This window comes from Thalassospira sp. UBA4513 (assembly GCF_002388495.1).
Classification (GTDB): domain Bacteria; phylum Pseudomonadota; class Alphaproteobacteria; order Rhodospirillales; family Thalassospiraceae; genus Thalassospira; species Thalassospira tepidiphila.
On the sequence record NZ_DGMR01000027.1, the window covers coordinates 9,840 to 67,314 of the forward strand.

A 57,475-nucleotide genomic window follows, 5' to 3' on the forward strand; every position below is an offset into this window, starting at 1 on the left:
ACGCAATGTGATCATGATATAAGGGGCGAAACGGATGGCTGTTTCGCCCCTAAATGTATATTTGTTCCTATTTTGTTTCACGTGAAACATAAAAATAGGCCTGAATTCCTATTATTGTCTGACACCTAAAGATCAAGAGAATGCCAATGTCGACCGCCCTTGAACTTGCTCAATCCCTGATCCGCTGCCCGTCGGTAACACCTGCCGATGAAGGCGCGCTTGATGTGTTGCAAAAGGCGCTTGAGGCACGGGGTTTCAAGTGCACGCGCAAGGTCTTTGACGGTGATGACAGTGATGCGATCGACAACCTCTATGCTCGTCTGGGGACCAAGGGGCGCAATTTCTGTTTTGCCGGTCATACCGATGTGGTGCCCGCCGGCGATGTTGCCGCCTGGACCGTCGATCCGTTCGGGGGCGAAGTCAAAGATGGCCGTTTGTTTGGCCGCGGTGCGGTGGACATGAAAACCGGCATTGCCTGCTTTGTTGGTGCGGTTGACGCGTTCCTTGCTGCCCATCCGGATTTTGATGAAAGCATCTCTTTCCTGATCACGGGCGACGAAGAAGCCGACGCGATCAACGGCACGGTCAAGCTGGTTGAATGGTGCGATCAGCAGGGCGAAAAGTTCGATTGCTGCATCGTCGGCGAACCGACCAACCCGAAATATCTGGGCGAGATGATGAAGGTTGGCCGCCGTGGCTCCATCACCGGCTGGCTGACGGTTTATGGCGCACAGGGCCATGTCGCCTATCCGCATCTGGCCGACAACCCGGTGCCACGCATGATCAAGACGCTTGATGTGCTTAATTCTCGCGCGCTTGATCAGGGCACCGATCACTTCCAGCCCAGCAACCTTGAAATCACCACGGTTGATGCCGGAAACACCGCGACCAACGTGGTGCCGGCCAAGGTCAGTGCGGCGTTCAACATCCGCTTTAACGATCAGCATAAGGGTGCGGATCTTAAAAAGTGGATTGAGGATGTCTGCGCCGAGCATGCTGGCGCGCACGATCTAAAGGTCAAGATTTCTGGCGAGGCGTTCCTGTCCAATCCGGGCAAGCTCGCCAACCTGATCGCCGATGCCTCGGAAAAAATCACCGGCAAGCGGCCTGAAATGAGCACGACTGGCGGCACATCCGATGCACGCTTCATCCAGAAATACACCGAGGTCGCCGAATTCGGTCTGGTCGGGCAAAGCATGCACAAGGTCGATGAACACGCCACGGTCGATGACATCGAAAACCTCACAAGAATTTACAGTGAAATTCTGTCCGGTTATTTTACGACTTCGTGATTAAAGAAGACGTGTTTCCTTTTTCTGATTTTTTGGATTTTCGGACATGACTGGTACATCGCAACAGCCCCCAAAGACCAAAAGTCTGGAAGTGGGAGACTTTGTCCCCAAGATTGTGCTCCCCGATACCACGGGGGAAAGCATCGACCTGACCTACCAGCTCATTGCCGGAAACACTTTGGCCTTGTGGTTTTTTGATGAAAAACCCGGCAAGGCCGAGTGGGAGAAAATTGATCAGCTTCGTGATGCGACCGCAGATGCCGAAGTGCTGCATTTCATCGTAATTGGCGGAAAGAAAAGCCCGAAGAAATCTGGCAAATCCAGCGCGAAGGCAACCGAGCTTTTTGATGCGGAAAACAAGTTGCGCATGCTATTTGCCTGTGCTGGCGGCAGTGTTGCCCTGATCGATCCCAACCATCGTCTAAGCAAAATCGGCTCGATATCGGAACTTGATGATCTGATCGCAGCCTGCAATGCAATTGCGGCACAAACTGCCCCGGAACCGGCATCCTATCAGGCACCGGTTCTGGTGATGAAGGATGTGCTTGAACCCGAGCTGTGCGCTGACTTGCTGGCTTACTGGGAGGCCGGTGAAAAGAAGGCTGATGGGGTATCTCAAGGTGATATTGGCAGCAACATCGCAAAGGCCAATATCAAGAAACGCAACGACGTGGTCCTGCTTGATGAAGGGCTTTTCAATCGGGTTAAAACCCGGCTTGTTAAGCGCCTGATGCCGGAACTGATGAAGGTATTCCATTTCAAGACTGCCAGTATGGAAGCCTTGCGTATCGGGTGCTATGACTCAGCCAATCGGGGGCATTTTGGCCGCCACAGAGACAATCGCACCGCCTTCACAGCCCATCGAAGATTTGCGGTATCTCTGAACCTGAACCCGATTGATTACGAAGGTGGTCAGGTGCGCTTCCCGGAATATGGCCGGGCAGTTTATGCGCCGCCGCCCGGTGGTGCTGTCGTATTTTCATGTTCGCTTTTGCATGAAGCATTGCCGGTTACCAAGGGTCGGCGATTTGCAATTTTCACCTTCCTGACAGACGAGGCCGGCGCGCTGGCCGAGCAAAAAATGATGGCTGAACGCAAAAAGCAAATCACCCCGCTTGCAATGAAATAGTCACGAGATCTCGGCAGCTATTTCGCAATTGCTGTCGCCAGATGTTGATGACGGGAGCGCGAAATACTTTCCCGACTTGCCGCGAGGATATCCTCGGCCGTCTCGTGATCGACCGCACGGCTCAGAACGACCGCACCGACCAGCATCGCCAGCATCGATGTGGCTTCGGTGCGGTAACCATCAGGAACATCTGGAAGCACGGACGCACCGTCAACCGGGACGGGCTTGTCCATACCCGGAACACCGTCTTCCTTTGCCAGTTTCCAGGCAAGCTTGCCCGATGCCTGCTCAATCAGTTTTGAAAACGCTGCACGTGCCTGATCGCCGGAACGTGAGACCTCGGATGACAGGGTCGGCAGGGCACATCCAAGTTCGGGGTTATCGATATGGACCCGTGACAGATAGAGTTCGGCAAAGGATGTCACCCAGTCGCTTCCGGACAGCTCGGCCTTGCGCAATTTTGCCAGCACCGGCGATGACAAAAGCGACATGCCGTTTTCAACGCAGGCAACAAACAGGGCTTCCTTGTTCTTGAAGTGGGCATAAAACCCGCCGCGGGTCAGCCCGGCCGCAGCCATGACCTGATCAATCGTGACATTTTCAAACCCGTGCTTTTTAAACAGCGCACTTGCCGCATTGACGATGCGAATGCGGGTTTTGGGCTTGTGCGTCGGCGCATAGGGCATTTCGAACTCCACCAGGTAATCGGCACGTCATCGGATGTTTGGATCGGACGACAGATCGACCATGACACATTCTGATAATATGTTCTTGAACATATTATGGGGGACGTAATCCTGTCTGCAAGTTCACCGAACAAAAGGGTCTTGCCATGTCGGATGTCACAATTATCGGAATGCCGCGTAGTAACCTGACACGCACGGTTCGCATTGCCTGTCTGGAAAAGGAAATACCGTTTACGTTCAGCAGCCGGAATGTCCAGCCACCCGGCCATCCGCCAACACCGGAACTGTTGCGCAGCAATCCGTTTGGCAAGGTGCCGGTCCTGACCCACGGGCCGTTCGTCCTGTATGAAACCGCCGCCATTTGCCGCTATATTGATGATAATTTCCCCGGGCCGTTATTGCGCCCGGTGCATGCCGAAAAAGCGGCCCGCATGAACCAGTGGATCAGTGTCGCCATGACCCGGTTTGATCCGGACATCATCCGCAATTTCGTTATTCCGATGTTTTTTGCCGATGACGTCAAACGTCATGACCCGGCATTTACCACCCGGATGAACGAGATGACGGACCGCATCCGTCATGATCTTTCTGTCCTTGATGCTGCTTATGGCGATGGCTGGGTTTGTGGTGACCGTTTCACCATTCCCGACATGATGATCATGCCGATGATCCATTATTTGAACGCGATGCCGGGCGGCCCTGAAATGTTGGCAAGCGCGCCCAATGTCGAAGATGCCTTTGCGCGCTTCAAGGCGCGAAGTTCTGCGGCCCAGACCGACCCGCTTTTGCCAGAAAAGCTTTTGAAATCAGCCTGACGAGTGTACCGCCGCCCTGACGTTTCTCCCGTCAGGGTATTCAGCCACCACGGATGGGAACAACTTCCCCCGCCTCCCCCTTGCCTGGGGTGACGTTCCTGTTTGTGGTGGCTGCTTTTTGGTGCCCTTTAAGGCGTCCAGGTGATCGGCACATAGCCGGGAACCGCCGTCATCCGGTCAAGCCAGGCGCGAATGCCGGGATAGGGTGCCAGACTGATTTTGCCAAGCTCGGCCCGGTGCGTGTAGGCATAAAGTGAGATATCAGCGATGGTAAGCGCATCGCCCACCAGCCAGTTATGATCTGAAAGACGCTTTTCCATCAGATCAAGCGCACGCTTGGCACCCGCCTGTTTCATCGGGCCGAGAATATCAGCATGTTCCGGCAGGCCCTTGATCGCATACCAGGAAATCAGAACAGCGACGTTCGGTTCATGGTCATATTGTTCAAAGAACAGCCAGCCCATCATATCGGCCCGGTCATAGGCATCCTCGGGGATGAAATTGGTGCCTTCGGCCAGATAGATCAGAATGGCGTTGCTTTCAGCAAGGCTCCTTCCGTCATCAAGGACAAGGGCCGGAATTTTGCCGTTCGGGTTGACCTTTTCAAGGTATTCGGGCGTGTGGGTTTCGCCTTTCATGATGTCGCGTTCGACATATTCAAACGGTTGACCCAGCATCGAAAGCAGCAAACGGACCTTATAGCCGTTTCCCGACATCAAATAGTCGTTCAAAATCATTGTAATCATCCTTTGGCACATGCGTTTTACGCATTCAAAACAGCATCGGCAGGCCGGGTTTGATATTTGCCGCTGGATCACAATCGGACAATCGAATAGTTTTGACCCTATTGTTCAAAATTCCTGATCAATTTTTCTGATCAAAGGGGAAGCCATGGATTCCGATCTTCTTCGAAGCTTTGTCGCCTTTGCCGAATGCGGCAGCTTCAACCGTGCCGCCGACCGTATCGGGCGCACGCCATCGGCCTTTTCCATGCAGATGAAGCGGCTTGAAGAACTGGTCGATAACAAGCTGTTTGAACGCGACGGACGCAACGTTCAACTGACCCACGAAGGCATCACCTTTGTCGGCTATGCCAGACGGATTCTGAGCCTGACGGACGAAGCAATGGGACAATTGCGTTCGCAGGAAGAAAGCCGTCCGATCCGCATCGGCTGCCCGGATGATTACGCGCAAAAGATTTTGCCAATTGTTCTGCGCGCCATAAGTGCGGTGCATCCACAGGCGCGCTTTTTCGTGTCGGTCAATCCGACGATCCTGCTGCGCCGGATGCTTGATCAGGGGGAGCTTGATCTGTCGATCATCAGCCGGTCGGAAAAAGGTGAAGAGGGATATTTCCTGCGCCATGAACTTGGGGTCTGGGTGACATCGGCAGTTCATGAGCAGCACCTTCTTGATCCGCTGCCGCTTGTTCTCCCGGCCGAAGATTGCAAGTTTCATGCATGGGCGATTGACGCCTTTTCGAAATCCAACCGGCCCTTCACGCTTTATGCGACCTCGCGGCAGGCGGCCTCGATGCTGCATCTGGTCCGCGATGGTTTGGGTGTTGCCGCCCTTGCCTCCGCCAGTGTGACCGATGAATTCAAAATCCTTGATGCGCGGGACGGATTTCCGCCACTGCCAGCCGTCGGTGTCGCTGTCATGCTGGCCGAAGAAGCCCATCCGCTGGTCAATCGCCAGCTTGCCGGTGCGATCCAGGAATATGTCACCCATCATCTTGATGATGACTTGACCAGACCGGCCGCAAGCTGATTGGATGCGCCCCGCGTCGTTTTACCTGTCACCAGCCCGGATAAGATCACCCGCATGACCGCCAAGTCCCGCCTGAATATCTGCACGACCTGCACGTCCTCCACCGCCAGCGCCCCAAGTGATCCGCGCGATGGTCAGACGCTTTTTGAGCGCATTCAGGAAGTCTGTGCCACGCGCGATCTGCCGTTTGAGGTTAAACCGGTTGAATGCCTGACCAACTGCAAGTCTGGCTGTTCGGTCGCGCTGAACGGATCGGGCAAGTGGGGATATGTTTATGGAAATGTTGATCCCGACAGCATGGTCGAGGATCTCTGTGAACTGGCGTCAAAATATGCCGAAAGTGAAAAGGGCATTGTTGCCTGGCGCGAACGTCCAGACGCCCTGCGCCGCAATGTTATTGCCCGCATTCCGCCGATCGACTAGCCAATCCGGTCGGGGCTTGGCGCAGGACTTGGGGCAGGACCTAGCCAGACAGACCGATGTGAAGTTGCTGCCACAGGCGTTCGACCTCGCCAGTGGATTGCAGTTTCGCAATCAATTGGTTGAACCGTTCAAGCGGGATTGAAGAACCGGCCGAGAGCACCGCCACCAGATCATGGACGGCATCGGGTTGATCTGAAATCACAAGGCTTTCGCGCAAGGATGGATAATCAACAAACCGGGCGGCCAGAAAGCCCGCCGAGACGATACCAATCGGGGCTTCCCCGGCCAGAAGTCCGTCAAGGACCTCTTGCTCGTTATAGCGCAGCAAAACATCAAAGTTCTGGCGCAGATATTCCGGATCTGCGTTGAAATCGGCAAATCCGTAATGGAACCCCAACACGCACAGGATCGGATAATTGGTCACATCTGACAAAAGTGCGTCGGTGTTATCCGGCCCGGCAAGCGTCAGATAAAGGTCCTTTTCCTGAACAATGGATTTGGAGAACTGAACATCCAGATTCCGCCATTCCCATTGCGCACTTTCCAGCAGAACAAGGTCCACCTCGCCACTGGTGACGGCCTGATAGCGCCTGCGCGATGAGGTTTCGGCAAGTTCAAACACATATTCGTCCTGCAAATCATTCAGAAGTCTGATCAGGTGCAGAACCATGCCCTGTGGCTTGCCATCATCATAGAAATAGACCACGCCATATTCATAGGCACCGACCTTGACGGGGATCCGTTGATGGGCCTTTGCGGCCGTTACTGCGAACAAAGTCGCAAGCAAACAGACAGCAACGCCGGTTACAACCAAATCGCGTAGAAAACGTATCGCTACCAAAGTTTTTTCCTGAATACCGATCATCACCCAGTACAGCGATGCCGTATCACCAGGATGGTGACAAAGGCCTCTTTGTCTCTATATGTGGCCCGCGCACCAGTTTTCCAGAAGGAAGCGTGCGATAGATATCGGACGCGGCAGGTTGATACCTTTTTCGGGCAGGTTTGGCACATCGTCGCGATGCACCCACATCGCAAACTCGATTTCTTCGTTATCGAGCAGAAGGTCGGTTGTTTCGGCCTCGGCGACAAAGCCCAGCATCAAAGAACCCGGAAACGGCCATGGCTGGGATGCGACATATTGTGGGCGCTTGATCCGGACACCGACTTCTTCGAACACTTCGCGCGCGACCGCCTGTTCAAGGGTTTCGCCCGGTTCGACGAAACCGGCCAGAACCGACACCATGCCGGGCAGGAATTGCGGGGATCTTGCCAGCAATACATGATCCTGATGATGGATCAACATGATCACGGCCGGATCGGTGCGCGGGAAATGCGATTTGCCACAGTTCGGGTTGCTGCATTGCAGACGATATCCCGCCTCTGCCACCAGGTTCGGATGGCCGCACGCCCCACAAAACTGATGCCCCTGATGCCAGTTGAAAATCGCACGTGCCTGCGCGGCAAGGGCGGCCTCATCCACCGAAAGATTGGCCATGCGGGTGCGCATATCGCCAAAACCACCGCCGAGTTTGCGGATCGCCTCGTCACGATCGGTCACCACCGCGGCAATATCGACTGCTATCACCGGTCCGCTTTCATCACGGCCAAGATAAATCCACTGCCCGCGATGAAGATCGACATCAAGATGTGGCACGGCCGGGGCACCCAGCACCACCAGTTCATGGGCGTCCATGTCCTCGGGCCAGGCAAAAAGCGGATCACCCGCGTGACAAATCAGGATGCGCAGCGACTCCTCGGCCAACAGAACCTGTTGCCAGTCTTCGCGTTTGCGCAAAACCGCATCGCGATCAAGATCAACGGATTCATAAAATAGCCTGTGCATGGTGGTCACTTTCCTGAAATTCTGATGCGGAAAATATCGGGCAAGCCCATGGGATCGCCGACATTTCCTGTGGTGACGGAGCATGACATTAACGTGGGTGGGGACCGGTCAAAAGCCACGATTGCTTGATAACAGAAAAAATCCCAGCCAACCCTTGCGTTTTATGGACGCTTGCGCGATATAGGGGGCGAGAGGCTGGCAGTGGACGGACCGCTCGCCAACCCGGTCAGGACCGGAAGGTAGCAGCCGTAACGAGTTTTTCCGGGTCGCTGTTCAGTCTCTCACCCTTTCATTTCTCCCTTTGAAATCGCTGATATTTGCCTTGCCCCTGACATTCGCGGGCAGATGGCTTTTTGTGTGGGAAATTTCCCACTTGGCCTTTCCCATAGGGCTTCGAAGCTGCTAAAACCGAATGAGAATTAAAACAGTCCGGACCGGATGAATGAGCGAGCAGATCGAGACCGCCAGCGAAACGGCACCAGAAGGTGACACGGTGACAGACAGTAACGTCGCGGACACAACCGCGCCCGTCACCACGGCCGAGCCAGAAAGCAAAAGCGAGTATCAGGTTCTTGCGCGGAAATACCGCCCGAAATCCTTTGATGAACTGATCGGCCATGGGCCGATGGTCAAGACGCTGTCAAACGCGCTTGAAAGTGGCCGGCTTGCACATGCGTTCATCCTGACCGGGGTTCGCGGGATTGGTAAAACCACGACGGCCCGTATCATTGCGCGTGCGTTGAACTGTATTGGTGCGGATGGCAAGGGCGGTGCGACGATCGAGCCGTGCGGTGTCTGTGAGCATTGCCGCGCGATTGCCGAAGACCGCCATGTTGACGTTCTGGAAATGGACGCCGCGTCGCGGACCGGTGTTGATGACATTCGCGAACTGATCGAAGGTGTGCGCTATCGCCCGACTTCGGCACGCTACAAGATCTACATCATCGACGAAGTGCACATGCTTTCGAAAAGTGCGTTTAACGCGCTTCTCAAAACGCTTGAAGAACCGCCAGAGCATGTGAAATTCATCTTTGCCACCACCGAAATCCGCAAAATCCCGATCACGGTCCTGTCGCGTTGTCAGCGGTTCGATTTGCGTCGTGTGCAGACCGACGAACTGGCCGCGCACTATAGCCGCATCGCCGGGCTTGAAAATGCCGAGATCGAAGAAGAAGCCGTCACCCTGATTGCGCGTGCCGCCGACGGATCGGTGCGTGATGGCATGAGCCTGCTGGATCAGGCAATCTCGCACGGTGCTGGCAAGGTCACCACCCAGCAGGTGCGTGACATGCTGGGCCTTTCGGATCGGTCGCGGATTTTCGATTTGTTCGATCACACCATGAAGGGCGAGATTAACGAGGCGCTGGAACTTCTTGGTGCGCAATATGCCCTTGGCGGTGATCCGCCCGTCATGTTGCAGGATATGCTCGATCTGACCCATTGGCTGACACGTGTGAAGCTGTCGCCCGATGCCGCCAATGATCCCGGCGTGTCGCAGATCGAACGCGAACGCGGCAAGGAAATTGCCGCCAAGCTTGCCATGCCGCAATTGACCCGCGCCTGGCAGATGTTACTTAAGGGCCTCGAAGAAACGCGCATTGCGCCATCGCCGATTCAGGCCGCTGAAATGATCCTGATCCGTCTGGCCTATGCTGCGGAAATGCCACCGCCCGGTGATCTGATCAAGAAGCTGCGTCAGGACATGAACAATGCCGGTAACGGCGGCGGCGCGCCACAAGGTGGCGGCAATGGCGGCGGCAGTGGCGGTCCGGGACCGCGCATGCAGGTGGTGAATGGCGGCGGCGGTGCAGCCGCAGTGGCGCGGGCGCGACCCGACCCGCTGGGCGAACCAGAACAGGTCGAACAGCCGGTCTATGCCAAGATGCCTGAAACGTTCGAAGAAGTTGCCGAACTGCTTGGCAAGGACCGCGAAACCACCGGCCTTTCGATGCAGGTCAAAAACTATATGCATCTGGTGAAGTATGAGCCGGGCCGCATCGAATTTCGCCCGGCACGCGGGGCGGGGTCGGACCTTTCGACCAAGCTGATCAAGGCGCTCAATGGCCTGACCGGTCATCGCTGGCTGGTCAGTGTGTCCGAGCGCGAAGAAGGGGCCCCGACCCTTAAGGAACAGGAACTTGAAGCCCTTGAACAGCGCAAGGCAGATGCCTCGCAAGATCCGCTGGTCAGGGCCATTCTGGATGGTTTACCAAAAGCCAAAATCGTTGCCGTCCATCTGCCACCCGGTCAGGAAAATGCCGAAGGCGAAGAGGACGAAAGCGGTTCCGTATATGACGACGCATTTTATCTCGAAGGAGACGACGAGCTATGAAGAACCTTGCAGGGATGCTCAAACAGGCCCAGCAGATGCAGTCCAAAATGCAGGAAATGCAGGAAGGACTGGTTGAACTTGAAATCGAAGGCCAGTCCGGTGCGGGCATGGTCAAGGTGATGCTGAATGGCAAAGGCGAAATGCGCGGCCTTTCGCTTGATAAAAGCATCGTTGACCCGAACGACACCGAAGTCCTCGAAGACCTGATTGTGGCGGCTTATAACGACGCCAAGGTCAAGGTCGAGGCCGCCGTTCAGGAAAAGATGAAAGACGTCACCGGCGGCATGAACCTGCCGGAAGGCTTCAAACTGCCGTTCTGATCTTTCATCGGACACACGATAAATTTCGTACTTTCATTGTACGCGGCAAAGGGTGGCATTGCGCCGCCCTTTGTTTTTGATACAAGCTAACTATCAGAAAACACCACAAACGGGATCATCATGACCGGACGGGAAATTGAAAATCTGATCAAACTGCTTTCACGCCTGCCCGGCCTTGGGCCGCGTTCGGCGCGACGTGCGGTTTTGCAGATGCTCAAAAAGCCCGAAACATTGATGATCCCGCTGGCCGACGCACTCCATGCCACGGCCGAGGTCATGACGACCTGTTCGGTTTGCGGCAATATCGATGTTACCGATCCCTGCCATATCTGTGCCGATCAGAACCGGGGTACGGACATCATTTGCGTGGTCGAGGAAGTTCAGGATCTTTGGGCGCTTGAACGCGGGGCATCGTTCAAGGGCAAATATCATGTGCTGGGCGGCACGCTGTCGCCGCTTGATGGCGTCGGGCCGGATGACCTTAAAATCGATCAGTTGGTCAATCGCGTGCGCGAAAACGCTGTGTCCGAGGTCATCCTTGCCACCAATGCCACGGTCGATGGCCAGACCACCGCACATTACATCACCGAACGGCTGATCGAAACCGGGGTCAAGGTCACCCGCCTTGCCCATGGCGTGCCGGTGGGTGGTGAGCTTGATTATCTTGATGATGGCACGTTGGCCGCCGCATTGCGGTCAAGAAGCTCGGTCTAAACCGCGATCATTCAGACAGAAAAAAGGGCAGCCATGAGCCGCCCTTGATTATCTTCAAAATCTCTTTGTCGTAATTATTCAAACCGTCTGTAGGCAGAATTACAGTATTTAACCACAACAGGATTGAATAATTCCGAGCCTTTTTCAGGCGGTCTTGATCTTTTCTGCAGCAAGGCGGGTTGCCAGCTCATAGCCATAGGCACCAGCCCCGGCCATCACCGCATGGGCGACCGGGCTGATCCAGCTGGTATGGCGGAATTCCTCACGTGCGTGCGGATTGGAAATATGCAGCTCGATGATATAGCCCTCAAAGGTCTTGAGCGCGTCATGGATCGCAACCGAGGTATGGGTATAGGCACCGGCATTAATGATCAGGGCGGCTGATTTGGTGCGGGCCTCGTGGATCATGTCAATGATCGCACCTTCATGGTTGGACTGGCCAAACCGCACCGAAACGCCAAGCTCCTTGGCAAGGGCACTGCATTTTTCCTCGATCGAGGCCAGCGTGTCATAGCCGTAAATTTCCGGCTGGCGCTGTCCCAGAAGGTTCAGGTTCGGTCCGTTGATGACTAGAATTTCCTGCACGCTCATTTCCTTGTTCCCGCCTTTATGCGCTTGGTGCCCTGTGGTTATTTCGCCGCATCGTTACGACGGTTCATGCGCGTCTGTGACGCAAGCCGGATCGGCGCATTGGCCGCCCCGAAGCCACGATACGCGCGACGCTCGACCAATTCAAAGAAGAAACGGTTGGCGAAGGTGCGCGTATAGGCCTGATAATATTCACCTTCATCATCACGATCATAGAGAATATTACGTGCGCGCAAACGATCAAGCAGTTCCGGCTCCAGCCCAAACCGTGCTTCGATATCGTCATAATAGTTTTCCGGGATCGGCAGAATTTCAACGCCATGTGCCATGCAGTAATCAACCGAGGCAAAGATATCGTCGCTGGCGAATGCCAGATGCTGCACACCGCTGCCAAAGAACTCGTTGAGGAACTGGGAATGCTGGGTATGCGGGCTTTGCGAGCCATTGAGGATCAAACGCACAGCATCGCTTTGCACCACCTGACTTTGCACAAGCCCACCCGGATCCGGGATATCAAGGGTCGGCATTTTGCCGAGATCAAAGATCGAGGTGAAATACAAAAGCCAGGTCAGCATTTCCTCATACTGCATCGAGTATGACACATGATCGACCTTGCGAAGTTTCGCCTTGCCGGCATCTGCATCCGCGCCCTTTTCGGGTTCGAACTCGACATCCCAGATGCGCGAAAGCTCGCTGTGATCATCAAGGAAATAAACAAGGCTGCCGCCAACACCACGAATAGCCGGCATTTCAATTTCGCCTTCGCCAACTGCCTGACTGAACGGAGCGGCGAGCAGTGATTGTGCGCGATCCATCGTTGCCTTGGCATCATCGACCTTAAGCCCCACCGCACAAACCGACGGGCCATGCACGATGTTATAGGAATGCGCAAAGCCATCCTTGTCGCAATTGATCACAAGGTTGATGTCACCCTGTTTCCACCAAGTCACCGCCTTGGTTTTGTGGCTGCCGCGCTTTTCAAAGCCAAGGGCGGCGAAAAGTGTCGCAAGCTTTTCGGCGTTTTCTTCCTCGACCGCGAACTCGACAAAGCCGACTTCCTTGGCATGCGCCTTGGGCGGCAGGGCGGTTCCCTTTTCACCGACCTGAACGCCTTCGATGCCGTCGCCGAGATAGATCAGGGAGCGCAAACCATCCTTGGCCACATTCTTGGTCGAGCTGGAGCGGAACTGATCGTTGAAAATCTCAAGCGACAGCGGCCCGTCATAGCCAGTCATGGCAAGGTTGCGCATGAATTCACCGAGCGGGAAGTCCCCCTGCCCCGGGAAGCAGCGGAAATGGCGGCTCCAGGACAGGGCATCCATTTCAAGGATCGGTGCATCGGCCACCTGAACAAGGAAAATCTTGTCACCCGGGATCGATGAAATCGCATCGAGCGGCACCTTGCGGGCCATGATGTGGAAGGTATCAAGTACCAAACCAACATTCGGGTGATTGGCGCGCCGCACGACTTCCCAGCTGTCGCGATAGTCGCTGATATGCTTGCCCCATGAAAGGGCCTCGAACGCGACACGCAGGCCACGTTTGGCGGCACGGTCACCAAGCTCTGCCAGATCCTTGGCGGCGCGATCAAGCCCGCCCAATGATTGCGGGGAGACGTTCGAACAAACCATCAATAGGTCTGTGCCCAGTTCTTCCATCAGGTCAAACTTGCGCTCGGCCCGCTCGAACGCGCGGGTGCGCTGGGGTTCGGGCATGCCTTCGAAATCGCGGAACGGCTGGAAGGTGACCAGTTTCAGACCCAGATCACGGATCGTTTTGCCAACATCTTCTGGCGATCCGTCAAAGGACAGAAGGTCATTTTCAAAAATCTCGACCCCGTCAAAGCCGGCCGCGGCAATGGCATCGAGTTTTTCCTGAAGATCGCCTGACAGTGAAACTGTGGCAATTGAGGTCAGCATTTTATCCCTCCGGGATGCATGTGGGGCACCGGCACATTCACAGAAGGATGCTGCAATCGCGGGGCCTGCCCCGCGCAGATCAATGCTGTGAACGGCGCCGATAGGTTTCGATATGGTCGGTCAGTTTGGCAATCGCGCCATCCAGATCCCGTGCAAGCGACAGCTCACAGATTTCGCGATGCTCATCGATGATTTCCTGGGCACGAAAACCATGGGTTTTGAGTTCGATCACCACATAGCGGCGGAACTGATCGAAAATTTCGTGGTGCAGGCGCATATGCAGGTTCGACCCGCAGGCCGAAATCAGCGCCTGATGAAATTCGCGGTCATACTGGCTCCAGCGCACGGTCAGTTCACGGCTGTCACGATCAAGCATCTGCTTTTCAACCGCGGAAAGCTTGTGATGGGCGGCCGCAACCCGGGCTTCCCATTCAACGTCGCCATGCTTGATCGAAGCCGCCAGACCATCGCGTTCAAGCAACAGTCGCATCGCCGTCAGTTCCATGAAGTTCGACGGCGATGTTTCAACAACGCGGAAGCCCTTCTGGCCTTCGACAAAGACAAAGCCCGACGCCACCAGACGATTAAGCACTTCACGCAGCGTGTTGACCCCGACGCTATAACGTTCGCGCAGCGCCTCAAGCTTAAGCTTCACGCCCGGCTGCAATTCGCCATACAAAATGTCGTCGCGAATTTCGTTATAGACTGTCTCGGCAACGGTACTGCTGCTCATGGTCTTGGTCCCCTAGCCTGTCAATGCCTCGGGATAGGCATTGAAGTATTCGTCCCTCGCAGCGTCGGCATCAATCTCTGCCCCGCTGAAAACTTCAAATGCTTCAATACCCTGAAAGAAGAAGAGTTCAAAGCCGGTCATGACGTCGATCCCCGATTTGGCCGCAGCGCGCAGGAAGGCGGTTTGCACCGGCGTATAGACCGCATCAAATGCCCATTTCTGTCCACCAAACAGATCGGTATCAAACGGGCAGCCGGGATACTGGTTCATGCCAACCGGCGTGCAGTTGATCAAACCATCTGACGCGCGCACCGCATCAGAAAGGTCATCTTCACCGACAAAGGCCGCATTGGCATTGGCCGCAACAAGGGTTGCCACCAGTTCTTCACCGCGTGCGGCGTCCTTGTCATGGATCAGGATCTTGTCCGCACCAAGGCCGCGCAAACCGAACGCCGTGGCAAGGCCGACACCACCCGCCCCCATCTGCAAAACGGTTCCCGGCTTGGCGTCGCCGAACTGTTTTTGATAGCCGCGCATGAAGCCGACAAAGTCGGTGTTATCCCCGCGCCAGCCATCTTCGCGGAAGACAACTGTGTTTACCGAGCCCAGGGCTTCGGGCAGGCGTTTGCGCGGGGTGATCAGTTTGCGCGCACTTGTTTTGTACGGATGGGTCACATTGACCCCGGCATAGCCGGTTTCCGCACAGGTGGTCAGCTGCTTGATCAGGTCAAAATCCTTGATCACATCGCTGTCGAGATAGTCGTACGTGACATCCATACCGCACATACGGCCCAGCAATACGTGCAGTCGTGCCGACTGGCTCCGCGAAATGCCTTTACCAATAAGACCGAGTTTCAACATGGACAGGTATCCTAAAATCCAAACAGATCGGGCAGGAACGTAACGATGCCCGGAACAAAGGTGATGATCAGCAACACCGCCAGTTCAACGATAAAGAACGGCATGATCGCGCGGATCATTCGGGCCATACCGACGCCCGCAATCGCATCCGCAACAAACAAGCACAATCCCATCGGCGGCGTAATCAGGCCGATCATCAGGTTAAAGATCACGATGATCCCGAAATGGGTCGGATCAATGCCAAGGCTGATCGCGATCGGATGCAGGATCGGCACCAGCACCAGCATCGCAGCAATCCCTTCAAGCACCAGACCAACCGCCAAAAGCATCAGGTTGATCAGGATCAGGAAGGTGACCGGGCTGTCGACATAGCCCAGAACGAACTTGCTGACGGTCTGTGGAATACCGGCAAAGGTCATGAACCAGTTTGCCGCCGCCACCGTTGCCATGATGATCAGGATGCTTGATGAATCGCGCATCGCACCTGCGAAAATTGCCGGCAGATCGCCCGGTTTCAGTTCCCGGAATACGAACAGGCCAACAACCAGTGCATAGAACACAGCAAAGCTTGCCGCCTCGGTCGGGGTGACGATGCCAGCAAGGATCGAGCCGATGACAAAGACCGGCATGAACAGCGGAATAAGGCCGTTCCAGATCGCCTTGAGCTTCTCGCCCATATTCATGCGTTCGCGCGGCTTGGCGTGGTTTTTGACAAAGAAGCGCACATAAACCGACAACGCAATCGCCAGCAAAACACCGGGCACAATCCCGGCAAGGAATAAGGCCGGCACCGACACATTGGTGGTGATCAGCGCATAGATAATCACCGGAATGCTGGGCGGAATGATCGGACCGATGACCGATGATGCAGCCGTCAGGGCGGCGGCAAAATCACGCGGATAGCCTTCCTTTTCCATCGACGGAATAAAGATACGGCCAATTGCGGATGTATCAGCAACCGCAGATCCCGAAAGACCGGCAAAGATCACCGAGGACCAGATATTGACCTGGGCAAGACCGGCCTTGGCATGGCCTACAAGTGCATTGGCCAGATTGATCACACGCGATGTGATGCCACTGGCATTCATCAACTCGCCGGCCAGAACAAACAGCGGAATGGCAAGAATGGTAAAGCTGTCCATCCCGGCAAAAATACGCTGCGGCAGAAGATCAATGCCAAACGTGCCGGTACTGATATAGGCGACAATGCCAAGCGCGATCGCAAAGGCAACCGGTGCACCGATCGCAAGCAGTGCCAGAAGGGTGACGCCGGTAATCATGCTTCACCCCCGGTGGAATTCTTATTCAGACAAGATGCAAGGCGCAAAATGGCGGCAATCACCAGACAAACACCACCAACAGTGATGGCGATTTGCGCCCAATACATCTGAATGCCGATGCCCGAGGCAACAATACCGCCGCGCTTGGCGGCAAATACATAACCTGCATAGGCAAGGATACCGCCCAGCACCAGCGTCGCGGCATCAACAATGATTGCGAGCTTGCGGCGGCTGCGTGCGGGAATGGTATCAACAACAATGCTGAAAGTGATCTGGGTACCCTGCAGATAGGCATAGGCCACACCGAACATGCAGCCATAGATCATCGCGTATTTCGCGATTTCTTCGCTCCATTGCAGCGGGGAAGAAAACAGATATCGGCTGACACTGCCGGCAAAAACGACACCAAAAACAATTAGGATACTTAATCCCGAAAGTCCGGCGAGCAAACGCTTGTAAGCATTCTCGGTGCGTTGCATGGGTTCCCCCGGATCGCTCTGAAAATTATTATGCTTTTATAAGCACGGTGGCGGGAAAAAAGGGCAGGTCAGGCGCAAGGAGGAGCACCCGACCCGCCAAACACCGATTACATTGAAGCTTCAGCTTCGGAAACGGCAGTTTGCAGTTTTTCGATCCATGCAGCATCGATCTCGCCCGAAAGCCATTCGATGACTGCCGGCTGAGCGGCATCACGGAACATCTTGAGCTGTTCGGCGGTCGGCGTGGTTACTTCCATGCCTTCCTCTGCCAGTTTGGCAACGCCTTCGGCAGAGTTGAACTGCTGAACCGCACGGCCAACGTTCGATGCAACACCGGCTGCGCGACGCAGAAGTGCCTGATCAGCCTCGGAAAGGTTCTGATAGATTGCTTCGTTGATCACGATGAAGTCGGTGCCATACACGTGACGGTCAAGCGTCAGGTATTTCTGCATTTCATAGAACTTGTTGGCATAGATCACGCTGATCGGGTTTTCCTGACCGTCCACCGTGCCGGTGGTCAGTGCGGTCGGAACTTCCGGCCACGGAATCGGGGTCGGTTCGCCACCAAGTGCCTTGACCATTTCCACGAACAGCGGAACGGTCATGACGCGAATTTTCAAGCCTTCCATGTCTTTCGGCTCGGAAATTGCGCGCTGGGAGTTGGTGAAGTTACGGAAACCGGTTTCACCATAGGCCAGCGTACGCAGACCGGTTTTTTCCAGGCAGTGCGCGGCAAGTTCCTTGCCGAAATCACCATCCAGAACGTTCCAGGCAACGTTGGCATTCGGGAAAACATAAGGGATATCAAGAACGGCTGCCTCAGGGCAGACCTTGGAGAACGGACCCGATACCATCGACATGGCAAGCGTACCGTCCTGGGTATTCTGCAGCAGATCAGTTTCACCGCCCAGCGCACCGGCCGGGAACAGAGCGACCTCAATACGGCCAGCCGATTCTGCTTCGACAATGTTTTTAAAGACCTGTGACGCTGCACCTTTTTTCGAGGTGGTCCACTCTGCCGGGTCAACATGGGCAAAGTTCAGGGTCACATCGGCTGCCTGCGCGTTAAAACCAAATGACGCGGCGACCATTGAAGCGGCGCCAAACAAGGCACCTTTGGAAATCATCTTCATTTCTTCCTCCCGATATAAAACGACATCCGCGGACCGTGGTTGCTTTTGACACTCTTGTTCTTGGGCGGTCCCTGTTCGGAATTAGGATAATTTAAAAAACATAGGAGATTTTGTCAAATGTTCTATATTTTACCTGTGAGCCGCGTAAAATAAGGCCTTCGGACCCATTCAGATCGTTACCATTTTCTGCGGCCAGCCCCGATCTCTCTGTCAAATTCCTGCCAAAAAGCGATGCTTTAACATCTATAAGCTTGGGGGAGGGCTGTCTGAATTTCAAACCAGTGACATCAAAAAACCTTGTCGCATCACAAGCATTCCAGTGACTTGGCAACAGATGCAATGGCCAGATGCCAATTGCAAAACAGCTTGCTGTAAAGCAGGATATTTGTGCTACTTTGGCATTCGAATTCTGCGATTCGCCCGCTGAAACGAAACCATTTTCAAAGTGAACCCCGTGAACAGTGTAACCGGCCCAAAATCACCGCAACTTGCGAAGATTGCTTCGCGCATTCTGGCAGGCAGCTTCCTGTTTGAGGATCTGGACCCCGAACTGTTGGAGCAACTGTCAAACCAGGCGACTGTCCGCCGGTTTGACGATGGTCAGTTGCTGTTTGAAAAGGGTGCACCGGCAGACGGGCTGTATGCGGTCGAGGCCGGCAAGGTTCGCATTTCATCGGTTTCGGAAACCGGCAAGGAAATCGTGCTTAACGTTCTGGCCCCCGGTGCGGTATTTGGCGAAATCGCATTGCTGGATGGCGAACCGCGCACAGCGACCGCACGGGCGGTTGGCCCGACCCGGACACTTTTCATTTCGCGCGATGACTTCTTTGAAATCTTTGACCGTGAAGCTCCGCTGCGCCGTCACATCACCGCCCTTTTGTGCCGTCGCCTGCGTTGGGTCAGTGACCTGCTTGAAGATGCCAACTTCCTTGATCTGACCGCACGTCTGATCAAACGCATCCTGTGGCTGGCCGAACGTCATGGCGGCCCGGACCCGGAAGGCATTCGCATCGCACTTCCGCTGTCGCAGCAGGAATTGGGTCTGATGCTGGGTGTGACCCGTGAAGCGGTGAACAAGAAGCTGCGCGAACTTGAAAAACAGGGGATGATCACGCGCCGTGATGGTCGACTGGTCGTCAAGGACAGCGAAGGGCTGAAACAACTTCTTGCTGATGCCGTCAAAAACTGAGCCTTCCGAGTCAATTTTTGAACGCCTTGTCGCCCGCGAAGAAAAGCGCGGGCTGATCCTTGTTGCCTTCTTACGCATCTGCCTTCTGGCGTTCATCCTGCTTTTGTTTAGCAAACCTGATTCGCCGACTGGCAAGCTTTACACATTGCTTGAGGTCCTCGGCTGGTTCATTCCCGGCGTGTTTGTTCAGCTTTTCGTCGCCTTTCGCGGCGGCAAATCATACTGGATGATCTATCTGCTGGCGGTGATTGATGCGGTTCTGATTGTCTATGTCTCGGTTGTGCCTGATCCGCTTAATCCGTTGCTGGATCATCCGGCATGGCTATATGGATTTGTCGTGCGCGACCGTGGCGTGGTCTTTTCGATGATCATGATGGCAATCATCATCATGACCTTTTCGCCGCGCCTGATCCTGTGGTTCGGCTTCTGGTTGTTTGCGTCATGGTGCGGGGCGATCTGGTGGCTGATGACGCGGCCCGGCGTGATCGTTTCCCAGCATTTCGGCGATGAATGGAACCCCAGCCAGCAAGAAATCATCGATACCTATAACCTGCCGGAATTTGTCGATATCTCGGCCCTTGCCGAACAGGTGATTATTGTCATCGTCTTTACATTAGCCTGTGCGGTGATGGTTTCGCGTTTGCGGGTGTTGATCAACCAGTCCGCCGCATCCGAACGTGCGCATGGTAATCTGGCGCGATATTTCCCGACTGCCCTTGCCGATCAGTTGGCCGATCGTGATGAACCGATCCGTGTGGGTGAACGCCGCGAATGCGTTATTCTGTTTGCCGATGTTATTGGCTTTTCACGCTTTGCCGAAAAGCGCGACCCGCAGGAAGTCATGCGGTTCCTAAACCAGTTCCATCACATCGCAACATCGCAAATCGGTGCTTATGGCGGCATTGTCGAAAAATATATCGGTGATGCGGTGATGGCGAGTTTCGCAGCCTTCGACGATCTTGAAAACCCGGCAGCCAATGCATTTTGTGCCGCACAGGCAATCATCGCCCAGGTCGCCGAATGGCAGGCCCGGGCCCCGGCAAATGGCGGCGAACCGCTTGAAATCGGGGTCGGCCTTAATTTCGGCCCGGCCGTTGTCGGCGACATCGGCCAACGCGAGGCGGTCACGCCCGCCGTCATCGGGGCCACGGTCAACCTTGCCGCCCGCCTTGAAAAGGCAACCCGCGAACTTGGCAGCGATACGGTCATGAGCGAACAATTCGCCAACCGCCTGCGCAAGGAGGCCCCGGTCGCCGGACCGATCCTTCTTGCCCGTTATGCACAAACGCAAACAATTCAGGTCAAAGGGTTTAGTGAACCTGTCGGGGTCCGCTTTAACGGCTGCTAAATAAACTGCTAATAGAATGTCTTCCGGTCTGCCAAGCCCTTGAATATCCGGCAAACCAATCCAAAGTGCTTTGATATTTCTGGTGCAGTATGAAAACGGATCAGCAGGAGGACGCGATGGCGACCGAAAAAGGCGCGAACCCGACGGCCAAGGGGCCCGTCCCGTCCGCCGTAAAACTGACCACCCTGTTTGGCGAACGCGAATTTGCGTGGGACAAGGCCATTTACTTCCCGGCCGGGCTTAAGGGCTTTCCTGATCATAACGTCTTTGCCCTTGCCAGCTTCCCGGGTGAAAGCGGCAATGCGTTTCTATTGATGCAATGCCTGACCGAACCGGAACTGGCCTTTATCGTTGCGCCCTATAACCTAGAAAGCGATACGATCCGGCCCGAACACCTTGAACAGGGCTTTGGCATTCACGGCATCAAAAAGGAAGATGGCGCGGTGTTGCTGATTGTGACCCTGCACAAGCCCGATGATGGCCCGGTCAGCATGTCGGTCAATCTGCGCGCGCCGATCATCATTGATACCGCCCGTCAGGCTGCCTACCAGCATCACCTGCCCGAGGTCGGTGGATATTCCTTCCACCACGTTCTGAGCTAAGCATAAGCCCCATCTTCGGATTCTGACGTTTTGCTGCGCATCGAATTGCGCCAGCCAACGTTTGTGTGCATTGGCGCCACGTATTTATGCGTCTAACCTGAAATTACCCCTGCATGTCCTTGATCCTGCCATCTTTTCACGCAAAGGTGGCAATCAGAGCAAATTGCATAGCCCCACTTCATCAAGACAAAAGGGATCGGGAATGACAGCAGCATTGCGCAATCGTTTTGCACTCGCCGCCTTGTTGGGATCAGCAGTATTTTTCGGACCGGATGCTGAGCCTGCCCGCGCGCAAAGCCCGTCCGTTGGACTATCAGCCGACAACCGCACCAGCCTGCAGCTGACGGTTTATCCCGGCAACCTGTCGCTGATTACCGAAAAACGCGATGCGGCCATTCCCGCAGGCCAAAGCACGCTTCGCATTGATGGTCTGCCGCAGACCATCATGAATGACTCCTTCCTGCTGGGCACTGCCAAGGATGCCGATCTTGTCTGGACGTCCTTGCGCAACCGCGGCAACGGATCAAACGCCATTGATGCCCTTGTGCGCGATCAGATCGGCAAGACAGTCACCATTCGCCGTGACGATGACCTGATTGAAGGCACCCTTGTCGCGATAAGCCATGTTGCCCTGATTGAAACCGATGCCGGTTTGGAACAGGTGCCGCTTGATCAGGTGATTGTTTCCGAACTGCCCGATGGTTTTACCACCAGCCCGACCCTTGATGCCGATATCGCGACCGGTACCGCGCTTGATCACATATCCATGGCCTATCTTCTGGGCGGGATCGGTTGGAACACGTCCTATACCGCCTATTACGACCGTGCGGAAAACAGCCTGAAACTAACAGCAATCGCCAAGGTCATGAACGGATCGGGCAGCGATTATGACAATGCGTCCTTGCGCCTGGTCGCAGGTGACCCCAACCGGGTACAACAGCCCCCGATGGCCAAGGCCGCGCGCACCGAAATGATGATGTCGGCCATGGCCGATGGTGCCGCACCTTCTGCTGGCGCACCCGACCGGGCAAGTTTTGAAAACCTGCATGTTTATGGCCCGTTTGACGGCCTTTCGATGCAGGATGGCGATACGGTCATTTTGCCGTTGCTTGATCCGCAAATCCTGCCGGTCAAACGCCACGCGATCTTCCAGGCATCAAGCAGCGTCTATAACATGGCGCAAAATGACACCAACGACTTCGTCCGCCCGGATCTTGAAATCGACATCACCAATGAAGGCGGCAAAGACGCCAAAAGCCCGTGGCCGGATGGCATTGTGCGCATCTATGCCCAAACCCCGGCAGGCGATACCGGCTATCTTTCCGAAGACATGATTTCGCTGACCCCGGTTGGCCGTGATGCGACCCTGCGTCTGGGCAAGGCCAGCGACCTGAATGGCACGCGGAATGTCACCTCGTTTGACCGCAAGGCACGTCCCAACCTGCCAGACGCCATTAAGGCCGATCTGAAATGGACCATCCGCAATACCAGCGACCGTGTCGAAACCGTCACCGTCCGTGAAGACCTGCCAACGGATTGGAAAGTCACGGCCGAAAGCCACAAGCACGAACGCGACCAACCCGGCCAGATCAGCTGGGACATCGAAGTTCCGGCAAATGGTGAAGTGACATTGACCTGGTCGGTGGCAAGTACGCGCTGATCAATCAATCCATGAATTGGAACGGCCACAGGGAAACTTCCTTGTGGCCGTTTTTCTTTGCTCAGGATTTGCCGCGCGCAGAGTAAAACGCCTTGGCTAGCGGCAACAAAACATTGGCATCAGGCAACTGACCCGTCTGGTTACACAGATCGGCATAGATACAGATCAGCTTGGTCAAAAGGACAAACGCATCCTGATTGCGCATCCCGGCAAAGGCGCCCAGCACTTCGACCGCATCGCATGCCGCATCCCGCGCCAGATCAAGCTTCCCCGCCCCTTGCAGGGCCAGCACGAGGGCAGCCAGTGAATAGCCCAGATCAAGACGTTCCTTGTCATCCTTGCGCCCGACACAATTGCGCAAGCGATCCTGACGCAGTTCGACAGCCTGACAGGCGGCATCCACCGCCCAGTCCCATTCACCGGCCTCAATCTCAAGCGCGGCCCGGTTATTAAGACTTAGTGCCAGACCCGCCACCGCCGCATCACGTGCCGTCGGCAAATGCAGCGCGAAAATTGCATCGGCGGCATCAAACAGCGCCAATGCTTCTTCGCGCTGATCGGGGCTGTGGTTGCTGGCCATTTCAAGATACAGCCGCGCCACCGCCAGCGAGTTGGGATCGGTTTTTTCAAGATAGGACAAGCGCAACGCATATTCTTCGTCCGTATTGTCCGTCATCCTGATCCCGCCACCTCGTTTTGCCGTCTCAAGGGCCCGATGACCCGTGCAAGAAAAAGACGTTTGGCAACCCCACCTTGTGAAGGACGGGCATTCGGGGATAAGCTGTTGGACTGTTGCCAACAGACTGCTAGACACATTCATGTCTGCTTTGCCCCACAGCCCGGAAACAAGCCCTAAATGAACACCTCCAGCGAAACCCTGCGCGCCCTTTACGGCACATGGCGTCTTGTCCGTGGCGATACCCAGGGACTTGGATTTTTTAATTTTTCAATCGAGGGATTCTGGCGTTCGTTTCTGGCGGCAGTGATTGTGTTTCCGGCCTTTGCGATGTTGCGCTGGAACGACATTTTCGATGCCCCGGACGACTTCCCGGCGATGCGTTATATGCTGGTCGAAGTCATTGCCTATGTCATCAAATGGGTCGCCTTTCCGCTGATCATGTTCCAAGTCATCCCGATGCTGGGCCGTGCCGAACGCTATATCGCGTTTATCACGGTCTATAACTGGGCAAGCGTGCTTCAGATGGGGCTGTATTTGGCGGCCTTGATGCTGGGTGTTTTGTTCCCGTCGCTCGGCGCTGGTGGCTTTGTCTTTATCGCGGTGATCGCAACGCTTGTGTATGGCGTCTATATCGCAAAGCTGACCCTGTCGGTCCCGATCCCGACCGCGAGCACGATTGTTCTGGCTGACTTCCTGTTGTCGCTGGTGATCACATCAATCGGTATCCGTCTGGCCGTCGGGCAGTTATTCTAGAACAATTGAAAACTTAAAAACAAAATCGCTTCAGGGAGAAACCCCATCATGAAACCCGTTCTTGCCGTCACCCGCCGATTGCCCGATGCCGTCGCCAAGCGTGCGGCTGAAAGTTACGACATCCGCACCCAGGAAGATGACGATCCCCTGACCCGGGCCGAAATCCTGGCGCTGTGTCATGGTGCCGATGCCGCCCTTGTTTCGGTTGGCGATCCGATTGATGCCGAATTTTTCGATCATCTTTCCGATAGTGTGAAAATCATCGCCACCTTCTCGGTCGGGACCGATCATATCGACCTGGCGGCGGCCAGGAAAAAGGGCGTGATCATTGGCAACACCCCGGGGGTGCTGACCGATGCCACCGCCGATATTGCCTGGCTTCTGATCCTTGGGGCTGCCCGCCGTGCCAGCGAGGGGGAGGCCGAAGTCCGCAACGCCACCTGGTCAAGCTGGCGTCCGACCCATCTGATGGGCACGCAAGTCACGGGCAAGAAACTCGGCATCGTTGGCATGGGCCGCATTGGTCAGGCAGTCGCCAAACGCGCGCGCGGGTTTGACATGGACATCCATTATTACAACCGCCGCCAGTTGCCCGCCGATCAGGAAATGGGCGCGACCTATCACGACAGTATCGAGGGCCTTTTGCCCCATTGTGATTTCCTGTCGCTGCATTGCCCGTCAACGCCCGAAACGCGCGGCATGGTCAATGAAGACTTCATTGCCAAGCTGCCCGATGGCGCGATCATCGTGAACACCGCGCGCGGCGATGTCGTCAATGATCAGGACCTGATTGCTGCCCTGAAATCCGGCAAACTGACCGCGGCGGGCCTCGATGTTTTTGCCGGTGAGCCGAATATCGAACCGGCCTATCGCGACCTTGCCAACACCTTCCTGCTGCCGCATCTGGGTTCGGCCACGGTTGAAACCCGCAATGCCATGGGTTTCCGCGCGCTTGATAACATCGATGCGTATGTTGCCGGTAAGGACGTGCCGTTTACGGTCTGATCAACCATGATCAATCCAGCAAAGCAAAAGGCGCCAGACGGCGCCTTTTTCATGTCTGTCTGACGGATCTGCGGCCTTAGCCGAGATCACTTTCCTCGCCCGCGGGCAAGATGCAGGCGATCTTGCGGCCATCGCGGCTGATCTTCACCCGCCCGCCATGGATTTCGACAACGGCGCGCACCATCGCCATGCCAAGGGCCCTGCGGGCCGACGGGGACTCGCCTTCGCGCAGGCCTTCAAACAACATCGGTTGCGGGGCTTCGTCCGAGAGCGAGATCGAAATTTCGATATCCTCGCCACTGCGCTTTGCCACCACGGAAACCTCGCTGCCTTCGGGTGCTGTGCGCAGCACATTGGTCACCAGAATGAACAAGGCCTGTTTCAGGCGCCGTTCATCGGCCACCATCCAGCCAATTTGGCGCGAACAATAAAGGCGCAGCGACACGTTCAGCTCCGCCAAGCGCGCCCGTGTCAGGGCTTCGAGTGAGCGCAGCAAACGCCGTGGGTCGACGGTATCAAGTTCAAGTGCGACCTGCCCGGATCCAAGCGTTGCCAGATCGCGCATGTCATCGACAAGTGCTAGCATGCTTTGTGCTTCGGTCCGGATGGTTTCGACCGAGCGCGCCACATTGCCAGTCAGGTGCGGGATCAGTCGATCAGACTCGCCATTGATGTGATCCAGCGGCTTGGTCAGTTCGCGCGATACGGTGGAAATGAAGTCCGACTTCATCTGGTCGGCGGTGCGCAGGGCCTCGTTACGTTCACGCAGCGCACGTTCGACCCGGATGGTATCGGTGACATCGATATAGGACATCATCACCGCCCCGTCGGGCAGCGGCACAATGGCAAAATCAACAATCGAATTGTCGGCCCGTTCCAACCGGCCATTCATCGGTTCGTGGTTGGTGATCCGCGCGACCATGCGGTTTTTGAACTTTTCCCAGTCATCGCGTTCGCGCCAGTAATCCTTGGATTTCTCGACCACGTCGCCCAGATGCGGCGCGACATCAAGGAAGGTGCTTTCAAGGCCCCAAAGATCGGCAAAGCCATGGTTATACAGCCGCAAACGCCCATCGCCACTGATCACGCCAACCGCCTCGTGCAGGCTTTCAAGCGTTTCACGCTGGACCGCGATCAGGGTGTTGTAGGAACTTTCCAGGACCAGCTTGTCGGTGACATCTTCATAAACAAACATCAGCCCGCCAAACGGATGGGGCGAGATAAAGCGACGCAACGTCATGCCATTTGGCAAATGCATCAGGTCTTCTTCAGGTTTCAGAAGATCGGTAAAGCGCTGGTTCTCGGTATGGCGGAACTGGGCGAAATCGGTGACTTCGGGCAGTTTGCGTTCATCGCGCAGACGCCGCAAAACATCATCATGGGTTGGCTCGGTCCAGAGCCATTCATCATCAAGATCCCAAAGCTTGGTGAAGGCGGTGTTAAAGAAGATCAGCCCCTTATCCCCGCCATACACCGCAATCGCAGTGCCCAGGTTTTCAAGCACCTCGGCATGGGCGCGAATATGGCGCGACAGATCAGACTGCAATTCTTCGACCGGGGTGCAATCAATCGCAAAACCGATCAGGCCATCGGGCTCGTTCGCCGCCCCACCCGGCATTTCGGTAATGCGCAGCAATTTGCGATCACCCCGAATGACAACATGGAAATCGCGGGTCAGGCTTTCATTATTGCGCTGAACCGATGCCGCCAATGATCGCCCGTGATCGGGAATCACCCCCGCACCAATTTCGGCCTGTGCGGCCAGGGCATCCTCGATGGTTTGATATTCGACCGCATCGGCATAGGCGATGTTGCAATCAATCAGGCGAAGTTCGCTATCGCGGCGCCAGACCGGGAAGGGCAAGCTATCAAGCAACTGCCGCAGGCCCGATACTTCGTGTTTAAGCAGCTGAAAATCGCCAAACTGATTTTCGCGTTCGCGCGAATGGCGGGTTTCATCGCGGAACCACAAACCGTGCGCCAGAACGTCCGATGACCGGTCCTTGCGCGCGGCCATGCCGGTGACGTGGAATTTGCGCTCATCGACGGTGGTAATCCACAGCTCGAACCGATCATGGCCGGTTTTAAGGTTCCGCACCCGTTCCTTGAGCGCTGCGGCATCTTCATCACGCAACAGATCAAGCAGATCGGGAAAGCGTCCATCCTGACCCAGCTGGAAGGCCCGTTTGAGCGACGGACTGGCCCCCTCGGCAAAGCCATGGCGGCTCCAATAGTAAACCGGGTCGGGTCCGGCAAATAAAAGCTGGGTGAAAAGCTCTGTCTCGCCTGCCAGTTCATGTTCGTGATCTTCGACTTCTTCGAGGTGACGGCGCATGCGCAGCGACAGCCGCCAACCAACCCAACCGGCAATCGCCGCACCACCGACGGCCGCCAAACCAACAACCAGCCAGTCGCGGTCACTTAGGCCCGCCAGGCTTCCGAAAATCGTGGCACCAATGCCGTCGGCCTGGGCCACTGCGGGAGTCGCGCCCTCGGCTGCATTGGTTGTGGTATTGAGGCGAAATTTTTCCTGGGCCTGCGCACTCGCCGAAAGACCAAACGAGGCAACCATCGCACCCGTGCTGCGCCAAAAGGCCAGGCGCGCCAAATCAGACAGTCTGCGCATGATCGCCACTGTCTTTTTGCCTGCGCAAAGCTGTGTGGATGCCTGTTCGGATGCTCGCCGTGTCACGTGTTGTTAACCGTTTGTGTTTATGAGCTATTATTATGGTGAAAACGCCGTGCTTTTACCACCGTTTCACATCATTACGGCAACAGGCTTGTCTGGTGGCGTATTTCATGGCGAAATCTTAGGGTCTAAACTCATTCACATGACCGGTCCGGCAACTGATATGAGAGAAAAGACAAGGAAAAGACCGCAGGGCGGGGTCGTCCCCGGCCAAGGGATTTGACGCAGAGGCTTTCTCTCATATCAGTTGTCCTTCGGATCACCCGTATTTGTAAGGGCTACTTTGTCGCAAAACCTTGAAAGATGTATATCTTCCTGCGGTTTTGCTTCGCGTATCCATACAAATACGGGAGACCGGATCGATTATGTGAATGAGTTTAGGCCCTACGAAAAACCGCAATGACATGGCCGGTGATTCCGTTTATGTCTGCGGGACACACATTCTCAACTGAGCGCATCAACCATTCCTAAAATGAGCCCAAAACCGCAGCTAGACCTTTTTGCCCAGCGCGCAGAGCCCAAGCAGGCCGCGCCACAAAAGGACTCTGCCGTGCTCAAGGCGGCGGCAAAACCGGCACCCGAAATCGGCGATCTGTTTGATACCAATTTCAATGCCGATGACATCGCCGAATGGGAACTGCTGTTTCGCGATGTGCCGCAATATAACTACCATTTCAAACGCGCCCAGATCGCCTCGGCCTTTGACCGGCCCTTGCACAAAAAACTGATCGCATCACCCGCCTTTGAACGGTTGCGCGAAATCTCGTTTTTGGGTGCCATTGATTATCTGTTCCACCCCAACGGACGCCCGGCCAATATCCGTCATTCGCGCTATGACCACACGATTGGCGTCGCATTGCTGTCGCAACGTTATTGCCGCTTGATGGGATTATCGGATGCCGATTGCGACCTTCTGGGCGCAGCCGCCCTGTTGCATGACATCGGCCACGGCCCGTTTTCCCATACGCTGGAGCCGGAATTCGCGCGCCGCTTTAACCGCAACCACCATCAATTGACCAACCAGATCATCACCGGCGAGGTCGATCTTGATCTGTCGGTTAATCATTTGCTGGTCAAACATGGTGTCGACCCGGATGAAGTGATCGCGCTTTTATCGAAGAAGTCCGATCACCCGCATGCCGCCCTGTTTTCCGGCCCGGTGAATATCGACACGTTGGAGGGCATCAGTCGCACCAAGACGTATGTCCATCCCAACCATGTGCATTGCCACCCGCGCCTGTTGCTTGAGGCGGCGGTGAAACTTGATGCAGATTCACTCAAACGTCTCGACAAGTTCTGGCAGCTGAAAGAAGACATCTATCGCAATTTCATCTTTGGTCCGATGTGCTTTGCCACCGACCATCTGTGCCGCGAATTTGTTGTCAAAAATGCACCGGACTTTGCCGCCGATGACTTCCTGCTGACCGAAAAGGCGTTCTTAAACAGCCATCCGCCGTTCAAGAAGTTCCTGCATAGTCTGAAAAACCGGATCGAGCTTGATGGCGTTGCCGATGTTGTCGACCATCAACTAAGCGCATCGGCCAGCAGCTTTGACCTGCACGAGGCCAAGGTGCCGCGGCGTGAATTCCACATCAATACCGATGTCGAAGTCCGCTGCTTTGCCGATCTGTCAAAACGCTATTACGAGGAAAAGCATTCCTTCCTGCGCCGTGTCGGCAGCCTGACCGATCCGGCCCAGCAGGCCGCCGCGGCCAGCCTGTTTGATTAAGGCAGAACCTTTTTAATCAACGACAAAAAGGGTCGCGCCGGTTTCGGTTGAGGAACGATGTGCCTCTGCGTTATCTGCCACCTGATAGCTCATACCCGGTTTCAGGACATAGGTCCGGCCATCCTCAAGCTCGGTCACCAGTTCGCCTTCAAGACACAATAAAATGTGCCCCTTGGAACACCAGTGATCCGCCAGATACCCAGCGGAATATTGCACCATTCGCACACGGATCGGGCCAAAGTGGCGGGTTCGCCAGGTCGCCATGCCGGTTTCACCGCTATGTTCGGTCGGTTCAATCGCAGACCAGTCGGTTGTACCGAACGGCAGATCGGAAATGTCCATGATGGGAAAACTTTCGTGGTCAAGGGGGACGCAGAAGGTTCAAGATATTGAACAAGCGCGAAAAATATCTGCCGCGCCCATAAAACTGTCAATCAGCTTAATTGGACAGTGCCATATCAGTTAAACGTGGTTTTAATCTTTAACCATTAGGCAGATACTCGGATATCAACGAGTCGCACCAAGAGGCTGTCCCGATCTTGTTACCGAAAACCATCGCAACCAATCAGCACTACTCGGCCACCCGTCTGGCCGAGATGCGCGAAGCATTGGGTAAAAGCCTGTCGGGCGATACATTTTGCGTGGTGGTAACCGGGTCCTATGGGCGGCATGAAGCATCCGATCAATCCGATCTGGATTACTTCATCATTGGCCGCGAGGCCGAACGCAGTCAGGCGCCGCACCAACAGGTCGCCGACATCCTTGGCAAGATGGTCACCAAGAAGCCGGCGGTAAACGGCCCGTTTTCGTCCTATATCACGGCTGAGGAACTGGTTAATCGTATCGGGCTTGATGGCGATACCAACTCGATCACCACGCGGCGGCTGTTGTTCCTGCTGGAATGTGAGTGGCTGTATAACGAGGCGGGCAAGCGTAAATTCTTTGACGATCTGATCGCCAATTACGTCACAAGCTCCGTCACACGTGATTCCATTGCGCGTTTTCTGGTCAATGACGTGATCCGCTATTACCGCACCATCAGCGTCGATTTTGAAATCAAGACCCGCGAAGGCGACGCCAGCAAGGCCTGGGCACCCCGGCGGCTGAAACTGGTTTTCTCGCGCAAGATGCTTTATTTCGGCGGCATTATCGCAGCAGCCGAAACCGCCGGCCGGGATTATGCCGGCAAACGCGAAAAACTGTCCGAACTTTTACAGCTGCCACCGATCACGCGCCTGCAAACCGTGTTTGGCGAAAAAAGCCTGCCGGCACTGGAACTTTATGACCGTTTCCTGCGCGAACTTTCCGATCCGGAAGTGCGTGCGCGCCTTGATGGTGTTGGTCCGCATGATCGCAATGATACGGAATTGCGATCCCTGCTTGATGCTGGCAAGGGCTTTTCGCGTGAATTGATAAAGTTGCTTAATGATCGCTATGGCCCGGATCATCCAATCCACGAAGCGCTTCTGATGTAATCACCCGGGAAACGTGGCGGCGCAATCAGGCCGCGCGGGGGCCGTCAGTGACATGCTTGAAATAGTTTTCCCGATCAAGGTCATGCACCTCGACGGTGAATTGCACCTGATAATCGCCAACCAGCCATTCCAGCCGGTCAATGAGTGCGGCAAGGGCGGCCTCGCCCGTGGCGAATTTCACCGCATTGATCCGGCCTGACAGAAGCCGGATATCAAGATGCACCATGGCGTTTTTCGGATCGCCATCACCTATCACGACATTTTCCAGCGGCGTAATCCGGGTCTTGAAAGAACTCAGTTCCGCATCGGCCTCGCGGGCGATCACGTAATGCAGATCGACCGCCAGCTTGGACAATTCATCCTTGATGGGCAGTTGAGCAGAATATTCGATTTCAAGCTGGGGCATGGCCGCCATCCGTCTGACAAGATTAAAATGCTTCTAACAACTTGCATTGTATCTGGACACCAAAAAAGCCGGTCTGAATGAACAGACCGGCTTTGATGCAAATCGGCAGCTGCCAATTAGTAGCGCCAATTAATAGCGGTAGTGATCCGGCTTGAACGGACCAGCCTGCGGAACGCCGATATATTCGGCCTGTTCGGACGACAGCTTGGTCAGTTTCACGCCAAGACGATCAAGGTGCAGGGCTGCAACTTTCTCATCAAGGTGTTTCGGCAGGACGTAAACCTTGTTTTCGTAGTTCGCGTGGTTTTTCCACAGTTCGATCTGAGCCAGCACCTGGTTGGTGAAGGATGCCGACATCACGAAGCTCGGGTGACCGGTTGCGCAACCAAGGTTGACCAGACGGCCTTCGGCCAGAACGATCAGACGTTTGCCATCCGGGAATTCGACTTCGTCGACCTGCGGCTTGACGTTGTCCCACTTGTAGTTACGCAGCGAACCGATCTGGATTTCGGAATCGAAGTGACCGATGTTGCAAACGATTGCGCGGTCTTTCATCGCACGCATGTGGTCAAGCGTGATGATGTCGATGTTACCGGTGGTGGTGACGAAAATGTCGCCAACCGGGGCTGCATCTTCCATGGTGGTGACTTCGTAACCTTCCATCGCGGCCTGCAATGCGCAGATCGGATCGATTTCGGTTACCAGAACGCGTGCGCCCTGGCTGCGCATGGACGCGGCCGAACCTTTGCCCACGTCGCCGAAACCGGCAACAACGGCGATCTTGCCGGCAACCATGACGTCGGTTGCGCGCTTGATGCCATCAACAAGGCTCTCACGGCAGCCATACAGGTTGTCGAATTTCGACTTGGTGACCGAGTCATTGACGTTGATCGCCGGGACCTTAAGCGTGCCTTTTTTCGCCATTTCATAGAGGCGATGCACACCGGTGGTGGTTTCTTCCGACAGACCTTTGATGTCTTCAAGAAGTTCCGGATACTTGTCGTGGATCAGCTGGGTAACGTCGCCGCCATCATCAAGGATCAGGTTCGGCTTCCAGCCGTTCGGACCGGAAATGGTCTGCTCGATGCACCACCAGAATTCTTCCTCGGTCTCGCCTTTCCAGGCAAATACCGGGATTTCAGCAGCCGCGATCGCCGCAGCAGCCTGATCCTGGGTGGAGAAGATGTTGCACGAAGACCAGCGAACTTCTGCGCCGAGTGCCGTCAGGGTTTCAATCAGAACTGCGGTCTGAATGGTCATGTGCAGGCAGCCGACGATGCGCGCGCCAGCAAGCGGCTTGGCCGCGCCATATTCATCGCGCAGCGCCATCAGGCCCGGCATTTCGGTTTCGGCAATCGCGATTTCCTTGCGGCCCCAACCGGCCAGCGAGATATCAGCGACCTTGTAATCGGTAAAGTTCGACATATCGTCTCCAATCAAACAGGAATGGCGCATCCGCATGGAATTTCCATCCTGCCGATACGCCGAAGAATTCTGTTGCGATCATTTCCCTGATCGCTATAGGCCACATATAAAGATATCTTTATATCGTTTTCAAGTCCTTTTTTGACGGAATTTGCATTCCGGGCAAAACCGAACCGGTTCAAAGATGCCCATGCCTTGAAATCCCGGCCTTTTTTGCAGCAGGAAACCAGGAATAAGCGCGGACAAAACTGTCCCCTATGTTGGGACAGATGCCGATCACAACAAGCTATGAGGAACGGGATTTTTCAGGCGAGATCGTTGAAGTCATCAAGCATCATGGCGATCCGGGCAGAATCCCATTGTTCCATGACGCGGTTGGCCTGATGTTCGGAATTGCGACTATCAAGGCGGCGCAGGCGCTGTTTGACCAGCAACAGATTGACCGGCGACATCGAAAGGTTACGCAAGCCAAACCCGATGAAAAGCGGCACATAACGCGGATCACCGGCCATTTCACCACAGACACTAACCGGTATATCGCGTTCGCGGGCAACCTTGATCACATCACGGATCAGGCGCAGCACAGCCGGATGCAACGGATCAAACATGCCCGCCACCTGATCATCGGTACGGTCAATCGCCAGGGTATATTGCGTCAGGTCGTTGGTGCCGATGGCAAAGAAATCACTGTCGCGCGCCAAGGTATCCGCCGCCAACGCCGCGGCGGGAATTTCGATCATCGCACCAAGCGGCGGCAGGGTTTCGGGGATCGGATGTCCGTCCTTGCGCAGGCGTTTTGCCACCGCCTCATAGATCTGACGCGCACGCGTCATTTCATGCACGTTGACCACCATCGGAAGCAACACCCGAACCGAGCCATGCAGGGACGCCCGCAGGATGGCGGCAAACTGTGCTTCAAGCAGTTCCGGCTTGCGCAATGATAACCGTATGCCACGCAATCCAAGGGCCGGGTTCGGGCCAGACACGATTTCATCTTGAAGCGCGACGGCCAGTTTTTCACCACCGATATCAAGGGTGCGGATGGTGACCGGTTTGCCATCCATGCGTTTGACGATATCGGCAAGTTCTTCGTATTGCTCGTCCTCGTCGGGCAGGTAGTCCTTGTTCATGAACATGAACTCGCTGCGCAGAAGCCCGATACCGGTCGCCCCGTTTTCGAGGGCGGCGGCAAGTTCGATTGGTAGTTCGATATTGGCATGCAGATCAATATCGATACCGTCACGCGTTGATGACGGTACATCGCGAAGGGATGCCAGCTTTTCGCGCGCCGCCAGCCAGTCAGCGCGGCGTTGGGTATAATGTTCAATATCGGCATCGCTTGGCGACAGGATCACTTCGCCGCGCCCGCCATCGATAATAATCTGATCGCCACCGGCAACGCCGCGAACGATATCAGCAGCCCCCAAAACGGCCGGGATACCAAGGGATCTCGCCATGATGGCGGTATGCCCCTCTGCCCCGCCAAGGGCGGTGACAAAGGCGGTCAATTGGCCCGGTTCAAAGCGCGCCATATCGGCTGGACTGACATCCTCGGCAATCAGGATGGACCCCTGTGGGGCATTGTCCATTGCCCGGTCGGTCTCGCCGATCAAACAGCGCATAAGACGCAGGCCCACCTCGCGAATGTCCGTGGCGCGTGCCGCGAGATAGCTGTCTTCCATGCCCGAAAACTGTTCGGCAATCGCATCGATCACTTCGCTGACCGCATGCACGGCATTAAGCTTGCGCGAGACGATCAGTTCTTCGGCTCCGCGCACCAGACGCGATTGGGTCAGCATGTGGATATAGGCATCCATCAGGAAGCCAAGCTCCTCGGATGCGGCACTTTCGGCACTTGATGATTGGGATTTCAGGCGTTTGAGCTGATCAATGCTTTCGGCAACGCCATCATGAAGGCGTTTGCATTCGGCCTGCACGGCATCTTGGGAAATCGGCTTGCGGCTGACATGGACGATCTGGCGATCCAGAACAAAGGCGCGACCGATCACAATCCCGCCCGATGCGCCCAATCCGGTAATGACCCGGCGAACGCCCGAGTTATTTTCATCTGAAACAGTTTGGTCTGTCGGAGGAACTTGCAAGCCTTCTTTGCTACCAACTCGTTCTTGTTGTTTCCGAAAAGCCAGACATCTTCGGCCCTAAATAAAGGCCGGATCGGTCTTATTCTTCGTCGAACTTGGCATCGACCAGTTCGTTAAGCGCATCAATCGCCTGTTTGGCGTCCGGGCCGGTCGCCTCGACCTCGATCTCGGTGCCGATCGATGCCGCCAGCATCATTAAACCCATGATCGACACACCCGACACTTCGGTGCCACGGTTGCGCACCATGATGCTCGATTGAAATTCACCTGCCAGTTTAACAAATTTTGCCGCCGCCCGCGCGTGCAATCCGCGCTGGTTGCTGATTGTTAAAGTGCGTTTTTCCTTCTGCGCCATGTATGTCCCCGCAAGCCTGACGCACTGTCCCCGCGCATCCGGCCCTGTTCTTTTTGTGGCTGACTTATTCCTCGCCGCTCAGCAAACGCGACGCAACGTTGATGTATTTACGCCCCGCATCCTGGGCCGCATTGACCGTTTCGGCCAAGGTGCCGTCGATGCGAACAGATGCGAGTTTAATCAGCAAAGGTAAATTAACCCCTGCGATGACTTCGACATTTGCCTGTTCCATAATGGAAATCGCCAGATTGGACGGGGTCCCGCCAAACATGTCGGTCAGAAGGACAACACCTTTACCGCTGTCGACCTTTTCGACACTGGCAAGAATATCTGCGCGGCGTTGTTCCATGTCGTCATCCGGTCCGATACAGACCGCTTCGACATTTTCCTGTTCGCCAACAACATGCTGCAAGGCAGATACGAACTCTTTCGCGAGATCGCCGTGGGTGACCAGCACCATCCCGATCATGCAGTTTTCTCCATTTTTCACTCCCCCGAGGTCGGCTCGTCCGGTTTGTCCCGATGGCTGAGATGTGTGTCATATCCCAGATCGGCAATCCAGTCATTGAGTAACCGCGCGATATAAACCGAACGATGTTGACCACCTGTGCACCCGACCGCAATGGTCAGATAGCTTTTACCTTCCTGCGCATAGCGCGGCAAAATCGGCTCCAGCATTGCCTTCAGGCGGTCGATAAACCCGGCGAAATCCGGGTCTTCTTCTATGTATTGCCCAACAGCCGCATTCATCCCGGTCATCAGGCGAAGCTCGGGATCATAATGCGGGTTGCGCAGAAAGCGAACGTCAAAAACAAGATCGGCTTCTGCCGGAACACCCTGACGGAACGAAAAGCTGCGCACAAAGATCGCAAGGCCTTCGTTTTCGCCAATGTCGAACTGGTCTTGCAGGATCTTGCGAAGCTCGGCCGATTTCAGGCGCGATGTATCAATGCGCATATCCGCGGTCGCTGCAATCGGCGCCATCAGGCGTTTTTCGTGCTCAATCGCGTCGACCAGAGGCCGATCATGGCTGAGCGGATGCGGGCGTCTGGTTTCGGTAAATCGACGCTGCAGGACCGTCGTGTCGGCATCGACATAGATCATCAACGGATCCATGCCCGTCTGTTTGCGCAGGCGACCGACAATCTCGACAAACTGATCAACACCGAAATCACGGGTCCGGATATCAAGGCCGATGGCAATCGGCTGTTCCGGGCGGCAATCGCCTGGCACCAGGGCAGACAGCATACGCAGCGGCAGGTTATCGACCGCGTCAAAGCCGAAATCTTCAAGAATCTTAAGCGTCGTCGTGCGTCCGGCACCGGATACTCCGGTCACAAGAACCAGTCCGCTTTTGCCATCAAACGCCCCCAGGGCCTTATTCTGGCTGTCCGAAGAATTCGCCGAAGTTTTCTGCAAGTCTGGGTCCTGTGGATTACGGTTCAAGTGTCATTCCACCCGTCGCGAGCGCCAAAGCTACTCCAATCTTTGCCTCGATGGCCAGATCGGATGCACATAATGTCCAACGCGGGATCGCAATGCCACAAATCTCTTCGAAATCGGGTTCAGGCATGCGTTCAACCATGTTGGGATCGGTGACCAGATCAATCAGAACCCGCACATCGCCTTCGGTTTTTTGCGGCAAACCGCGCACAACACCGATGCCGCGGACTTCGCATAATCCGGCAATCTGATCGGGTGCGCAGGCGATCAGGCGCCCATCGCGCGCCACAAGGTCGGTTCGATCATCGGAAACAAGAAAACCGCCCGCGTCGATCAGACGCAGCGAAAGCCCGGATTTTCCAGATCCGGATGGTCCGCGCAACAGCACCGCATGGGCGCCGATCCGGACACAATTTGCGTGAAGCTGGGACATAATGCAAAACGATGCTTGGCAGAGGTTGGCTTGTCAAACCCCAAAAGCCCGGGGCGTGATCCACTTAACCTCCCGCATAGGCATTTCCCACTTTCTGAGCTGAAAAATCTTAGTCGAGCGGCAGGCGAATGGTAAAGACAGCGCCCTTGACCTCGTCACGAACCACGCGATTCTGTGCACTCAGCTCGCCGTTATGGGCGGCAATGATTCGCTTGGAAATCGAAAGCCCCAAGCCAGAATGCTGCCCGAACTTCTCGGTCGCGGGGCGTTCGGTATAGAACCGGTTGAAGATCGCCTCTTCCTTGCCGGGCGGGATGCCAGGGCCATCATCCTCGACCGTGATCACCGCCCAGTTTTTATCCCGCCATGCCCGTACGCGCACTTCACCGCCCTCGGGCGTAAAGGTAATCGCATTCGAAATCAGGTTCCTGAATACCTGTGTCAGACGGCTTTCAAGCGCCGGGACATTCAGGTTTTCAGGCACCGAAACCTTGATCCGCGGGCCCTCGGCATCGGCGTTATAAAGTTCGCCCAGCGTATAAAGCAGCACACCAAGATCGACTTCCTCGCTCTCGGCGCGCGACAATTCGGCATCCATACGCGAATAGTCGGAAATATCACTGATCAGGCGATCAAGACGCTGGACATCCTCGGCGATGATTTCCATCAGGCGGCGCTGGCGTTCCGGATCCTTGAGGCGCGTGGCGGTTTCCACCGCGGACCGCAACGACGTCAGCGGGTTTTTGATCTCGTGCGCGACATCGGCGGCAAACCGTTCGATCGCATCCATGCGATCCCAAAGCGTTTCGGTCATATCGCGAAGCGTGGTCGACAGATCGCCGATTTCATCACGGCGATCCGACAGATCGGGAATGGCAAACTGGCGGTTTTTGCTGCGCCGGACCCGTTCGGCCGCACGTGCCAGCCGGTTGAGCGGCCGTGTGATCACCCCGGCAAGATAGATCGACAACAACACCGTGATGCCAAAGGCAAAGACAAAGATTTTCAGGATATCAAGCCGCACCGCATGCAGGGCGTTTTCAATCGATTCGCCGCTTTTGGTCATCATCACCGATGCCAGAACTTGCTTGAATCGTGCAACCGGGACCGACACCGACAAGACCCGGCGTCCTTCGCTATCGACACGAACCACCCCGCGCGAATAGCCCGCCAGGGCTGCGCGCACTTCCGGGTAATCGGCCGCGCTGGCAACCGGCGGATCGACATAAAGTGGCAAGGGTTGTTCGCCCTCAAACAATGTCAGGATGCCATCGGTCAGTTTGCGCATGATGTCGGCAAAGGCATCTTCTTCGCCGGGTGGTGGAAGCTGTTCGGCCTGAATGGTGCCCGCACCAAGTGACTGGATGCTGCGACTATCAGCCAGAAGGCTGCCATTGGTGGCAAAAAGCCGGGTACGTGCGCCGGTAATACCGACAAGACGGCGCACCATTTCGCGCGCCACTTCGATTTTCACCCGGTTGGTTGCATCATCACTGGAACTTACCGCCGATGTCGACAGGGCGGCGGCATACATTTCGGCCTGCACCGCCATGGCTTCCAGTTCGGAATGAATAAGTTCCTGCTTGTAGCGGCCCAGATACAAAATACCCGCCACTAGCACAAAAAGTGCCAGCGCGTTCACGGCCAGAATCCGCCAGGTCAAAGGCGAAAAAAGCCCGTGGCGTTCCTCTATCCGTGTCGTCCGGGGTTCGGACGGACCTGTGTGCTGGTCGTGATCACCAGTCCCAAGATCGCTCATTCAAACCTGCAATAACCGGCCCGGGAAGCGGGCCTGCAAAAGAGTGCGCGCCGAAGCCCAAAGCTCCGGCGCGTCAAAAATCCTGATCAACCTGCCACAGTGGCCGTGTCGCGGTACCGGTAACCGACGCCATACAGGGTTTCGATTTCCTTGAATTCCTTGTCGGTCTCGCGGAATTTCTTGCGCAGGCGTTTGATGTGGCTGTCGATCGTGCGGTCATCGACATAGATATGTTCGCCGTAAGCCGCATCAATCAGCTGGTCACGGTTTTTCACATGCCCCGGATGTTTGGCCAGTGCCTGAATCAACAGGAACTCGGTCACGGTCAGATTAACATGCTGACCTTTCCAGCTGCACATGTGGCGCGACGGATCAAGCACCAGATCACCGCGTTGCAAAACATCGTCCGACCCGTTCGGGCGAACACCGCCCGCACGCATGATTTCCGCGCGACGCAGAAGGGTGCGAATACGTTCAATCAGCAAACGCTGGGAAAACGGTTTCTTGATGTAGTCATCGGCACCCATGCGCAGGCCGGTCAGTTCATCAACCTCGTCATCCTTGGACGTCAGGAAGATCACCGGCATTTCGGTTTTCTTGCGCAAATGGGTCAGAAGTTCCAGTCCGTCCATACGGGGCATCTTGATATCAAGCACCGCAAGATCAGGCTCTTCCTTCGTGATGGCATGAAGTGCCTCCGAGCCATCAGAATATGTCAGGACCTCATATCCTTCTTCTTCCAACGCCATCGAAACCGACGTCAGGATATTACGGTCGTCATCAACAAGTGCGATCTTACTCACCTGGACCTCATCTACTGGACAGATACATTTCACTCATTCGTGTGGTGACTATACAATTTACATTCCAATGTGGCGAAAAAATAACCACTTGCGGCATAATTAAGGCTTGTCGAATACAGTCGCAGTGCGATCTGTCACATCGCTGTATTTGTTGACTTTGCGCCACTGCGGCAAATAACAATCATCGCATCAGGGTAAAATGCCCACCTGTCCCGAACGCGGGACAAACCAAATTGATCCCTGACCCGACGGGAGGTCGCGATTTTCTATTGGTTAAGCAAGTTCAGCCGTGCCAGCCTGACCGCTGCCGGGGTTTTGATTTCGACACTTGTTGTCTGGCTTGTTGTCAGTTCGACCGGCAATCTGACGATCAATGAATTGCATCGCACCGCACAGGCACGCCTGGCACTGTATGACAGTTCGCTGCGCGCAGCCGTCGATCAATATCGCTATCTGCCCTATGTCGTTGCCCGCCATCACGAAGTGATCGCCGCCATCACCGGCACCGGAAATCCGCGCACCGCGGACATGTATCTTGAACGGGTCAAACAACGATCCGGTGCGGCCGCCCTTTATGTCATGGACAAAACCGGCATGACGGTCGCTGCAAGCAACTGGAACACACCCGACAGCTTTGTTGGCGAGGATTACGGATTTCGCCCCTATTTCAGTCAGTCGATTACCGGCGGCGAGGGATTTTTCTTTGGCATCGGGGTGACCACCGGGCGGGCCGGCCTGTTTATTTCCAACCCGATCCGCGGTGACGATGAAATCATCGGCGTTGCGGTGGTGAAGATCGAACTCGATGAGGTCGAAAGCAACTGGCAGGAAGGCGGGGAAACCGTCTTTGTCGCCGATGAAGACGGTGTGATTACCATGACCAGTCGCGGCGACTGGAAATACCGCACCCTGTCCGAACTCTCGCCCGAGGTGCGCGGTCGGATTGTCCGCCATCAACAATATCCCGGCAAGGAACTGGCATCCCTTGATATCGGCCAACAACTGGCCAAGGGTACGGGCATTGTCACCATCAATTCCGAACGTTTCCTGTTTGATGACAAACACATGCAAGACAGCAAATGGCGGCTCTATTACCTGACATCGATGGATTATGTTTCAAACCGTCAGGCCGCCGCCCTGTTCATTGCCGTCAGTGGTGCCGGGCTGATCATTCTGATCATCCTGTTTTTGCGTGAACGCGAACTCAAGCTCGCCTCCCAGCGCGAAGCGCGCGAATTTGCCCGCATTCAGGCACTGAACATCCGCCTTGAGGAAGAAATCGCCGTTCGGCGTAAAACCGAAGAAGAACTGCGCGGCACCCAGAACGAACTGGTCCAGGCCGGAAAGCTTGCCGCCCTTGGTCAAATGTCGGCTGCCATCGCCCATGAAATCAATCAGCCGATCACAGCCATCCGGACATTCTGCGCCAGTGCCAAACTGATGCTGGAACGCGGCAAAACCGAAAAGCTTGATCAGAACATCAACCAGATCTCCGCACTCACCGAACGCATGGGCGCGATCACAGGCCAGCTCAAAACGTTTTCGCGCAAATCCACCGGCGTGCTGGAGCCGGTTGACCTTAAGGTCGCCCTTGATAACACCCTGCAATTGCTAAGCCCGCAATTGCAGCAAGAAGAATGCACGCTTGAACGCAATGAACCCGATACGCCGCTGGTGATCCAGGCCGATCTTGTGCGCATCGAACAGATTTGTGTGAACATCATCCGCAACGCACTGGATGCCATGGCCGACAGTTCGCTCAAACGCATCCGCATCGACCTTACGCGCACCAAAACCGACGTCATCATGCAGATTACCGATACCGGGCCTGGCATGAATGAAGAAACCCTGTCGCTTTTGTTTGATCCGTTCTTTACCACCAAGGATCCGGGTCAAGGCGTGGGATTGGGACTTTCGGTAACTTATGGCATTGTGCGGGACTTCGGGGGCAGCATAAAAGCCTATAACACCGAAACGGCCGGGGCCTGTTTCGAAGTCCGCCTGCCGTTACTCAAGGGTAAAACACCGTGACGACCACCAAGCAAGTGCCACACAGTGACGCAGAAATTCAGATCACACCGCACATCATCATTGTCGATGATGACGAGGCGATGCGTGTCTCGCTTGCCCAGTGGCTTGAGCTTTCCGACTTCGACGTCACGGTCTATGAAGATGCCCGCCAGGCCCTGCATGACATCAGCCCCGAATTTGCCGGCGTCATCCTGACAGATGTCAAAATGCCGAAGCTTGACGGCATTACCTTTACCCGATCCGTGCTGGCCGCCGACCCGGACATCCCGATCATCCTGATGACAGGCCACGGCGATGTGCCGATGGCGGTCGAGGCGATGAAAAGCGGCGCCTATGATTTCGTCGAAAAACCGTTCGAGCCCAAAGACATTGTCGAAAGCCTTGAACGCGCCATTGAAAAGCGCCGTCTTGTTCTTGAAAACCGCAACCTTCGGCGTCAGATCGCAAGCCGCGGCAGCCTTGAGTCCCGCCTGATCGGCAATTCGATGCCGATGCGTAATCTCAAGGATGAAATCGCCAATATTGCGCCAACCGAAGTCCCGGTTCTGATTTCCGGCGAAACCGGTACCGGCAAGGAACTGGTCGCGCGCGCCATCCATGATCTGAGTGACCGGCGCGATGAAAAATTTGTCGCGGTAAACTGTGCAGCCATCCCCGAAAGCACGGCCGAAAGCGAACTGTTTGGCCATGAAAAGGGGGCCTTTACCGGGGCGGCAAGCCAACGGATCGGCTGGATCGAACATGCGATTGGCGGCACGCTGTTTCTTGATGAAATTTCAAGCATGCCGCTTGCCCTTCAGGCCAAATTGCTGCGTGTGATCGAACAGCGCGAAGTGGTCCGTCTGGGCTCCAACGCCCCTGTGAAGGTCGATTTCCGCCTGATCTGTGCCACCAACGAAGATCTGGTCGCCGCCGTTGCGAAGCGCAATTTCCGCGAAGATTTGCTGTTTCGCATCAACACGTTCGAACTGTCCATCGCCCCCTTGCGCGAACGCCAGGATGATGTCGCGCTTCTGTTTGATATCTTTGCCGAACGGGCGGCTGAACGCTTCGAACGCCCGTATGAACGCCTGTCTCCGGCATTGATCGCGCAACTCAGGGCCCATGAGTGGCCTGGCAATGTCCGCGAACTTAAAAACATGGCCGAACGATATGTTCTTTTGGTCGGAAGTCCTGAAGAACGCTTCAAACGGCTGTTCAAGGGTGGTTTTGAAACAACATCAGTCCCCACCGGCGATCTCGCCCTTGCCGATCAGGTCCGCGAGTTTGAGGAACGCATCATTCGCGATGCGCTTGATCGCCATGACGGCAATGTCAAATCGGTGATGGAAGAACTCGACATCCCGCGCCGGACGCTTAACGAGAAAATGAAAAAGCTCAACATCCGGCGCGACAAACCGGCCTAAGCTATTGTTGCATTGCGATATTTTGTTCGCATGCGCAATAAATCGGCAAGAATCCGCCGATCCATTTTGGTAAATCGGCAAGATTATGCCGAATTGACAAATCGAGGCAATCTAAGTCATTGATTTGTAATTGTTAATTTTATTTCCTGTTTGGCATACTCATTGCATTTTAAAACACCAAAATGATAAACTGACAAAAATCCGAGGGAGGAAATCTGACAGCCGGTCCGGTTCGGACGGTTCAAACGGCTGACTTAAAATCATCTCTTGGAATTGGTCTTTGAAGGGTGCCCGTCTGGCTTGATCGGCCAAGCATGTTGCGATCAACATCCGGCATTTTCGAAAACCCAAAAACAACAGGCCCGGTTTACAGGCCGCCAACGAACGTGAAGACCCATATTGTTTTACGATCTCTTGGATCTATTCGTCGCTTAAGTGTTTAACCCTAGGGAGGACTATCATGAAGCTCCGTACCCTGCTCACAGCAGCAGCCGCAGCCATGATGCTGACCGTCGCACCCGCGTCGGCACAGCAACTGTCAATCGCAACCGGTGGTACCGGTGGCACCTATTATCCGTATGGCGGTGGCCTTGCGGAACTGATCACCAAATACATCGACGGCACCAGTGCTGTTGCCGAAGTCACCGGCGCATCTGTTGAAAACATGGGCCTGATTGCCCGTGGCGACAGTGACATCGCAATCGGTCTGGCTGATACCGTTTATGCTGGCTACACCGGCACCGGTAAATTCGAAGGCCGTACCCTTGATAACGTTCGCGCTCTGGCGTCGATCTATCCGAACGCTGTTCAGCTCGTCACCATGGCCGACAGCGGCATCAACGGCCTTGCCGACCTTAAAGGCAAGCGCGTTTCTGTTGGTGCACCGGGTTCGGGTACCGAAGTTTCGGCACAGACCCTGCTTGCTGCTAACGGCATCACCTATGATGACATCGAAGAACAGCGCCTGAACTTCAACGAAACCGCAGATGCCCTTCGTGATGGTGACATCGATGCCGGTTTCTGGAGCGTTGGTCCGCCCACCAGCTCGATCCTGAACCTCGCGACCACGCGTGAAATCAAACTGATCGCGCTGACCGACGATGAAATCCTGGCGGCCCTCGATGCAGAGCCGACCTTCGCACCGTACGCCCTGCGTAAAGGCGTTTACGAAGGCGTAACTGCACCGGTTAACACCATTTCGACCCCGAACGTTCTGTTCGTGAACGAAGAAATGGACGAGGAACTGGCTTATCAGATCACCAAGACCCTGTTTGAAAAGGTCGACGAACTGATCGCCATCCACCCGGCAGCAAACGACACCACGGTTGATTTCGCTCTGAACTCGACCCCGATCCCGATGCATCCGGGCGCACTTCGTTACTACGAAGAAACCGGCATGCCGATTCCGCCGAAGCTGATCAAGTAAGATGCTTCTGCAAAAGTTCGGGCGGCCAGCAATGGCCGCCCTTCTTCTCCTGATCACGGCATGTGCTGGCCCGGCCGATCAGGATAACGTCAAACCCGGCACCGTCATTGATCATCTTGAGGTGATCGGTGCGGACGGGGCGCTTCTGGCCAGAACCGAAATTCCGCGTCAAACCGGCTGGTGCCTGTATTGGAACCATTCTGTCACCGGTGATGGCGTGATTGACTGTTATGTAGACGATCTTGGCAAGATGGTTCTCCATCGCGCCTATCAGCCCGACTTCGCGGCGGGACTTGGTCATTATCCCGGTCGCGGTATTCTGACCAGCGCAGAAGGCGGCGGATACTGGATCGAAGATATCGACGAACCTGTACGCGGCAATGCCTATGTGTTGCGCGTCGGCTCACTTGCGGTGAACCACCGTATCGTCACCGACCGTGACGAAATCAACCTTTCAAAGATGGCTGAACACACCCGTGTCACCATCCGCCTTGATACCGGGGAATAAATTTCATGTCCGAACAGGCAACGCTGCCATCCATGACGGATAGATTGCCACAGCCAAAACTGGTTTTGTGGGCAATCTCGATTGTCGCAGTCGCACTCTCTTTGTTCCAGATGTATGGCGCAGGGATCGAGCCGCTTGGCCTGTTCTATCAACGCAGTATTCACCTTGCGTTCGTGATGTTCCTGGCCTTTTTGATGTTCCCGATTTTCGGCAGCAACAAAAAGCGCGGCTTCCTTGGCTGGGTGATTGATCTCGCCTTTTTGGCCGGCGCCTTTACCACGGGCTTTTATCTTACGTTCTTTCTTGATGAAATCATCAACCGCGCCGGTTTCTGGAGCGAAACCGACCTGATCATCGGCGTGATTGCCACCGTCACCGTGCTGGAGGCCAGCCGCCGTGCCGTCGGCCTTGGCATGACCGTGATTGGCATCGTTGCCATCATTTACGCCCTGTCGGGTCCGCGCGGTGCGCTGCCGTGGGTCGGTGAATGGCTTCCGGGCATTCTTGCCCATCGCGGCAACGACGTTGATCGCCTTGTCGGGCAACTTTACCTCGGCCAGGAAGGCATTTATGGCCTGCCGATGGGGGTTGCTGCGACCTATATCTTCATGTTCGTTCTGTTTGGGGCGTTTCTTGAAGTCACCGGTGCTGGCAAGTTCTTTATCGATATGGCCTATGCCGCCACCGGCAAGAAACCAGGCGGCCCGGCCAAGGCCGCCGTTCTGGCATCGGCCGGTATGGGATCGATCAGTGGGTCAGCCATTGCCAACGTGGTCACCACAGGTGCCTTTACCATTCCGCTGATGAAAAAGCTCGGTTATCGCCCGGCACAGGCGGGCGGTGTTGAGGCCGCGGCATCCACCGGTGGTCAGATCACCCCGCCGCTGATGGGGGCGGGTGCGTTCCTGATTTCCGAATATACCCAGGTGCCGTATCTCGACATCGTTCTGGTCTCGATCTTCCCGGCGATCCTCTATCTCGGCACGGTTTATCTGTTCGTGCATATCGTTGCCCTGAAACAGGGCATGCGCGGCATGCCGGTCGAAGAGCTTCCGGACTGGAAAGAAGTTCTCAAGGAAGGCTGGCAGTTCATCCTGCCGCTGGGCATCCTGATTTACCTGCTGGTGCTTAACATCTCGCCGATGCGGGTGGGCTTCTGGGCCATTCTGTCAGTGATGGCGGTTGCCGCCCTGCGTTATGCCCTGTGGTTCTTCTTTGTCGCCCCACAGCAGGGTGAAAAACCAAGCCACGAAAAACTGATCGCCGCCATTCGCAAGGGCATCGCGATCACCATTGCCGCCCTTGAACTTGGTGCGAAAAACGCCGTTGCCGTTTCGATGGCCTGTGCGGTTGCCGGTATCATTGTCGGCGTGGTTGGCGTGACCGGTCTTGGCCTGAAATTCTCGTCTATGATGATCGCGTTTTCGGGTGGCAACATCGTTCTGGCGCTTGTTCTGGTGCTGATCGCAAGCCTGATCCTCGGTATGGGTCTGCCGGTCACGGCATCCTATATCGTTCTGATCGTGCTGGTGGGTCCGGCCCTTTCGAACGAGTTCGGCATTCCGCTTCTGATCGCGCATCTGGTTGTGTTCTGGTATTCGCAGGACAGTAACGTCACACCGCCGATTGCCCTGGCGGGCTTCGCGGGGGCCGCGATTGCCAACGCCAGTCCGATGGAAACCAGTATTCAGGCGTGGAAATTCGCCAAGGGTCTCTATCTGATCCCGGCCTTCATGGTTTTCAATCCGGAAATCATCGAAGGCGGTTCGATCCAGATCGTCCTTTGGACCGGCTTTACCGCGATCCTGTGTCTGGTCGCCTTTGCCGCCGCCCTTGAAGGCTATCTGTTTGCCCCGATGGATGTGCTTTCACGCATCATCATCGTTCCGGCAACCATCGGCGTGTTCTATCCCGACATCCGGGCAGAAATCGCTGGCACGATCGTCCTTCTTGCGGTTCTTGGCTTTAACTGGTGGCAGGGCAAAAAGAACACCCCGACACCAGCAGTCGCCGCAAGCTAAACCATCTCCGTCCCGACGAAAGTCAAAGCCCGCAAGTATCATGCTTGCGGGCTTTTTCTTTGCCGCATCCCCGGGCGACCTGATCCCATCCCACCCATGCGGGCAGGTAGACAGCTGTTCACACGCCAGATACATTCCTCATACTATTTAATTTTGCGCCCCACTCTTACCTCGCCGGAATCCGCATGCAGTTTTTGATCTTGCTTCGCCAAGCGCCCCGCCAACTTGCCTTTGGCGCGTTGCACAGTTTTGGCTCTTCATTCGGGCAGACGTTTCTGGTCGCACTGTTTGTGCCCTTCATCTCGGCAAGCTTGGCACTCAATGAAACCGAATTTGCCAATATCTATGCCGGGATCACCATTGCCAGCGCACTGTGCCTGCCTGTTGTTGGCCGCTGGATCGACAAGGTCGATATCCTGTCCTACAGCCTCGCCACCATGGCGCTGCTTGCCCTTGGCTGTGTGATGATTGCACTCGCTGGCAATGTCTGGATGCTGATTGCCGCCCTGTTTGTGCTGCGTCTGGCCGGTCAGGGATTGATGAGCCATGTCAGCATGACCGGCATCGCGCGCTATTTTTCGCGCAGTCGCGGACGGGCGCTGGCGATTGCCAGTTTCGGCTTTCCCCTGGCAGAGGCGATCATGCCCGCGACCTTGCTGGCCCTGATTGCCGCCTTTGGCTGGCGATATACCTATGCCGGATCGGCGGCGTTTATTCTGCTGGTCCTGCTGCCGGTTGCGATCTGGCTTATTCGAAGCGATGCGAAATTCCGCAAGGCGCCTGCAAAATCGACCGAGTCGGCCACCGCCGCGAATCCGAACAGTGCGGATCACGCCGAGTCCCCGACAGACACCAGCCAAAGTGATCACCCGCGTCTGTTCAAATCGCTTTATGTCTGGTTCTGCATGCCGATGCTGGCAGCACCGCCCTTGATCATGACCGCGCTCTTTTTCCATCAGGGGGCGATTTCGAACAGCAAGGGGATCGAGCTTGGCTGGTTTGCTGCCGGGTTCACGGTCTTTGCCATTACATCGGTGCTGGGCGCGTTTGGCAGTGGCCCGCTGATTGACAAACATTCGGCGCGCCGCCTGTTTCCCTGGCACCTGATCCCGATGATGGTTGGCATTGCCATTCTGGCGCTCACAACCACGCCGTGGGTGATCCTGATTTATATGGGGCTGGTCGGCATTACGGTGGGGTTTGCCACGACACTGCGCGCCGCCATCATCCCGGAACTCGTGCCGCTTGATGAAATCGGGGCTGTGCGCAGTACGCTGACCGCGGTCATGGTACTGGCATCGGCCATCGGCCCGGCGATTTATGGCTGGATGTTTGCCGCCGACATGTCGATTGCCTCCATGCTGATCATAACCTTGATCGCATCCGGCCTCGTCAGTGTCGCATCATGGTTTTCCGAACGGCCGGGCTTTTATGTGCCGCCGGGAGTTTCTCCGAAACTCATAGATTAACTTTTTTCAATCGACTTTCTGGCTGTGAGTCTACTCTCTGACCTCAGAATCGAGTTTTCATATCCAACAAGACACGACGAACTTTATTGAGATTTGTCCATCGCTTGAAATTCGCCTCTTGCTCAGAAACATGTCCATTTAGCAGGCGGTTACAAGGCAGGCCTAATTGAAGGTGAAATACGGAACTACTAGCCTCTATCTCTGAATCAATCAGTTGCCAGACCTTTTCTCGAAGATCCGTTGGCATATTCCAGACAGACTGGACGTGCTTCTGCTCGTTTATGATGTTTATGAGCATTAAGCCGCGGTAAGGCGTCGTAGTAGTGTAACTTACAAAACGGTCCTGGTCCCCCGTTACGTGATGTTGTTTAACTATCGTTGGGAGGGTTATGTTACCGCCTTCACGACAGATCATCATTGCATCGTCATCTGGATAAGACACCTTCGACAACACATATTCGGTGTGTCTTACGATCTCTCCCGCTACTTCCCTAACCCAACGTTTTTCGAGGTATGGGTCTGTGGAACTGGTTAGATTCCAAGTGAACAAATTCATATTCAAATCGACGAGAGAGAACCTCGGGTAAACAAAAACGACCAACGAAACGCCGCCCAAAATAACGACGCTCCATAACCGTCTATTCAAAAACCTAACTGAACTCCTAACCATTAATCTCATCGTGTTCACCCAAAGCTAAAGTCGCATTTCCGCCATTTCTTTCAATGGTCTTACTGAGAAGATTCTATGTAGCCCGATGCGGAGAGTTATCTGGAGTTTTCTCTAGATACTAATCGCTTACTGCTTCGGCTTCAAAATGTGAACATCTGAACTGGAGGTCATCTAGGCAAAAAAAATGGCCCGGATCACAAAAGTGACCGGGCCAGTCGGGAAAACAGCGTCAAATAGGGAGGAAGACGCTAGATAGAAACCGTCGTCATAGTCACTGCCTGCGGGAGCACCTCTTGGGGAGGAAATCAATCGGCGCTCGACCGCATGCAGTTAGTTCGTCAGTTAGGCAGCACCGCCAACGGTGCCGGCCGGATGGTTTACGTCGGCTGATTTCTCGGAACCTTTGAACAGGTTACGGAAGAAGGAGCCTACGAATTCAGCGCGGAGCTGCTGACCTTTACGTACACCTGCCTCGATTTCGGTGGTGGAGATGTAACGGGTGGTGATTTCTTCGTAAGTGGCCATGGTGACCTCCTAAAATTTCGTTCGTTGCGACGCCGTGTCGCTCTCGATGAACTCAATCTAATTTCCTTTACGGGGAAAGAGAATTACCTCAATATGCACATTACTTGTGAATGTCCGTCATAAATAGGAAAGCTGAATATGGATCGCGCCGCGGAAATGGAAATCTTTGTCCATGCAGTCGAGGAAGGCAGTTTCTCGGCCGCTGCCCGGACAATGCGTCTGTCACCGTCAGCTGTTTCGAAATACATCTCACGCCTTGAAGATCGTCTGGGTGCCCGTCTTTTGATGCGCACCACCCGTCAGCTCAGCCTGACAGAGGAAGGCCGCGCCTTTTATGAGCGCGCCCGCACGATCTTAAACGAGATCGAGGAAGCCGAAGAAGTCGTTACCCAGCTTTATGCCGCCCCGCGCGGTACCCTGCGCATCAACGCATCGGTCGCCTTTACCAAGATGCAGGTCGTGCCGCTGATCCCGGAATTCCTTGCGCGCTATCCCGATGTGCGGATTGAGCTAACCCTTGATGACAAATTCACCGATCTGGTCAACGATGGCTATGACCTTGCCATTCGTCTCTCGGCACTCGAAGACTCGTCGCTGATTGCACGTAAATATGCGGTCAACCGGCGTATGATCGTCGCATCGCCGGAATATCTTGAAAAGAACGGCATCCCGCGCAAGCCGCAAGACCTTGAAAACCATAACTGTCTGCATCTGTCGTCACGCGAAAGCTTTAACGACTGGCACTTTGAAACACCCGATGGTCACGTCGCGTTCCGCGCACAGGGCTCGTTCTCGGCCAATGATGGTGACGTGCTCCACGAGGCTGTTCTGGCCGGGCTGGGCATGGCGCGCTTGGCCGAATATCTGGTGCACGAAGATATCCGCACCGGTCGCTTGACCCCGGTTCTGACCGAATATGTCCATGATCAGGCGTGGATTTCGGCGGTGTATCCGCACAAACGCCACCTCTCGCCCAAGGTGCGTGCCTTTGTTGACTTTCTGGCCGAAAAATTCACCCCGGTCCCGCCGTGGGAGCTTGGCTTCCGCGATGCGCGTGCGGTGCGCCGCAACAGTGACGGCACCACCGACACCAGCAAAACCGCCCGCGATGTTGGCAAATAGCCGATAGGCACCCGGCCTAGAACGCCAGGGCTTTCTGATAGGCCGCAAAGTCAAACCGGAACTGCCATTCCGACGAATTGGAAAGATCATCCAGAATGCGGCTTTCGCCTGTGCGCGCAAAGCCGCATTTTTCATAAAACCGATGCCCGGCCTCAAACCGCGTATCGGTCCACAGCATCACCACTTCGCATTCAGGATGCGTCTGGCCCAGCCAGACCAACGCCTTGGCCATCAGTTTTTGCGCCACGCCACGCCCGCGCACAGCCGGATGCAGATAGACCTTGTGAAGCTCGCCTTCGCGGCTGGTCACATCATACTTAACCCCGAAACAGCCCAGAACCCGGTCCTGATCATCAACCGCAACCCAGATCCGACCGTCATCGGCCTTGAAGTCATCGGCAATCGCATCAAGTTCGGGGAATTCGGCGGCGCGATCAAACACGCAGCCGGGATAATCGGCAAACACCAGCGCGATCAGATCGGCAATGCCATCTCCATCGCGGTTAAAGGCCGGCCGGATCGTCACATCACCACCGGTATGTGCAGTGATATTTGCCATCAGCCGAGCTTTACACCCTTGGCAAGCTTGTCATAACCGCGCAGCACCGCATCAGTATCCATCACCGATTTGCCCGGGCGCTGAATGCAGGTCGGACGCAGCGCGCCGGTGCCACAGCCAATCGTCAGCTTGTCATCAAGGATCTCACCGACCGGGCCGGATTGATCAATCACCTCGGCCGCCTGCACCTTGATGCGTTCGTTACCGAGCTCGAAATAGGCCCCCGGCCACGGGGTAAAGGCACGAATTTTGCGCTCAAGGGCGGCGGCATCATCGGCAAATTCAAGCTTGGCCTCGGCACGTTCAAGCTTGGCCGCGTAGGTCACGCCCTCTTCGGGCTGCTTGTTCGCAACAAGCTCCCCCTTGGGCAGCTTTTCAAGCGCCTCGACAATCATCTTGCCGCCAAGTTTCGCCAGATCATCATGCAGGGCATTGGCATAGGTCTCTGGCGTGATTGGCAATTCACCAATCAACAACATATCACCGGTATCAAGCCCGACATCCATCTGCATGATGGTGACCCCGGTCGCCGCATCCCCGGCCAGAATGGCGCGCTGAATCGGCGCCGCCCCGCGCCAGCGCGGCAGAAGCGACGCGTGAATATTGAGACACCCAAATTTCGGCGCATCGAGAATGGCTTTCGGCAGGATCAGGCCATAGGCCGCGACCACCGCAACATCGAGATCAAGATCGGCAAAGGCCTTCTGTTCCTCGGCCGATTTCAGCGACACCGGATGACGGACCTCAATCCCCTGCTCGGCCGCCCAGGCATGTACCGGACTTGGCGTTTCCTTGTGCCCGCGGCCTGCCGGGCGCGGCGGCTGTGAATAGACGCAAACCACGTCATGACCCGCCGCCACCAGATCCTTCAGCGCCACAAGGGCAAAGTCCGGGGTTCCCATAAAGGCAATGCGCAGCTTGGTCATATCAATCCCATTCATCTTTTGACTCTTCTGGCGGCAATTTGGCGTTATCCTGCCGAAATGACAAGCCAAGCCTTACCTCAATCGCCGAAATACCCGGTCAGCCACATCTGGCATGCGGACTGGAGCCTGTCGGCCAAGGGCCGCTGGGTCGCCAAAGCCACCCGCACGGAAGTTGGTTGGCAAATCCACGCCATTGAGCCGGTCGGAATGCTCCATCAGTTCCGCCAGTCGCTTGCCAGCCATGGCAAGGACGATGTGCTCTGGCTTGGCCTTGATATGCCAATCGGATTTCTGGATACGTGGTATGATGGCGCGAATGTCAAAGACTTCAAGTCCTTGCTGGGATTGCTTGAAAGTGATGAATGGCAGGAATTCTTTGATGTCTGCCAATCGCCGGATCAAATCCGGCACACCCGGCCATTCTATCCGAAAAGCTCCGGCATCAAGGGCAGCGTAAAACGGGACCACCTGATCAAGGCACTGGGCCTGACCGATTTCGATGCCCTGCATCGCGCCTGCGAATTTCCAACCACCCAACGCAATGCCGCCTGCCCGCCCTTTTGGACGCTTGGTGCCAATCAGGTCGGCAAGGGCATGCTGCATGGCCTCAAACACCTGATCATGCCGGGATATGCCGATGGATTTAACATCTGGCCGTTTTCGGGCGATCTTGAAGCCTGCAGCAAATCCCCCGACGTCACCCTGATTGAAACCTATCCCGGTGAAATTTATGGCTGGCTTGACTATACAAGTGAGTTGACTAAATCAAATCAGGAAAGCCGTAAGGAATTCTTGCAAAAACTGCGCGATGCCGCCCGCACCAAGGGCATTGAAATCAGTCCTGCGGTCTGGGACGACATCAAGGATGGCTTTGGGCCGGACCACGGCAAGGACGATGCCTTTGACGCGCTGATCGGCGTAATGGGCTTGATCGAAATTGCCGAAGGCCGCCGCCCGGAACATCTGCCCCGCACGCCAAGTGTTCTGAACCGGGAGGGCTGGATCGTCGGGCTTGACCCAAAAGACATCAAACCCCGCAAACTCTGAACCTACGCAAAACAAAAGGGCCGGAAAACCGGCCCTTCGCATGCGTTTCTGATCAGACGTCTCAGGCAGACTTTTTGGTTTTCTGCAGCTTCTGGACTTTTTTCAGGATCATGTTGCGCTTGAGCGCGCTGAGATAATCGGTGAACAGAACGCCATCCAGATGATCGATCTCGTGCTGGATGCAGGTCGCAAGCAACCCGTCCGCCTCGATCTCGTGCGTTTCGCCGTTTTCATCCATATAGCGCATGCCAACTTCGGCCGGGCGTTCGACATCGGCGTATTGTTCCGGGATCGACAGGCACCCTTCCTGATAGATCGAGGTTTCCTCAGACTCCCAGATGATCTCCGGATTGATCAGTTTGAGCGGTTCCGGCTTGTCCTTGTCATCGGACACATCCATGACCACCACGCGCTTCATCACCCCGATCTGCGGCGCAGCAAGGCCAATGCCCGGTGCCGCATACATGGTTTCAAGCATGTCATTAAGAAGGGTCTTGATCTCATCATTCACTTCCTCGACCGGTTCGCATTCCTTTTTCAGGCGCGGGTCTGGAACGATAAGAATTTCACGCAGGGCCATGGGTCTCTGATCCGGTTTCGAACTTGATGCAATATATAATTATAGCGAATTTCGCGCTTCGAGATAAGGTTTCCCCACGCCCAAGTCAAGCAAACAGCCCGATTTAGCCGCGATGGCTGCCATGTTGCGCACAAGGGATCTCGGCCAAGAGCGGTTTGGTTCAATCCCTAGCGTCTGGCTTCACATCCGCGTCTGGCGTCGCATCCTCTGGCCCGGCCAGCAATTCCGTCTTGGTGATTTCGCGCACATGGGTTTCCGACGGGGACGGTTCCTCGATCATGCGGTCATCTGAGACGATATGCTTTTCCTTAAGCTTGCGCGCCGACACAAGAACCGATCCTTCGAGTGACCCCAGCGTCTTGTTGTAATGCTTCACCGTACTTTCAAGCGATTTTCCCATCGATGAGAAATGCTTGGCAAGCGCGCCCAGACGATCATAAAGCTGCAAGCCGATTTCACTGATATCACGCGCGCTTTCGGCCAGCGCTTCCTGTCGCCAGCCATATGACACGGCCTTAAGCAAGCCCAGCAAGGTCGTCGGTGTTGCCAGAATGACCCCGTCGCGGAAGCTGTCCTCAATCAAACGCGGGTCGCGTTCAAGGGCGGCCGAGAAGAAGCTTTCACCGGGCAGGAACAGAACGACAAATTCCGGACTGTCGACCGACTTCCAGTATGATTTTTTCGAAAGATCCGTGATCACCTTGCGCACATTGGTGACATAGATCGCCATCAAGGCTTCGCGGCGATCGTCGTCATATTTCTCGTCAATCGCCTCAAGATAGGCCGATGTCGGGGCCTTGGCATCGACCACGATATTCTTGCCGCCCGGCAGGTGAATGACCATGTCGGGTTTCTGAACGCCTTCGTCGGTATTGAAATGCACCTGTTCGTCAAAGTCGCAATGCTTGAGCATCCCGGCCAGTTCGACAATGCGCTTAAGCTGCAATTCGCCCCACTTGCCCGACACCGAGGAACTCGACCGAAGGGCCGAACTCAGCGTCTGGGTTTCCTTGGACAATTTGTGTTGCGATTGCACCAGGGTCCCGACCTGTTCACGCAGTTCGCCATAAGCTTCCTTGCGGTTTTTTTCAAGTTCGTTAACCTTGGTATCAAAGGCCTCAAGCCGTTCCCGGATGGGTTTTACGATCCCGTCAATGGCCTGCTGGCGTTTTTCAAGATCACCCTTGGCCCCTTCCTGCAGGCGGGAAAAGTTTTCACGCGCCAGCTTCATGAACTCGTCGTTATTGACCTTAAGCGCATCGGACGACAGCGCCTTGAAGCTATCAAGCAGCTTGGTCTTGGCATCTTCGAGCATCTCGAGCTTTTCCTTGGCCGCCTCGCGCTCTTTCTCAAGCGCGGTTTCAAGCTCGGACCCCTTTTCGCGCCAGTGATCAAGGGCGGTGCGAAGCTCCTTCATTTCGGCTTCAAGCACCGGCACCCGGTTGGCCGTGGTTTCAGCAATGGCGCGCTTTTCCGATGCCTCGGAAAGCCTTTCACGCATCTGGGCAACCTCGGTCGCAAGATCGCGCCGGGTATTGTCCGCATGTTCAAGCTGGGACGCCAGAAGGGCTGTGCGCGACTCCGTCTCGGCCTCTGCGGCATCCTTGATGCGCTTGACCATCATGATGCTAAAGACAAGTGCCAGAACAGATGCGCCAAGCGCCCCTGCTGCCAAAGAAATCGGATCCATTATCCCACCATTTGATTACGTGCTGGCTTCTTTGTATCTGTTTTGTTCTGTCAAATCCAGAACCGAACCAAGCTGGCCCCACATCCACGCACAGAAAAAATGTAATCGGCTTCACTGGCGAGCCTAAGAATTTCGGATATATTTCAATTGGATAAGGGAACAGAACCAAGGATCGGCACCCAAGGGAGGTCAAAGACGACGACCATGCCTGCCAGTGTGGCAAACCTACACCAACCAAGGCGCACCCGGCCAGGCCCGCCCCCGTCTTAAGTTGTATTCCCTCAATACTCTCTGCGCACTAGCATAGGGCGCAAGCGACAGGAGTAACTTTGCCGTGCCCGCCCCCTTTGAACGGGACCGATCACACACCGGACCGGGCAGCATGGCAAAGCAGGTTCTGAACCGCACCGAAATTACTGCATCGGACGGATGCCTTTTTCGAGCCCGTTGGAAAAGTCATCGAAAGCACCCCGGTGCCGACCTAGAGACCACAGGAAACGAACAAGAGGCCACATATGTCTGCGAACGTTTATCCCGTACCTGACGACATCGCGAAGGGCGCTTTGATCGACAAGGCAAAATACGACGCCATGTACAAGCAGTCGGTCGAAGACCCGGAAGGCTTCTGGGGCGAACACGGCAAACGCATTGACTGGATCAAACCCTATAAAACCGTCAAAAACGTCAGCTACGATGCCAAAGATCTCTACATCAAATGGTATGAAGACGGCACGCTGAACGTTGCGGCCAACTGCCTTGACCGTCACCTTGAAAAGCGCGGCGATCAGACCGCCATTATCTTCGAGGGCGATGATCCCAACGTCTCCGAACACATCACCTATCGCGACCTTTATGAGCGCACCTGTCGTTTCGCCAATGCGCTGAAATCGATGGGCGTTGCCAAGGGCGATCGCGTTGTCATCTATCTGCCGATGATCCCCGAGGCCGCTGTTGCCATGCTGGCCTGCGCACGTATCGGCGCGATCCATTCGATCGTCTTTGGCGGTTTCTCGCCCGAAGCACTGGCCGGTCGCGTTGAAGATTGCGGTGCCAAGGTCGTCATCACCTCGGACGAAGGTCTGCGTGGGGGTCGTTCGGTCCCGCTCAAGCGCAACGCGGATGAGGCCCTGTCGCACCCGGGCGTCAAATCGGTCGAGAAAATGGTCGTCGTCAAGCACACCGGCAAGGACGTTGCCTGGAACGATGCGCGTGACGTCTGGTATCACGAAGTCTGCGCAGCAGCCTCTACCGACTGCCCGCCAACCGAAGTCAATGCCGAAGACCCGCTGTTTGTTCTTTATACCTCGGGCTCGACCGGCA

53 protein-coding genes and 1 other RNA gene are annotated in these 57,475 nt (G+C 55.5%); 26 read left to right on the forward strand and 28 right to left on the reverse strand.

Annotated elements, in window-relative coordinates; translation table 11 throughout:
• The first annotated feature begins 146 nt into the window (after positions 1 to 146).
• Both dapE and B2T33_RS10950 read left to right on the forward strand, forming a co-directional pair.
• Positions 147 to 1,292 (forward strand): succinyl-diaminopimelate desuccinylase, encoded by a 1,146-nt coding sequence (gene dapE, locus B2T33_RS10945; RefSeq protein WP_286792012.1) that lies wholly within the window; start codon positions 147 to 149, stop codon positions 1,290 to 1,292.
• Positions 1,293 to 1,338: 46 nt separating this feature from the next.
• Positions 1,339 to 2,421 carry a 2OG-Fe(II) oxygenase family protein gene (locus B2T33_RS10950; RefSeq protein ID WP_286792013.1) on the forward strand — a complete coding sequence of 361 codons (1,083 nt, stop codon included), beginning with the start codon at positions 1,339 to 1,341 and terminating at the stop codon, positions 2,419 to 2,421.
• Between the two features lie 17 nt (positions 2,422 to 2,438).
• Here B2T33_RS10950 and B2T33_RS10955 read toward each other — a convergent pair whose 3' ends face one another.
• Positions 2,439 to 3,107 carry a TetR/AcrR family transcriptional regulator gene (locus B2T33_RS10955; protein ID WP_197146495.1) on the reverse strand — a complete coding sequence of 223 codons (669 nt, stop codon included), beginning with the start codon at positions 3,105 to 3,107 and terminating at the stop codon, positions 2,439 to 2,441.
• A 146-nt stretch (positions 3,108 to 3,253) separates the two neighbouring features.
• Between B2T33_RS10955 and B2T33_RS10960 the strand changes: the two genes are divergently transcribed.
• Entirely contained in the window at positions 3,254 to 3,922 is a 669-nt protein-coding gene (locus B2T33_RS10960) for a glutathione S-transferase family protein (RefSeq protein ID WP_286792014.1), read from the forward strand.
• 128 nt (positions 3,923 to 4,050) lie between these two features.
• On the opposite strand, the gene B2T33_RS10965 is transcribed toward B2T33_RS10960, so the two are convergent.
• Positions 4,051 to 4,659: a glutathione S-transferase family protein gene (locus B2T33_RS10965; RefSeq protein WP_286792015.1), complete on the reverse strand. Its 609-nt coding sequence runs from the start codon at positions 4,657 to 4,659 to the stop codon at positions 4,051 to 4,053.
• 154 nt (positions 4,660 to 4,813) lie between these two features.
• Here B2T33_RS10965 and B2T33_RS10970 point away from each other — a divergent pair, with 154 nt between their 5' ends.
• Positions 4,814 to 5,692, forward strand: a complete 879-nt coding sequence (locus tag B2T33_RS10970) for a LysR family transcriptional regulator (protein ID WP_197146492.1) — start codon at positions 4,814 to 4,816, stop codon at positions 5,690 to 5,692.
• A 54-nt stretch (positions 5,693 to 5,746) separates the two neighbouring features.
• The gene (locus B2T33_RS10975; protein ID WP_286792016.1) at positions 5,747 to 6,115 is read left to right on the forward strand and encodes a DUF1636 domain-containing protein; all 369 of its coding nucleotides are present in this window, start codon (positions 5,747 to 5,749) and stop codon (positions 6,113 to 6,115) included.
• Between the two features lie 40 nt (positions 6,116 to 6,155).
• On the opposite strand, the gene B2T33_RS10980 is transcribed toward B2T33_RS10975, so the two are convergent.
• Together B2T33_RS10980 and nudC are read right to left on the reverse strand one after the other, a co-directional pair.
• Positions 6,156 to 6,956, reverse strand: coding sequence for a transporter substrate-binding domain-containing protein (locus B2T33_RS10980; RefSeq protein WP_286792017.1), 801 nt, complete (start codon positions 6,954 to 6,956; stop codon positions 6,156 to 6,158).
• Between the two features lie 78 nt (positions 6,957 to 7,034).
• Positions 7,035 to 7,961 (reverse strand): NAD(+) diphosphatase, encoded by a 927-nt coding sequence (gene nudC, locus B2T33_RS10985; RefSeq protein ID WP_286792018.1) that lies wholly within the window; start codon positions 7,959 to 7,961, stop codon positions 7,035 to 7,037.
• A 190-nt stretch (positions 7,962 to 8,151) separates the two neighbouring features.
• On the opposite strand from nudC, the gene ffs reads away from it, so the two are divergent.
• The 4 genes from ffs (at position 8,152) to recR (ending at position 11,327) form a co-directional block, all read left to right on the forward strand.
• Positions 8,152 to 8,246: signal recognition particle sRNA small type (gene ffs / locus B2T33_RS10990), an RNA gene on the forward strand.
• A 157-nt stretch (positions 8,247 to 8,403) separates the two neighbouring features.
• Complete coding sequence (locus B2T33_RS10995) at positions 8,404 to 10,293, forward strand: DNA polymerase III subunit gamma/tau (protein WP_286792019.1); 1,890 nt, start codon at positions 8,404 to 8,406, stop codon at positions 10,291 to 10,293.
• Positions 10,290 to 10,613, forward strand: a complete 324-nt coding sequence (locus B2T33_RS11000; RefSeq protein WP_008889081.1) for a YbaB/EbfC family nucleoid-associated protein — start codon at positions 10,290 to 10,292, stop codon at positions 10,611 to 10,613. Before B2T33_RS10995 ends, B2T33_RS11000 begins: the two co-directional genes overlap by 4 nt.
• A gap of 120 nt (positions 10,614 to 10,733) precedes the next feature.
• Positions 10,734 to 11,327 (forward strand): recombination mediator RecR, encoded by a 594-nt coding sequence (recR, locus tag B2T33_RS11005; RefSeq protein ID WP_064780402.1) that lies wholly within the window; start codon positions 10,734 to 10,736, stop codon positions 11,325 to 11,327.
• A gap of 144 nt (positions 11,328 to 11,471) precedes the next feature.
• Here recR and aroQ read toward each other — a convergent pair whose 3' ends face one another.
• The 7 genes from aroQ to B2T33_RS11040 form a co-directional block, all read right to left on the reverse strand.
• A complete protein-coding gene (aroQ, locus tag B2T33_RS11010) occupies positions 11,472 to 11,918 on the reverse strand; it encodes a type II 3-dehydroquinate dehydratase (protein ID WP_286792020.1) in 447 nt (148 codons plus the stop codon).
• A gap of 38 nt (positions 11,919 to 11,956) precedes the next feature.
• Complete coding sequence (locus B2T33_RS11015; protein WP_286792021.1) at positions 11,957 to 13,834, reverse strand: bifunctional sugar phosphate isomerase/epimerase/4-hydroxyphenylpyruvate dioxygenase family protein; 1,878 nt, start codon at positions 13,832 to 13,834, stop codon at positions 11,957 to 11,959.
• 79 nt (positions 13,835 to 13,913) lie between these two features.
• Complete coding sequence (locus tag B2T33_RS11020; RefSeq protein WP_064780399.1) at positions 13,914 to 14,567, reverse strand: GntR family transcriptional regulator; 654 nt, start codon at positions 14,565 to 14,567, stop codon at positions 13,914 to 13,916.
• A 12-nt stretch (positions 14,568 to 14,579) separates the two neighbouring features.
• Complete coding sequence (locus B2T33_RS11025; RefSeq protein WP_008889076.1) at positions 14,580 to 15,428, reverse strand: shikimate dehydrogenase family protein; 849 nt, start codon at positions 15,426 to 15,428, stop codon at positions 14,580 to 14,582.
• Positions 15,429 to 15,439: 11 nt separating this feature from the next.
• The gene (locus B2T33_RS11030; protein ID WP_064788160.1) at positions 15,440 to 16,708 is read right to left on the reverse strand and encodes a TRAP transporter large permease; all 1,269 of its coding nucleotides are present in this window, start codon (positions 16,706 to 16,708) and stop codon (positions 15,440 to 15,442) included.
• Positions 16,705 to 17,187, reverse strand: coding sequence for a TRAP transporter small permease (locus B2T33_RS11035; RefSeq protein ID WP_286792022.1), 483 nt, complete (start codon positions 17,185 to 17,187; stop codon positions 16,705 to 16,707). Before B2T33_RS11035 ends, B2T33_RS11030 begins: the two co-directional genes overlap by 4 nt.
• Before the next feature lie 107 nt (positions 17,188 to 17,294).
• A complete protein-coding gene (locus B2T33_RS11040; protein WP_063085780.1) occupies positions 17,295 to 18,320 on the reverse strand; it encodes a DctP family TRAP transporter solute-binding subunit in 1,026 nt (341 codons plus the stop codon).
• Positions 18,321 to 18,774: 454 nt separating this feature from the next.
• Between B2T33_RS11040 and B2T33_RS11045 the strand changes: the two genes are divergently transcribed.
• The 4 genes from B2T33_RS11045 (at position 18,775) to B2T33_RS11060 (ending at position 23,119) form a co-directional block, all read left to right on the forward strand.
• Positions 18,775 to 19,509 (forward strand): Crp/Fnr family transcriptional regulator, encoded by a 735-nt coding sequence (locus B2T33_RS11045; protein ID WP_008889072.1) that lies wholly within the window; start codon positions 18,775 to 18,777, stop codon positions 19,507 to 19,509.
• The gene (locus B2T33_RS11050) at positions 19,493 to 20,857 is read left to right on the forward strand and encodes an adenylate/guanylate cyclase domain-containing protein (protein WP_008889071.1); all 1,365 of its coding nucleotides are present in this window, start codon (positions 19,493 to 19,495) and stop codon (positions 20,855 to 20,857) included. The genes B2T33_RS11045 and B2T33_RS11050 overlap by 17 nt, the downstream gene beginning before the upstream one ends.
• 116 nt (positions 20,858 to 20,973) lie before the next feature.
• Positions 20,974 to 21,459 (forward strand): flagellar assembly protein FliW, encoded by a 486-nt coding sequence (gene fliW / locus B2T33_RS11055; RefSeq protein WP_008889070.1) that lies wholly within the window; start codon positions 20,974 to 20,976, stop codon positions 21,457 to 21,459.
• A 202-nt stretch (positions 21,460 to 21,661) separates the two neighbouring features.
• On the forward strand, positions 21,662 to 23,119 hold the full coding sequence (locus B2T33_RS11060; RefSeq protein ID WP_286792023.1) for a DUF4139 domain-containing protein: 1,458 nt from the start codon (positions 21,662 to 21,664) through the stop codon (positions 23,117 to 23,119).
• Between the two features lie 61 nt (positions 23,120 to 23,180).
• Here the strand turns inward: B2T33_RS11060 and B2T33_RS11065 are convergent, their stop codons facing one another.
• Complete coding sequence (locus tag B2T33_RS11065; protein ID WP_286792024.1) at positions 23,181 to 23,795, reverse strand: hypothetical protein; 615 nt, start codon at positions 23,793 to 23,795, stop codon at positions 23,181 to 23,183.
• A gap of 180 nt (positions 23,796 to 23,975) precedes the next feature.
• On the opposite strand from B2T33_RS11065, the gene B2T33_RS11070 reads away from it, so the two are divergent.
• On the forward strand, positions 23,976 to 24,551 hold the full coding sequence (locus tag B2T33_RS11070) for a hypothetical protein (RefSeq protein WP_286792025.1): 576 nt from the start codon (positions 23,976 to 23,978) through the stop codon (positions 24,549 to 24,551).
• Positions 24,552 to 24,599: 48 nt separating this feature from the next.
• On the forward strand, positions 24,600 to 25,556 hold the full coding sequence (locus B2T33_RS11075) for a 2-hydroxyacid dehydrogenase (protein ID WP_286792026.1): 957 nt from the start codon (positions 24,600 to 24,602) through the stop codon (positions 25,554 to 25,556).
• Positions 25,557 to 25,632: 76 nt separating this feature from the next.
• Here B2T33_RS11075 and B2T33_RS11080 read toward each other — a convergent pair whose 3' ends face one another.
• The gene (locus tag B2T33_RS11080) at positions 25,633 to 28,182 is read right to left on the reverse strand and encodes a PAS domain-containing sensor histidine kinase (RefSeq protein ID WP_286792027.1); all 2,550 of its coding nucleotides are present in this window, start codon (positions 28,180 to 28,182) and stop codon (positions 25,633 to 25,635) included.
• A gap of 535 nt (positions 28,183 to 28,717) precedes the next feature.
• On the opposite strand from B2T33_RS11080, the gene B2T33_RS11085 reads away from it, so the two are divergent.
• On the forward strand, positions 28,718 to 29,974 hold the full coding sequence (locus tag B2T33_RS11085; RefSeq protein ID WP_252724027.1) for an HD domain-containing protein: 1,257 nt from the start codon (positions 28,718 to 28,720) through the stop codon (positions 29,972 to 29,974).
• A 12-nt stretch (positions 29,975 to 29,986) separates the two neighbouring features.
• On the opposite strand, the gene B2T33_RS11090 is transcribed toward B2T33_RS11085, so the two are convergent.
• Entirely contained in the window at positions 29,987 to 30,316 is a 330-nt protein-coding gene (locus tag B2T33_RS11090; protein WP_210516310.1) for a DHCW motif cupin fold protein, read from the reverse strand.
• Positions 30,317 to 30,513: 197 nt separating this feature from the next.
• Here B2T33_RS11090 and B2T33_RS11095 point away from each other — a divergent pair, with 197 nt between their 5' ends.
• Entirely contained in the window at positions 30,514 to 31,449 is a 936-nt protein-coding gene (locus tag B2T33_RS11095) for a DUF294 nucleotidyltransferase-like domain-containing protein (protein ID WP_286792028.1), read from the forward strand.
• A 25-nt stretch (positions 31,450 to 31,474) separates the two neighbouring features.
• Here the strand turns inward: B2T33_RS11095 and B2T33_RS11100 are convergent, their stop codons facing one another.
• From B2T33_RS11100 to B2T33_RS11140, 9 genes are all read right to left on the reverse strand, one after another.
• Positions 31,475 to 31,855 (reverse strand): 5-carboxymethyl-2-hydroxymuconate Delta-isomerase, encoded by a 381-nt coding sequence (locus B2T33_RS11100; RefSeq protein WP_064780501.1) that lies wholly within the window; start codon positions 31,853 to 31,855, stop codon positions 31,475 to 31,477.
• A 129-nt stretch (positions 31,856 to 31,984) separates the two neighbouring features.
• The gene (ahcY, locus tag B2T33_RS11105) at positions 31,985 to 33,280 is read right to left on the reverse strand and encodes an adenosylhomocysteinase (protein WP_008889059.1); all 1,296 of its coding nucleotides are present in this window, start codon (positions 33,278 to 33,280) and stop codon (positions 31,985 to 31,987) included.
• A 305-nt stretch (positions 33,281 to 33,585) separates the two neighbouring features.
• Positions 33,586 to 35,382 (reverse strand): phosphoenolpyruvate--protein phosphotransferase, encoded by a 1,797-nt coding sequence (ptsP, locus tag B2T33_RS11110; protein ID WP_051007567.1) that lies wholly within the window; start codon positions 35,380 to 35,382, stop codon positions 33,586 to 33,588.
• Between the two features lie 79 nt (positions 35,383 to 35,461).
• Complete coding sequence (locus tag B2T33_RS11115; RefSeq protein WP_008889057.1) at positions 35,462 to 35,737, reverse strand: HPr family phosphocarrier protein; 276 nt, start codon at positions 35,735 to 35,737, stop codon at positions 35,462 to 35,464.
• Between the two features lie 64 nt (positions 35,738 to 35,801).
• Positions 35,802 to 36,206 carry a PTS sugar transporter subunit IIA gene (locus B2T33_RS11120; RefSeq protein WP_008889056.1) on the reverse strand — a complete coding sequence of 135 codons (405 nt, stop codon included), beginning with the start codon at positions 36,204 to 36,206 and terminating at the stop codon, positions 35,802 to 35,804.
• A 17-nt stretch (positions 36,207 to 36,223) separates the two neighbouring features.
• Positions 36,224 to 37,156: an RNase adapter RapZ gene (gene rapZ, locus B2T33_RS11125; RefSeq protein WP_008889055.1), complete on the reverse strand. Its 933-nt coding sequence runs from the start codon at positions 37,154 to 37,156 to the stop codon at positions 36,224 to 36,226.
• A 16-nt stretch (positions 37,157 to 37,172) separates the two neighbouring features.
• The gene (locus B2T33_RS11130) at positions 37,173 to 37,613 is read right to left on the reverse strand and encodes an HPr kinase/phosphorylase (RefSeq protein ID WP_286792029.1); all 441 of its coding nucleotides are present in this window, start codon (positions 37,611 to 37,613) and stop codon (positions 37,173 to 37,175) included.
• 109 nt (positions 37,614 to 37,722) lie between these two features.
• A complete protein-coding gene (locus B2T33_RS11135) occupies positions 37,723 to 39,372 on the reverse strand; it encodes a stimulus-sensing domain-containing protein (RefSeq protein WP_286792030.1) in 1,650 nt (549 codons plus the stop codon).
• Between the two features lie 86 nt (positions 39,373 to 39,458).
• Positions 39,459 to 40,175 (reverse strand): response regulator transcription factor, encoded by a 717-nt coding sequence (locus B2T33_RS11140; protein ID WP_008889052.1) that lies wholly within the window; start codon positions 40,173 to 40,175, stop codon positions 39,459 to 39,461.
• A 315-nt stretch (positions 40,176 to 40,490) separates the two neighbouring features.
• On the opposite strand from B2T33_RS11140, the gene B2T33_RS11145 reads away from it, so the two are divergent.
• The 6 genes from B2T33_RS11145 (at position 40,491) to B2T33_RS11170 (ending at position 49,036) form a co-directional block, all read left to right on the forward strand.
• Entirely contained in the window at positions 40,491 to 42,206 is a 1,716-nt protein-coding gene (locus B2T33_RS11145; protein WP_286792031.1) for a sensor histidine kinase, read from the forward strand.
• Positions 42,203 to 43,612, forward strand: coding sequence for a sigma-54-dependent transcriptional regulator (locus B2T33_RS11150; protein ID WP_286792032.1), 1,410 nt, complete (start codon positions 42,203 to 42,205; stop codon positions 43,610 to 43,612). Before B2T33_RS11145 ends, B2T33_RS11150 begins: the two co-directional genes overlap by 4 nt.
• 460 nt (positions 43,613 to 44,072) lie before the next feature.
• Entirely contained in the window at positions 44,073 to 45,038 is a 966-nt protein-coding gene (locus tag B2T33_RS11155) for a TAXI family TRAP transporter solute-binding subunit (RefSeq protein ID WP_008889049.1), read from the forward strand.
• 31 nt (positions 45,039 to 45,069) lie between these two features.
• Positions 45,070 to 45,546, forward strand: a complete 477-nt coding sequence (locus B2T33_RS11160) for a DUF1850 domain-containing protein (RefSeq protein ID WP_286792033.1) — start codon at positions 45,070 to 45,072, stop codon at positions 45,544 to 45,546.
• Between the two features lie 5 nt (positions 45,547 to 45,551).
• Positions 45,552 to 47,567, forward strand: a complete 2,016-nt coding sequence (locus B2T33_RS11165; protein WP_286792034.1) for a TRAP transporter permease — start codon at positions 45,552 to 45,554, stop codon at positions 47,565 to 47,567.
• Between the two features lie 185 nt (positions 47,568 to 47,752).
• Positions 47,753 to 49,036 (forward strand): MFS transporter, encoded by a 1,284-nt coding sequence (locus B2T33_RS11170; protein ID WP_286792035.1) that lies wholly within the window; start codon positions 47,753 to 47,755, stop codon positions 49,034 to 49,036.
• Positions 49,037 to 50,048: 1,012 nt separating this feature from the next.
• Here the strand turns inward: B2T33_RS11170 and B2T33_RS11175 are convergent.
• Positions 50,049 to 50,231, reverse strand: coding sequence for a hypothetical protein (locus tag B2T33_RS11175; RefSeq protein ID WP_008889045.1), 183 nt, complete (start codon positions 50,229 to 50,231; stop codon positions 50,049 to 50,051).
• Positions 50,232 to 50,369: 138 nt separating this feature from the next.
• Here B2T33_RS11175 and B2T33_RS11180 point away from each other — a divergent pair, with 138 nt between their 5' ends.
• Entirely contained in the window at positions 50,370 to 51,353 is a 984-nt protein-coding gene (locus tag B2T33_RS11180) for a LysR family transcriptional regulator (RefSeq protein ID WP_008889044.1), read from the forward strand.
• Between the two features lie 16 nt (positions 51,354 to 51,369).
• Here B2T33_RS11180 and B2T33_RS11185 read toward each other — a convergent pair whose 3' ends face one another.
• A complete protein-coding gene (locus tag B2T33_RS11185) occupies positions 51,370 to 51,912 on the reverse strand; it encodes a GNAT family N-acetyltransferase (protein ID WP_286792036.1) in 543 nt (180 codons plus the stop codon).
• The gene (fmt, locus tag B2T33_RS11190) at positions 51,912 to 52,838 is read right to left on the reverse strand and encodes a methionyl-tRNA formyltransferase (RefSeq protein ID WP_286792039.1); all 927 of its coding nucleotides are present in this window, start codon (positions 52,836 to 52,838) and stop codon (positions 51,912 to 51,914) included. The genes B2T33_RS11185 and fmt overlap by 1 nt, the downstream gene beginning before the upstream one ends.
• Before the next feature lie 57 nt (positions 52,839 to 52,895).
• Here fmt and B2T33_RS11195 point away from each other — a divergent pair, with 57 nt between their 5' ends.
• The gene (locus B2T33_RS11195) at positions 52,896 to 53,885 is read left to right on the forward strand and encodes a methyltransferase type 12 (protein ID WP_197146469.1); all 990 of its coding nucleotides are present in this window, start codon (positions 52,896 to 52,898) and stop codon (positions 53,883 to 53,885) included.
• A gap of 61 nt (positions 53,886 to 53,946) precedes the next feature.
• Here B2T33_RS11195 and def read toward each other — a convergent pair whose 3' ends face one another.
• Positions 53,947 to 54,465, reverse strand: a complete 519-nt coding sequence (def, locus tag B2T33_RS11200; RefSeq protein WP_008889040.1) for a peptide deformylase — start codon at positions 54,463 to 54,465, stop codon at positions 53,947 to 53,949.
• A gap of 160 nt (positions 54,466 to 54,625) precedes the next feature.
• Positions 54,626 to 56,155: a DNA recombination protein RmuC gene (rmuC, locus tag B2T33_RS11205; protein WP_286792037.1), complete on the reverse strand. Its 1,530-nt coding sequence runs from the start codon at positions 56,153 to 56,155 to the stop codon at positions 54,626 to 54,628.
• Positions 56,156 to 56,670: 515 nt separating this feature from the next.
• Between rmuC and B2T33_RS11210 the strand changes: the two genes are divergently transcribed.
• Positions 56,671 to 57,475: AMP-binding protein (locus B2T33_RS11210; RefSeq protein WP_286792038.1), on the forward strand; the 805-nt coding region annotated here is incomplete at its 3' end.

Bases quoted from the DNA above. Each gene is read 5' to 3' on its own strand.
- dapE (WP_286792012.1), top strand. From the start codon at position 147: ATGTCGACCGCCCTTGAACTTGCTCAATCCCTGATCCGCTGCCCGTCG.
- B2T33_RS10950 (WP_286792013.1), top strand. From the start codon at position 1,339: ATGACTGGTACATCGCAACAGCCCCCAAAGACCAAAAGTCTGGAAGTG.
- B2T33_RS10955 (WP_197146495.1), bottom strand. From the start codon at position 3,107: ATGCCCTATGCGCCGACGCACAAGCCCAAAACCCGCATTCGCATCGTC.
- B2T33_RS10960 (WP_286792014.1), top strand. From the start codon at position 3,254: ATGTCGGATGTCACAATTATCGGAATGCCGCGTAGTAACCTGACACGC.
- B2T33_RS10965 (WP_286792015.1), bottom strand. From the start codon at position 4,659: ATGATTTTGAACGACTATTTGATGTCGGGAAACGGCTATAAGGTCCGT.
- B2T33_RS10970 (WP_197146492.1), top strand. From the start codon at position 4,814: ATGGATTCCGATCTTCTTCGAAGCTTTGTCGCCTTTGCCGAATGCGGC.
- B2T33_RS10975 (WP_286792016.1), top strand. From the start codon at position 5,747: ATGACCGCCAAGTCCCGCCTGAATATCTGCACGACCTGCACGTCCTCC.
- nudC (WP_286792018.1), bottom strand. From the start codon at position 7,961: ATGCACAGGCTATTTTATGAATCCGTTGATCTTGATCGCGATGCGGTT.
- B2T33_RS10995 (WP_286792019.1), top strand. From the start codon at position 8,404: ATGAGCGAGCAGATCGAGACCGCCAGCGAAACGGCACCAGAAGGTGAC.
- B2T33_RS11000 (WP_008889081.1), top strand. From the start codon at position 10,290: ATGAAGAACCTTGCAGGGATGCTCAAACAGGCCCAGCAGATGCAGTCC.
- recR (WP_064780402.1), top strand. From the start codon at position 10,734: ATGACCGGACGGGAAATTGAAAATCTGATCAAACTGCTTTCACGCCTG.
- aroQ (WP_286792020.1), bottom strand. From the start codon at position 11,918: ATGAGCGTGCAGGAAATTCTAGTCATCAACGGACCGAACCTGAACCTT.
- B2T33_RS11015 (WP_286792021.1), bottom strand. From the start codon at position 13,834: ATGCTGACCTCAATTGCCACAGTTTCACTGTCAGGCGATCTTCAGGAA.
- B2T33_RS11020 (WP_064780399.1), bottom strand. From the start codon at position 14,567: ATGAGCAGCAGTACCGTTGCCGAGACAGTCTATAACGAAATTCGCGAC.
- B2T33_RS11025 (WP_008889076.1), bottom strand. From the start codon at position 15,428: ATGTTGAAACTCGGTCTTATTGGTAAAGGCATTTCGCGGAGCCAGTCG.
- B2T33_RS11030 (WP_064788160.1), bottom strand. From the start codon at position 16,708: ATGATTACCGGCGTCACCCTTCTGGCACTGCTTGCGATCGGTGCACCG.
- B2T33_RS11035 (WP_286792022.1), bottom strand. From the start codon at position 17,187: ATGCAACGCACCGAGAATGCTTACAAGCGTTTGCTCGCCGGACTTTCG.
- B2T33_RS11040 (WP_063085780.1), bottom strand. From the start codon at position 18,320: ATGAAGATGATTTCCAAAGGTGCCTTGTTTGGCGCCGCTTCAATGGTC.
- B2T33_RS11050 (WP_008889071.1), top strand. From the start codon at position 19,493: ATGCCGTCAAAAACTGAGCCTTCCGAGTCAATTTTTGAACGCCTTGTC.
- fliW (WP_008889070.1), top strand. From the start codon at position 20,974: ATGGCGACCGAAAAAGGCGCGAACCCGACGGCCAAGGGGCCCGTCCCG.
- B2T33_RS11060 (WP_286792023.1), top strand. From the start codon at position 21,662: ATGACAGCAGCATTGCGCAATCGTTTTGCACTCGCCGCCTTGTTGGGA.
- B2T33_RS11065 (WP_286792024.1), bottom strand. From the start codon at position 23,795: ATGACGGACAATACGGACGAAGAATATGCGTTGCGCTTGTCCTATCTT.
- B2T33_RS11070 (WP_286792025.1), top strand. From the start codon at position 23,976: ATGAACACCTCCAGCGAAACCCTGCGCGCCCTTTACGGCACATGGCGT.
- B2T33_RS11075 (WP_286792026.1), top strand. From the start codon at position 24,600: ATGAAACCCGTTCTTGCCGTCACCCGCCGATTGCCCGATGCCGTCGCC.
- B2T33_RS11080 (WP_286792027.1), bottom strand. From the start codon at position 28,182: ATGCGCAGACTGTCTGATTTGGCGCGCCTGGCCTTTTGGCGCAGCACG.
- B2T33_RS11085 (WP_252724027.1), top strand. From the start codon at position 28,718: ATGAGCCCAAAACCGCAGCTAGACCTTTTTGCCCAGCGCGCAGAGCCC.
- B2T33_RS11090 (WP_210516310.1), bottom strand. From the start codon at position 30,316: ATGGACATTTCCGATCTGCCGTTCGGTACAACCGACTGGTCTGCGATT.
- B2T33_RS11100 (WP_064780501.1), bottom strand. From the start codon at position 31,855: ATGCCCCAGCTTGAAATCGAATATTCTGCTCAACTGCCCATCAAGGAT.
- ahcY (WP_008889059.1), bottom strand. From the start codon at position 33,280: ATGTCGAACTTTACCGATTACAAGGTCGCTGATATCTCGCTGGCCGGT.
- B2T33_RS11115 (WP_008889057.1), bottom strand. From the start codon at position 35,737: ATGGCGCAGAAGGAAAAACGCACTTTAACAATCAGCAACCAGCGCGGA.
- B2T33_RS11120 (WP_008889056.1), bottom strand. From the start codon at position 36,206: ATGATCGGGATGGTGCTGGTCACCCACGGCGATCTCGCGAAAGAGTTC.
- B2T33_RS11130 (WP_286792029.1), bottom strand. From the start codon at position 37,613: ATGTCCCAGCTTCACGCAAATTGTGTCCGGATCGGCGCCCATGCGGTG.
- B2T33_RS11135 (WP_286792030.1), bottom strand. From the start codon at position 39,372: ATGAGCGATCTTGGGACTGGTGATCACGACCAGCACACAGGTCCGTCC.
- B2T33_RS11155 (WP_008889049.1), top strand. From the start codon at position 44,073: ATGAAGCTCCGTACCCTGCTCACAGCAGCAGCCGCAGCCATGATGCTG.
- B2T33_RS11160 (WP_286792033.1), top strand. From the start codon at position 45,070: ATGGCCGCCCTTCTTCTCCTGATCACGGCATGTGCTGGCCCGGCCGAT.
- B2T33_RS11165 (WP_286792034.1), top strand. From the start codon at position 45,552: ATGTCCGAACAGGCAACGCTGCCATCCATGACGGATAGATTGCCACAG.
- B2T33_RS11170 (WP_286792035.1), top strand. From the start codon at position 47,753: ATGCAGTTTTTGATCTTGCTTCGCCAAGCGCCCCGCCAACTTGCCTTT.
- B2T33_RS11175 (WP_008889045.1), bottom strand. From the start codon at position 50,231: ATGGCCACTTACGAAGAAATCACCACCCGTTACATCTCCACCACCGAA.
- B2T33_RS11180 (WP_008889044.1), top strand. From the start codon at position 50,370: ATGGATCGCGCCGCGGAAATGGAAATCTTTGTCCATGCAGTCGAGGAA.
- B2T33_RS11185 (WP_286792036.1), bottom strand. From the start codon at position 51,912: ATGGCAAATATCACTGCACATACCGGTGGTGATGTGACGATCCGGCCG.
- fmt (WP_286792039.1), bottom strand. From the start codon at position 52,838: ATGACCAAGCTGCGCATTGCCTTTATGGGAACCCCGGACTTTGCCCTT.
- B2T33_RS11195 (WP_197146469.1), top strand. From the start codon at position 52,896: ATGACAAGCCAAGCCTTACCTCAATCGCCGAAATACCCGGTCAGCCAC.
- def (WP_008889040.1), bottom strand. From the start codon at position 54,465: ATGGCCCTGCGTGAAATTCTTATCGTTCCAGACCCGCGCCTGAAAAAG.
- rmuC (WP_286792037.1), bottom strand. From the start codon at position 56,155: ATGGATCCGATTTCTTTGGCAGCAGGGGCGCTTGGCGCATCTGTTCTG.